50 protein-coding genes and 1 riboswitch (2 of these 51 running past the window's edge) are annotated in these 57,671 nt (G+C 28.1%); of the genes, 45 read left to right on the forward strand and 5 right to left on the reverse strand.

Translation table 11 applies throughout. The annotated features are described in order from the left end of the window. From ACWPW7_RS06915 to ACWPW7_RS07065, 31 genes are all read left to right on the forward strand, one after another. On the forward strand, window positions 1–48 hold the final stretch of the coding sequence (locus tag ACWPW7_RS06915; protein WP_291567896.1) for an AAA family ATPase. Its footprint begins 903 nt before the window's first position; the window shows 48 of its 951 coding nt (coding positions 904–951); the start codon falls outside the window, past its left edge; it ends in the stop codon at window positions 46–48. A 10-nt stretch (window positions 49–58) separates the two neighbouring features. Continuing rightward, complete coding sequence (locus ACWPW7_RS06920) at window positions 59–1,180, forward strand: DUF58 domain-containing protein (protein ID WP_454052912.1); 1,122 nt, start codon at window positions 59–61, stop codon at window positions 1,178–1,180. Beyond that, window positions 1,180–2,415: a hypothetical protein gene (locus tag ACWPW7_RS06925; protein ID WP_454052913.1), complete on the forward strand. Its 1,236-nt coding sequence runs from the start codon at window positions 1,180–1,182 to the stop codon at window positions 2,413–2,415. Before ACWPW7_RS06920 ends, ACWPW7_RS06925 begins: the two co-directional genes overlap by 1 nt. 590 nt (window positions 2,416–3,005) lie before the next feature. After that, a complete protein-coding gene (locus tag ACWPW7_RS06930; protein ID WP_454052914.1) occupies window positions 3,006–3,386 on the forward strand; it encodes a DUF6514 family protein in 381 nt (126 codons plus the stop codon). A gap of 445 nt (window positions 3,387–3,831) precedes the next feature. After that, window positions 3,832–4,218 carry a holo-ACP synthase gene (acpS, locus tag ACWPW7_RS06935; protein WP_291567904.1) on the forward strand — a complete coding sequence of 129 codons (387 nt, stop codon included), beginning with the start codon at window positions 3,832–3,834 and terminating at the stop codon, window positions 4,216–4,218. Continuing rightward, complete coding sequence (locus tag ACWPW7_RS06940; RefSeq protein WP_454052915.1) at window positions 4,208–5,113, forward strand: NAD(P)H-hydrate dehydratase; 906 nt, start codon at window positions 4,208–4,210, stop codon at window positions 5,111–5,113. Before acpS ends, ACWPW7_RS06940 begins: the two co-directional genes overlap by 11 nt. A 94-nt stretch (window positions 5,114–5,207) precedes the next feature. Then, entirely contained in the window at window positions 5,208–5,834 is a 627-nt protein-coding gene (locus tag ACWPW7_RS06945) for a germination lipoprotein GerS-related protein (protein ID WP_454052916.1), read from the forward strand. Window positions 5,835–5,902: 68 nt separating this feature from the next. Further along, window positions 5,903–7,066 (forward strand): alanine racemase, encoded by a 1,164-nt coding sequence (gene alr, locus ACWPW7_RS06950; RefSeq protein WP_291567909.1) that lies wholly within the window; start codon window positions 5,903–5,905, stop codon window positions 7,064–7,066. A gap of 145 nt (window positions 7,067–7,211) precedes the next feature. Then, window positions 7,212–7,475 carry a CopG family transcriptional regulator gene (locus ACWPW7_RS06955; protein ID WP_291567910.1) on the forward strand — a complete coding sequence of 88 codons (264 nt, stop codon included), beginning with the start codon at window positions 7,212–7,214 and terminating at the stop codon, window positions 7,473–7,475. A 16-nt stretch (window positions 7,476–7,491) separates the two neighbouring features. Beyond that, on the forward strand, window positions 7,492–7,860 hold the full coding sequence (locus tag ACWPW7_RS06960) for a type II toxin-antitoxin system PemK/MazF family toxin (protein WP_039636465.1): 369 nt from the start codon (window positions 7,492–7,494) through the stop codon (window positions 7,858–7,860). A gap of 457 nt (window positions 7,861–8,317) precedes the next feature. Next, the gene (locus ACWPW7_RS06965; RefSeq protein WP_312575624.1) at window positions 8,318–9,145 is read left to right on the forward strand and encodes a transketolase; all 828 of its coding nucleotides are present in this window, start codon (window positions 8,318–8,320) and stop codon (window positions 9,143–9,145) included. After that, window positions 9,142–10,083 (forward strand): transketolase family protein, encoded by a 942-nt coding sequence (locus ACWPW7_RS06970; RefSeq protein ID WP_291559711.1) that lies wholly within the window; start codon window positions 9,142–9,144, stop codon window positions 10,081–10,083. Before ACWPW7_RS06965 ends, ACWPW7_RS06970 begins: the two co-directional genes overlap by 4 nt. Window positions 10,084–11,934: 1,851 nt before the next feature. Beyond that, window positions 11,935–12,330, forward strand: coding sequence for a hypothetical protein (locus ACWPW7_RS06975; protein WP_291559702.1), 396 nt, complete (start codon window positions 11,935–11,937; stop codon window positions 12,328–12,330). 537 nt (window positions 12,331–12,867) lie between these two features. Beyond that, the gene (gene ftsE, locus ACWPW7_RS06980; RefSeq protein ID WP_312575629.1) at window positions 12,868–13,554 is read left to right on the forward strand and encodes a cell division ATP-binding protein FtsE; all 687 of its coding nucleotides are present in this window, start codon (window positions 12,868–12,870) and stop codon (window positions 13,552–13,554) included. Next, a complete protein-coding gene (gene ftsX / locus ACWPW7_RS06985) occupies window positions 13,520–14,434 on the forward strand; it encodes a permease-like cell division protein FtsX (protein WP_454052917.1) in 915 nt (304 codons plus the stop codon). Before ftsE ends, ftsX begins: the two co-directional genes overlap by 35 nt. A 602-nt stretch (window positions 14,435–15,036) precedes the next feature. Continuing rightward, window positions 15,037–16,305 (forward strand): S41 family peptidase, encoded by a 1,269-nt coding sequence (locus ACWPW7_RS06990; RefSeq protein ID WP_454052918.1) that lies wholly within the window; start codon window positions 15,037–15,039, stop codon window positions 16,303–16,305. A gap of 422 nt (window positions 16,306–16,727) precedes the next feature. Next, complete coding sequence (locus ACWPW7_RS06995; RefSeq protein WP_454052919.1) at window positions 16,728–18,017, forward strand: PDZ domain-containing protein; 1,290 nt, start codon at window positions 16,728–16,730, stop codon at window positions 18,015–18,017. 12 nt (window positions 18,018–18,029) lie between these two features. After that, window positions 18,030–20,003, forward strand: a complete 1,974-nt coding sequence (gene uvrB / locus ACWPW7_RS07000) for an excinuclease ABC subunit UvrB (RefSeq protein ID WP_454052920.1) — start codon at window positions 18,030–18,032, stop codon at window positions 20,001–20,003. 12 nt (window positions 20,004–20,015) lie between these two features. After that, window positions 20,016–22,838: an excinuclease ABC subunit UvrA gene (gene uvrA, locus ACWPW7_RS07005; RefSeq protein WP_454052921.1), complete on the forward strand. Its 2,823-nt coding sequence runs from the start codon at window positions 20,016–20,018 to the stop codon at window positions 22,836–22,838. A 63-nt stretch (window positions 22,839–22,901) separates the two neighbouring features. Beyond that, window positions 22,902–23,336, forward strand: a complete 435-nt coding sequence (locus ACWPW7_RS07010) for an FHA domain-containing protein (RefSeq protein WP_454052922.1) — start codon at window positions 22,902–22,904, stop codon at window positions 23,334–23,336. Between the two features lie 22 nt (window positions 23,337–23,358). Further along, complete coding sequence (locus ACWPW7_RS07015; RefSeq protein ID WP_454052923.1) at window positions 23,359–24,678, forward strand: FtsW/RodA/SpoVE family cell cycle protein; 1,320 nt, start codon at window positions 23,359–23,361, stop codon at window positions 24,676–24,678. Further along, window positions 24,671–26,095, forward strand: coding sequence for a peptidoglycan D,D-transpeptidase FtsI family protein (locus tag ACWPW7_RS07020; RefSeq protein ID WP_454052924.1), 1,425 nt, complete (start codon window positions 24,671–24,673; stop codon window positions 26,093–26,095). The genes ACWPW7_RS07015 and ACWPW7_RS07020 overlap by 8 nt, the downstream gene beginning before the upstream one ends. Before the next feature lie 465 nt (window positions 26,096–26,560). Further along, window positions 26,561–27,163, forward strand: coding sequence for a metal-dependent hydrolase (locus ACWPW7_RS07025; protein ID WP_291564387.1), 603 nt, complete (start codon window positions 26,561–26,563; stop codon window positions 27,161–27,163). Between the two features lie 17 nt (window positions 27,164–27,180). Beyond that, the gene (gene uvrC / locus ACWPW7_RS07030) at window positions 27,181–29,055 is read left to right on the forward strand and encodes an excinuclease ABC subunit UvrC (RefSeq protein WP_454052925.1); all 1,875 of its coding nucleotides are present in this window, start codon (window positions 27,181–27,183) and stop codon (window positions 29,053–29,055) included. Window positions 29,056–29,177: 122 nt separating this feature from the next. Beyond that, window positions 29,178–29,897 carry a phosphatase gene (locus ACWPW7_RS07035; RefSeq protein ID WP_291564392.1) on the forward strand — a complete coding sequence of 240 codons (720 nt, stop codon included), beginning with the start codon at window positions 29,178–29,180 and terminating at the stop codon, window positions 29,895–29,897. A gap of 77 nt (window positions 29,898–29,974) precedes the next feature. Further along, window positions 29,975–30,892, forward strand: coding sequence for a UDP-N-acetylmuramate dehydrogenase (murB, locus tag ACWPW7_RS07040; RefSeq protein WP_454052926.1), 918 nt, complete (start codon window positions 29,975–29,977; stop codon window positions 30,890–30,892). Window positions 30,893–31,466: 574 nt separating this feature from the next. Then, window positions 31,467–32,351 (forward strand): RNase adapter RapZ, encoded by an 885-nt coding sequence (rapZ, locus tag ACWPW7_RS07045; RefSeq protein WP_291564396.1) that lies wholly within the window; start codon window positions 31,467–31,469, stop codon window positions 32,349–32,351. Beyond that, window positions 32,348–33,691, forward strand: coding sequence for a gluconeogenesis factor YvcK family protein (locus tag ACWPW7_RS07050; RefSeq protein ID WP_291564399.1), 1,344 nt, complete (start codon window positions 32,348–32,350; stop codon window positions 33,689–33,691). Before rapZ ends, ACWPW7_RS07050 begins: the two co-directional genes overlap by 4 nt. A 2-nt stretch (window positions 33,692–33,693) precedes the next feature. Further along, window positions 33,694–34,644, forward strand: coding sequence for a DNA-binding protein WhiA (gene whiA / locus ACWPW7_RS07055; RefSeq protein WP_291564402.1), 951 nt, complete (start codon window positions 33,694–33,696; stop codon window positions 34,642–34,644). A 3-nt stretch (window positions 34,645–34,647) separates the two neighbouring features. Continuing rightward, window positions 34,648–35,952: a DRTGG domain-containing protein gene (locus tag ACWPW7_RS07060; RefSeq protein WP_291564405.1), complete on the forward strand. Its 1,305-nt coding sequence runs from the start codon at window positions 34,648–34,650 to the stop codon at window positions 35,950–35,952. A gap of 236 nt (window positions 35,953–36,188) precedes the next feature. Continuing rightward, on the forward strand, window positions 36,189–36,479 hold the full coding sequence (locus ACWPW7_RS07065) for a Dabb family protein (RefSeq protein WP_454052927.1): 291 nt from the start codon (window positions 36,189–36,191) through the stop codon (window positions 36,477–36,479). 153 nt (window positions 36,480–36,632) lie between these two features. Here the strand turns inward: ACWPW7_RS07065 and argH are convergent, their stop codons facing one another. Then, window positions 36,633–37,946: an argininosuccinate lyase gene (argH, locus tag ACWPW7_RS07070; RefSeq protein WP_454052928.1), complete on the reverse strand. Its 1,314-nt coding sequence runs from the start codon at window positions 37,944–37,946 to the stop codon at window positions 36,633–36,635. 23 nt (window positions 37,947–37,969) lie between these two features. Further along, the gene (locus ACWPW7_RS07075) at window positions 37,970–39,163 is read right to left on the reverse strand and encodes an argininosuccinate synthase (RefSeq protein ID WP_454052929.1); all 1,194 of its coding nucleotides are present in this window, start codon (window positions 39,161–39,163) and stop codon (window positions 37,970–37,972) included. Window positions 39,164–39,502: 339 nt separating this feature from the next. Between ACWPW7_RS07075 and ACWPW7_RS07080 the strand changes: the two genes are divergently transcribed. Beyond that, on the forward strand, window positions 39,503–40,603 hold the full coding sequence (locus ACWPW7_RS07080; protein WP_454052930.1) for a redoxin domain-containing protein: 1,101 nt from the start codon (window positions 39,503–39,505) through the stop codon (window positions 40,601–40,603). A gap of 48 nt (window positions 40,604–40,651) precedes the next feature. On the opposite strand, the gene ACWPW7_RS07085 is transcribed toward ACWPW7_RS07080, so the two are convergent. From ACWPW7_RS07085 to ACWPW7_RS07095, 3 genes are all read right to left on the reverse strand, one after another. Continuing rightward, entirely contained in the window at window positions 40,652–41,035 is a 384-nt protein-coding gene (locus tag ACWPW7_RS07085; RefSeq protein WP_454052931.1) for a hypothetical protein, read from the reverse strand. Window positions 41,036–41,065: 30 nt separating this feature from the next. Next, window positions 41,066–41,563: a CPBP family intramembrane glutamic endopeptidase gene (locus ACWPW7_RS07090; protein ID WP_454052932.1), complete on the reverse strand. Its 498-nt coding sequence runs from the start codon at window positions 41,561–41,563 to the stop codon at window positions 41,066–41,068. An 85-nt stretch (window positions 41,564–41,648) separates the two neighbouring features. Next, window positions 41,649–42,209, reverse strand: a complete 561-nt coding sequence (locus ACWPW7_RS07095; RefSeq protein WP_454055480.1) for a DUF3267 domain-containing protein — start codon at window positions 42,207–42,209, stop codon at window positions 41,649–41,651. 459 nt (window positions 42,210–42,668) lie between these two features. On the opposite strand from ACWPW7_RS07095, the gene ACWPW7_RS07100 reads away from it, so the two are divergent. The 13 genes from ACWPW7_RS07100 to ACWPW7_RS07160 form a co-directional block, all read left to right on the forward strand. Beyond that, window positions 42,669–42,806: a CD1871A family CXXC motif-containing protein gene (locus ACWPW7_RS07100; protein ID WP_454052933.1), complete on the forward strand. Its 138-nt coding sequence runs from the start codon at window positions 42,669–42,671 to the stop codon at window positions 42,804–42,806. Continuing rightward, on the forward strand, window positions 42,799–43,641 hold the full coding sequence (locus ACWPW7_RS07105) for a 4Fe-4S binding protein (protein ID WP_454052934.1): 843 nt from the start codon (window positions 42,799–42,801) through the stop codon (window positions 43,639–43,641). The genes ACWPW7_RS07100 and ACWPW7_RS07105 overlap by 8 nt, the downstream gene beginning before the upstream one ends. A gap of 210 nt (window positions 43,642–43,851) precedes the next feature. After that, complete coding sequence (locus ACWPW7_RS07110) at window positions 43,852–45,315, forward strand: sensor histidine kinase (RefSeq protein ID WP_454052935.1); 1,464 nt, start codon at window positions 43,852–43,854, stop codon at window positions 45,313–45,315. Window positions 45,316–45,420: 105 nt separating this feature from the next. Further along, complete coding sequence (locus ACWPW7_RS07115) at window positions 45,421–46,788, forward strand: VanW family protein (RefSeq protein WP_454052936.1); 1,368 nt, start codon at window positions 45,421–45,423, stop codon at window positions 46,786–46,788. Between the two features lie 549 nt (window positions 46,789–47,337). Then, on the forward strand, window positions 47,338–48,855 hold the full coding sequence (locus tag ACWPW7_RS07120) for a VanW family protein (protein WP_454052937.1): 1,518 nt from the start codon (window positions 47,338–47,340) through the stop codon (window positions 48,853–48,855). Window positions 48,856–49,116: 261 nt separating this feature from the next. Continuing rightward, window positions 49,117–50,601: a glycerol kinase GlpK gene (glpK, locus tag ACWPW7_RS07125; RefSeq protein WP_454052938.1), complete on the forward strand. Its 1,485-nt coding sequence runs from the start codon at window positions 49,117–49,119 to the stop codon at window positions 50,599–50,601. A gap of 31 nt (window positions 50,602–50,632) precedes the next feature. Continuing rightward, window positions 50,633–51,337: an MIP/aquaporin family protein gene (locus ACWPW7_RS07130; RefSeq protein ID WP_454052939.1), complete on the forward strand. Its 705-nt coding sequence runs from the start codon at window positions 50,633–50,635 to the stop codon at window positions 51,335–51,337. A 223-nt stretch (window positions 51,338–51,560) separates the two neighbouring features. Beyond that, window positions 51,561–52,796: a Y-family DNA polymerase gene (locus ACWPW7_RS07135; RefSeq protein ID WP_454052940.1), complete on the forward strand. Its 1,236-nt coding sequence runs from the start codon at window positions 51,561–51,563 to the stop codon at window positions 52,794–52,796. A 332-nt stretch (window positions 52,797–53,128) separates the two neighbouring features. Then, window positions 53,129–53,386, forward strand: a complete 258-nt coding sequence (locus ACWPW7_RS07140; RefSeq protein WP_454052941.1) for a hypothetical protein — start codon at window positions 53,129–53,131, stop codon at window positions 53,384–53,386. A 391-nt stretch (window positions 53,387–53,777) separates the two neighbouring features. Then, window positions 53,778–55,133 carry a YjiH family protein gene (locus ACWPW7_RS07145; RefSeq protein ID WP_454052942.1) on the forward strand — a complete coding sequence of 452 codons (1,356 nt, stop codon included), beginning with the start codon at window positions 53,778–53,780 and terminating at the stop codon, window positions 55,131–55,133. A gap of 551 nt (window positions 55,134–55,684) precedes the next feature. Then, window positions 55,685–55,786: riboswitch (purine riboswitch) on the forward strand. Window positions 55,787–55,902: 116 nt separating this feature from the next. After that, window positions 55,903–56,478: a xanthine phosphoribosyltransferase gene (locus ACWPW7_RS07150; protein WP_454052943.1), complete on the forward strand. Its 576-nt coding sequence runs from the start codon at window positions 55,903–55,905 to the stop codon at window positions 56,476–56,478. A 303-nt stretch (window positions 56,479–56,781) separates the two neighbouring features. Further along, the gene (locus ACWPW7_RS07155) at window positions 56,782–57,414 is read left to right on the forward strand and encodes an HDIG domain-containing metalloprotein (RefSeq protein WP_454052944.1); all 633 of its coding nucleotides are present in this window, start codon (window positions 56,782–56,784) and stop codon (window positions 57,412–57,414) included. A 26-nt stretch (window positions 57,415–57,440) separates the two neighbouring features. Continuing rightward, window positions 57,441–57,671, forward strand: the 5' end (the start) of a protein-coding gene (locus tag ACWPW7_RS07160) for a biotin--[acetyl-CoA-carboxylase] ligase (RefSeq protein WP_454052945.1). 756 nt of this gene lie beyond the right edge of the window; only the first 231 of its 987 coding nucleotides appear in the window; its start codon is at window positions 57,441–57,443; its stop codon lies beyond the right edge, outside the window.

Raw genomic sequence — 57,671 nt, forward strand, 5'->3', positions numbered from 1 at the left:
ATAAATGACATATTAAATACTATAGAAGCACCTTTAGAGAAATTATAGAGGCGATATTATGGTATATATATTCTTATTTTCATTATCAATACTTTTAGTTTACATAGGATATAAAACAAGAACTAAGGGGTTTGATAACCTTAAAGTATTTCGTATAGTTGAAAACAATAGAGTTATAGAAGGTGAAAGCTTTAAAATTACCACAGTTATAGAAAATAATAAATATCTTCCTATTTCTTTTTTAGCCATTTCTGAAAAAATTCCTTATGGAATAACCTATAGTGGTGAGAAACTAGACTTTAAAGATGGAAATAGTTTATGGCATATAAGTAAATATAGCATTAAATGGTTTGAAAGAAGAAGAAGAACCTATACTTTAATAGGGGTGAATCGTGGTACTTATTTAATAAAAGATATGAATATCACTATAGGCGATATTTTTGGATTTTCTGTGGATACTAAGGAAGTACAAGATTTTATAGAGGTGTTAGTATATCCAAAGCTTATACCTATAAAAAAATATGTTTTTGATACAACTAATTTTAATGGAGACAATACAGTTAAAAGATGGATTCACAAGGATCCTTTATATATAAAAGGTATTAGAGATTACAATGTAGAGGATAGAATGAAAGATATACATTGGAAGTCTAGTTTAAAAATGAACAAGCTTATGGTAAAAGACTATGATTACACATCTGAAAGACAACTTATATTAATATTAAATATTCAATGTCATAAAGACCATTGGTCTTATATAAAAAGAGATGTTATTGAAAATGGAGTTAGAATTATAGGCGCCTTAGCATATAAAGCCATAAAAGAAGGAATACCTACAGGAGTATGGACAAATGGAAGAATGATATCTTATTCGGATAATTTTCCTAGTGAAGTATCACCTGAAATTAATAGCTTTAAAAAAATTATGGAAATTTGCGCCAGGGTAGATTATACGATCAAAACAGAGTTTAATGAATACCTTCAAAGTAATTTACGAAGATTTGAAAGAAACTGCACCTATGTAGTAGTTACCCCTTATTTAGATAATGAAAGTAGAGTAATATTATCTAAAATTAAAAATAATGGATTTAATGTTAAGATGATAGATATTTCAGATGATAATTCTATAAGCCCTATTGAAGGTATAGAAAAGCTTTCTTTTAAAGGAGTGAATCAATAATGAACTGGTATAGACAAGTAAAAACTCTATATACTACAACATTAACAATATTTTTCTTTATTATGTGGGCTTTTATAGAAAAAATAATATTTCAAAATAACATAAAATATTCATTAATTATTATAACTTTTATTTCTGTGTTTTTAATGCAATATTTGATTTACAAAAGAGTTAATAAATATTTATCGGTGGCAATTCCTTTAATAATTTCAATATTAATTTTACATTTTATATTAAAAGATTCGTTGATAATTGTAAATTTAATATTTGTAGTTGCAACTATGATTTTTAATTTAACCTTAGAAAATGATACCATAAATTATTATCAGTGCAAAAGAACTTTAACTAATGGATTATATTTAATAGTTCCTATAGGGATTATTGGAATAATGTTCCGGTCAGATTTGATAATATATCTTTTTAGAGCGTATATGTTTTATCTAATACTTATGATTATTACTTTTAGGGAAAGCTTAAGATATATGTATAATATAAGAAATAAATCTTCTATATATGTAAATTTGGGAATTATATTAGGAATAATTGCACTATGTCAAGAATACATATTCAGTGCTTTTAATAAGATTATAATATGGATTTTTGGAGTAATATCTTTTGCTGCTGACCTAATCTTAACACTAATAGTAAAAATTTTTGAAAAGCCTATGCAATTTATAGTAGATAGCCTTAAAAAAATTATGATGAAAAATCAGCATTTAGAAGAGATGTTAGATAGGTTAGGAAATAAAAGTGAAGTAAGAGAATTTATATATGAAGAAAGCGTATTAAAATACCCTATATGGATTAAAATTGTACTTTTGATTATAGTACTTTATTTCTTATATAAAATAATTTGCAAAATTAGAATAAATGTTAAAGTTAATGAAAATTATGTGGAATGTATCGAGAGTATAAATGAGAAAAGTCAAGAAAAGAAACCAAGTTACATTTCTAAATTTATAAAAAAGATACTTAGAAAAAAAGGGGATATACGAGAAGAAATTCTTTATAACTATAAAAACTTTGAAGAAATTACAAAAAAGGCAGATATATATAAAACTTATATGACTGCTACTCAACTTAAAAATGTAACAAAAGTAAAGATAGATAACGTAGATGGTTTAGATGATACGACTAATATATATAACAAAGCAAAGTTTTCTACACAAGAGCTTAGTGAAGAAAATTTACAGCAAGTAAAAAATAGTTATGAAAATATAAAAAAACAAATATAAAAAATATTTTTAGAAACTTTTAATCTAAAGAATATTTATATTGATATTTCATAGCTATTACAAAAAATTGAATTTAATTAATTATAATATATAGAGTAAAGAGAATATAATACAAAAAGTTTAGGAAGCAACTGAGTTTTATAAAACATATTATAAAATAATCAATTCAAAGGCGTAATAAAAATTATAGTTAGCTTAGATAATATGACTAACACATACAAAGGGAAAGTTTTAATATTTGAGTTTAAAGAGGAAAAGTTGTATTAAGTGGTATATGCATATAAAGGTAAAAATCATGTGCAAAAGCAAAATCTCCAAAAAGGTAAAGTAATAATTTTACAAAAAGGTAAAAAACTTTAAACAAAAAAGTTTCAACAAAATTTTAGTTTTTCGACATAAAAACATATGAAAAAGGAATAATTTAACTGCTAACATTATAGCATAGATTTAATAAATATCAATAGAAATACAAATCTGTCATTTTAAAGGGATAAAATATAAATGAGCGTTACAGTAAATGACATAATTTTTTAACCTCTAGTGATACAATTTATTCATGTAGAGAGAGTTAGGTTGAGGGGGTCGTCTAAGTGGTTGTAGTTGAAACTTTAGCGCAAGCTGTAGAAATTGAAAAAAATGTAGAGTACAACTATGTCTATAAATTATTAGAAAGTAGTTATAGTGTAGATGTTAACGGAAAAACTCAGATTGTACAAGCGTATGGTATAGAGGTAGAAAGAGAAGATGTAGTAAAAGGAAAAAAAGTATCCCAGTGCAAAGATTTTGTAAAGTATATAAGTCCTCAGAAAGAAAAAGTAGGAAGTTTGATGAAAATGTTGTACCAACACCTAGTATCTCCTATACATCTAATAGACGTTATCGGGGAATATGTTGATCAATGTGTTAATGATTTTGATGAAGAATTACTTATTAGGGAAATAGAAGATTTTAAAAAAATAGTAGCGTTATAAGAGAGGAATCGTCTCTTATATTAAATAAGGGAGAATTTCTCCCTTATTTTTTGTAAATATAAAAATTCAAGGAAATAATGAGATAAACTTATATAATAACAATTTATTTTAATAGAATTAATTCTAGTAGTCTGTTGCAATTTTCAAATTCATGGTAATATAGATAAAAGGGTGTAAATTATAAGAATAGTATAATTTTAATATGTATTAAATTAAAAATCTTAAATAATTGATAAAGTAGAGTTATCAATTAAAAGGATGTAAATAACTCCTTTAAGACATCAGAAAATAATTAGCGGATGTTTTACTATATGATCAAGGTTCTGTTGTATTATATACGATATTCTTAGAACTTTTAGCTAATTATTTTAGATGACTAAAATATTTTAATTATTTTGAAAAGAGACTAATTTTCACTTAATTAAATTTATAAGGAGGTGAGGCAGTGATAGTAGGTATTGGGGTGGATATAGTTGAAATTCGAAGAATAGAAACTGCTATGAATAGAACAAGCGGATTTTTAGAAAAAATTTTTACTGATTCTGAGTTAAAGCATTTAAAAAGTAGAAACTTAAGACCAGAATATATAGCTGGACGATTTGCTGCAAAGGAAGCTGTATCGAAGGCTTTAGGCACAGGTTTTAGAAGTTTTAATTTTAAGGATATAATAGTTGAGAATACTGCTCTTGGAAAACCTATAGTAACTTTAAGTGGAAATGCTGATTTAATTGCGAAGGAAATGGGAGAGTATAATTTGCAATTGAGCATTTCTCATGGTGAGGATAATGCAATAGCTTATGCTATATTGGAGGTGAGGCTTAATGGGGAATAGTCTTCAGAACTTCAAGAACACAATCTTTACAAATCTACATAATATTTATTTTAAAGAAATCAAGTTAACAGAGGAGTTTATTATAAGCTCACTGAAGAAAAGAAAAATAGATGGACACAAAGGTGATTACGGAAGAGTACTTATAATATCAGGTTCTAAAGGATATAGTGGTGCAGCCTACATAACCACTCAAGCAGCAGTTAGAAGTGGTGCTGGATTAGTCACACTATGTACTCATAAAGAGCTTCAAGATATTATGTCTATAAAGCTTTGTGAGGCAATGACAGTAAATTTTGAAGAGACAGATAAGATTAATAATATTGTTGAAAAAAGTAATGTAATAGCTTTTGGTCCTGGAATGGGAAATAGTAGACTTACCTTTAATATATTAAAAGAAATTTTAACTAAAAGTGAGTGTCCTATAGTTATCGATGCTGATGGATTAAATGTATTGCAAGGACAACTAGAACTTTTAGAGTATAAGAATAATGAGATAATATTAACTCCTCATTTAAGAGAAATGGCAAGACTTACAGGTTTAACAATAGAAGAAATTAAAGAAAATAAAGTTAAAATAGCTAAAGAATTTGCTAAAATACATAATATTATTTTACTTCTAAAAGGATATAATACTATAATTACTGATGGAACCGTGGTTTATATAAATACTACAGGAAATAGTGCTATGGCATCAGGTGGTATGGGAGATGCTTTAACAGGAGTAATATCATCCTTTATAGCTCAGGGGTATGAGCCTTTAAAAGCTACTTATTTAGGTGCATATATACATGGGTATTGTGGAGATTTGTTGTCAGAAGAAATGTTCTGCGTCAATGCTACTCATTTAATAGAGTACTTACCTTATAGTATTAAAAAGCTTATGGATAAGTTATAAATAATTTAATTTGATAAGCTTTAATAATTGGTTATAGTATTAAAAAAATAATAATAGATATAGTAGTGTATTACTTTATATGGGGGAATGTATTATGAATAAACCATTAAGAAATTCACTACTAGCTATAGGCAGTTTAATAATCTTAACTATAGTATTCTTCGTGATAAGGGGGCTGAAAAGCTCTGTTACAGAAGAAGTACAAATAACTGAATATTTGAAAAATATAAAAGCGTATAAAAGTGATGTAATAATTGAAGTGAATAATTCAAAGCAAAATTTAACTTATAAGGGTAAACAAGCTTATATGAAGAATTCAGCATATATATTAGAATTAGAGGATGAAAGGGTATTTACTTTTAACGGCGATCAATTAGTTGTTAAGGATAAACATAATAATAGAGAATATGCTCTTTCAAGTGATTTTGATGAAGTATTAAAGTATTGTTTTATAGGGGAATTTATAGGCCTTTTATATACAAATGAAGAGATAAATTATTCTATTGAGCAAGTGGATAATACACAGTGTTTAGCTATTGATTTATTACTTCCAGGAATAAATAAAAATATTCATAAAGGGGTAATGTATATCAATTTAAAGAACGGTTTGCCAAAAGAATTCCATATCCTAGATATTAAGGGGAAGGAAAAAGTAAAGTGTACTTATGAAAATTTTGTAGAGTTAGAAAAAATTGAAGATTATGAATTTGAAGGAATGTAGTTACAAAAGGGCAAATTAGAGATATTATAGAAAATTAAGATAGTTAAATTAACTGTGAGGTGGAAAATTTGTTTAGACATTTAAGACCAGTATGGGCAGAAGTAGATTTAGATAAACTAGCTTATAATATGAGAGAGATAAAGAAAATTGCTAAAAGCAAAAATATTGTAGCGGTAGTAAAAGCAGATGGGTATGGCCATGGAGCAGTGGATATAGCACCAGTGCTTTTACAAAATGGAGCTAATGGATTAGCAGTTGCAGTAATAAGTGAAGCAGTAGAATTAAGAAGAGCAGGAATTGAAGCACCAATTATGGTACTTGGTTTCACACCTCCTAATTTAATAGATAATTTATTAAGATATGATATTGAACAGACCGTAATTAACTATGAATTTGCCAAGGAGCTATCTAATATGGCTCGTAAGAAAAATAAAATAGCTAAGATTCATATTGCAGTGGACACAGGTATGGGACGTATAGGGTTCTTACCAAATGACAAAAGTGTTGATGAAATTTATAAAATTAGTCAATTATCTAACATAGAAATAGAGGGTTTATTTTCACATTTTTCATCAGCTGATGAAGGGGACAAGGAGTATACTAAATTACAGGTGGAACGTTTTAACGACTTTTACAATAAACTTAAAAATTTAAATATAAAGATTAATAATAGACATATTGGAAATAGTGCAGCAATCATTGATTTACCGGAAACTCACTTTGAGTCGGTAAGACCAGGAATTATACTATATGGATATTATCCATCAAATGAAGTAGTAAAACAGAAAATAAAGTTAAAACCAGTAATGTCATTAAAATCGAATATTATTCATATAAAAACTTTACCACCAGGAGAACATATAAGTTATGGTAGAAGATTTAAAACGGAAAGAGAAAGTGTTATTGCTACCCTTCCTGTAGGATATGCTGATGGTTATACAAGATTACTTTTCGGAAAAGCAAAGGTTATTGTTAATGGGAAATTTGCACCAGTAGTTGGTACTATATGTATGGACCAATGTATGATAGATGTAACAAACATTGCAGGTGTAGAACTTGGAGATGAGGTTATACTAATAGGTGAAGACGACCATAATAATAAATTTACTGCTGATAATGTAGCAGAACTTCTAGGTACGATAAATTACGAAATTGTTTGTGCTATAAACAAGAGAGTACCAAGAGTTTACATAAAAGGTGGTAAAGTAATCAAAGTTAGGAATTATGTATAATTTTTAGGCTATCAGAAAAAGTAAAAAAATGTTGTAGAAAGTAGAAAAAAGCCCATAATTTCTTTGACATCTTGACAGCTGTTGAATTATAATTAAAACTGTACATAATGGTTGTTATTAGTTATATAGGAGGTATTGAATTTCCATGTCAGATTCAAAGAAATTAAGTGTGAACCTCTCCAAAACACTTTTGGGAAAAATTGGTAAAAGTTTAAATGCAGATTATAAAAAAAATAGTGAATTTATTGACGAAGCCATAATACTATATATAGAAGAGGAAAACTCTATCGATTTTATAGAGACTATGAAGCAAGGTTATTTATCTATGGCTGAACTAAATTTAGAAATAGCAGAATTTGGTTTAGAACAAGATGTTTGTGACTTCATAGAATATGAATCTAGGCTTTAGGAGAGTGAATTGCCTAATGACAACTGTTGTGAAAAGAGGAGATATATTTTACGCTGATTTAAGTCCAGTTGTTGGATCGGAACAAGGTGGGGTAAGGCCGGTAATTATTATTCAAAATGATATTGGAAATAGATATAGCCCTACAGTAATTGTTGCAGCTATTACTTCTCAGATAAATAAGGCGAAACTTCCAACTCATGTAGAAATTTCTTCTGAGGAGTATGGATTAAATAAAGACTCGGTAGTTTTGCTAGAACAAATAAGAACATTAGATAAAAGAAGACTTAAAGAAAAAATAGGTCATATGACAAAAGATGATATGGAAAAAGTTGATACATCTTTAATGCTTAGTTTAGATTTAAAGCATAAAAATAAAAATAACTAATATATAGGAGTTGTGAAAATCACAACTCCTTTATTAACTATTTTATTGAATAATAAAAATATATTTTAGGTAATATATGATATGTATTTTAAAATAGATAATAATACTTATAATATATATAGATGTAGCAGTTCTAAATTCAATATATATGTGAAAATAGTTAATGTTTTTTAGTATTATAATTAGGACTATTAAATTCACAATTGTGGATATTTTTCAGCAAAAGCTGAGAAATATCCACAATTGATTTATTTTTAAAGTGACGCAGTCACTTCTATTAAAAAATCTAATTAAAGAAATTAATTTGTAAAATTAATTTCAACCACAATCGTCAATTGTCCATTTTCAATTCTCCGTTAATTAAAGTTGTGAATTGTGAATTGTTTAAAGTAAAGTGTTGTTAAAAAGTATAAAATTGTTATAATAGTTTATAGAAGATAATCTAGGAGGTAGAGGCATGGAAAGAACACTAGACCAATTAAAAGACATTGCTAAAGAGATAAGAAAAGACATAGTTATAATGTTAACTGAGTCAGCTTCAGGACATCCAGGTGGCTCATTATCAGCAGTTGAAATTTTAACTACATTATATTTTAATGAGATGAATGTAGACCCAAGCAATCCTAAAAATCCAAAGAGAGATAGATTTGTACTTTCAAAAGGACATGCAGCACCAGTTTTATATAGTACATTAGTTGAAAAAGGATTTTTTGAAAGATCTGAGCTTATGAAATTAAGAAAAATAGGTTCAATACTTCAAGGACATCCAAATATGAACTATGTTCCAGGCGTTGATATGTCAACAGGTTCATTAGGGCAAGGTATTTCTACAGCAGTAGGTATGGCTTTAGCTGGGAAACTAGATAATAGTGAATATAGAGTATATACTCTTTTAGGCGATGGAGAACTTCAAGAGGGTCAAGTGTGGGAAGCGGCTATGAGTGCTGCACACTATAAGTTAGGAAACTTAACAGCCTTTGTTGATTATAATGGACTTCAAATAGATGGAGATATATCTGAAGTTATGAACCCAAATCCAATAGCAGATAAGTTTGCTGCTTTTGGCTGGAATGTCATAGTATTAGAGGATGGACATGATTTAGTGGCTATTAAAAACTCCATAGAGGAAGCTAAAAAAATAACAAATAAGCCTACAGTAGTAGTATGTAAAACAATTAAAGGTAAAGGCGTATCATTTATGGAAAATCAAGCGGGATGGCATGGATCTGCCCCTAATAAAGAACAATGCGATTTAGCATTAAAAGAAATAGGAGGGGAAGCATAATGACTAAAATAGCAACAAGAGAAGCATACGGAAAAGCACTTGCAAGAATAGGTCAAGAAAATGAAAATATAGTAGTTTTAGATGCTGATCTATCAAAATCTACAAAAACAGCTGATTTTAAGAAAGTTTGCCCTGAAAGATTTTTAAATATGGGAATAGCTGAAGCAAATATGATGTCAGTAGCAGCAGGACTTGCAAGTTGTGGTAAAATTCCTTTCGTAAGTACTTTTGCAATGTTTGCAGCAGGAAGAGGATTTGAGCAAATAAGAAATTCAATATGCTATCCAAAGTTAAATGTTAAAGTATGTGCAACTCATGCAGGATTAACAGTAGGAGAAGATGGTGCATCTCATCAAGCTATAGAAGATATAGCATTAATGAGAAGTGTACCAAACATGGTAGTTATAAGCCCAAGTGATGCTATTGAAACAGAAGCGGCTATTGAAGCAGTTACAAAATATCAAGGACCATGCTATGTAAGACTTGGAAGAAGTGCGGTTCCTACAGTAAATACAAATGCTGATTATAAATTTGAAATAGGAAAAGCTGTTACATTGAGAGAAGGAAAAGATGTTGCTATTATTGCTACAGGAATAATGGTGGATGCTGCTCTTGAAGCTGCAAATACTTTAAGTGAAGAAGGGATAAAAGCAAAAGTTATAAACATACATACAATTAAACCTATTGATGAGGAAGCTATAACTAGTGCTGCTAGAGAAACTGGGTTAATAATAACAGCAGAAGAGCATAATGTGATTGGTGGATTAGGTTCAGCAGTATGTGAAGTTGTAACTTCAAATCATCCAGTTCCAGTAATTAGAGTTGGGGTTAAAGACACATTTGGTGAAAGTGGTAAACCAGCAGATTTACTAAAAGCTTATGGTCTAACAGCAGCAGATATTGTTAAATCAGCTAAAAAAGGATTAGAATTAAAATAGAAATTATAGAAAGCTTCACAAAGTAATATTTGTGAAGTTTTTTTGTGCAAAAAATAAGGGCCAGATACTGGAGTTAAATTACTTTCTTATATTAATGTCATCTGACTTTTGAGAGCCAAATGAATAAATAATCCATTATTGTTATTTATTTTTTTGAAATTACAGTAATGTAAGATTAGTAGGTCAATTTGTAAGATAGTTAAATGGCTATATTAGTATCAAAAAATTATAATTAAATCATAGGATTGGAGCAAAAAAATAATAAATAAATTTTAGGAGAAGTGATGTAAATGAAAAAGATCTTAAACACAGTAAAAACAGTTTTAGAGGTAATAGTAAGAGATCATAAGAAAAATTAAAATGATTAAAAATACAATTTAGATGTGGAGGAAAAATTATGAAAAGACTAATAAATATAATAAAAATAATTTTAGAAACATTTATAATTGGTGGATTTGTTTCAGGAAAAGAGTTAGCCAAATCAATTGATAAATAAAGTATTGGTGAAAAGGATAAAAAGTATGAATTGTAAAACAAAATATAAGACAAGTTTTTATATAAAAATGTAAGAGTATATAAAATTTTTAATTAGTTTATATACTCTTTATTTATTTTTTGTAGAATTGAGGTTTATATATAATGTCTTAATATTATATAGATGCTATTATAGCTAATGCTTAATAGGAATTAATGGAAAATTTAAATTTATTAGTAATATCAGACCTTTAGATATTAATATACTAGATTAATCAAAGGAAGAATTATTATTGAGAATTACAGTAATGTAAGATTAATATGCAGCTTTGTAAGCTAGTTAAATGGCTTCATGTTAATTAATACACTATAATTTAATCATAAGGTTAACAGATATAAGTTAACAAATAAATTTTAAGGAGATGATTATATGAAGAAATTAATAGATACAGTAAAGACAGTTTTAGGAATAATAGTTATTGGGGGACTAGTTAATGGCAAAGATTTAGCAGAAGAATTTGAAGGAATCAAATAGTAAAGCTTTTAAATTAGGAGGAAATTATTATGAGAAAAATGATGAATATAGTAAAAGTAATTTTTCAAGTAATTCTTTTTGGTGGGTTTGTTTCAGCTAAAGGCTTAGCAGAATCTATTGAAGGGTAAAGGAAATAGAAATATGGATATAAATATAGAATATAAAATAAAATATAAAAAAATATAAAAAAGTATATAAACTTAGGAATTAGTTTATATACTTTTTTATATTTTTAAGAGGAATGTATCTTAAGCTTTTGTAGTTAGATTTTACAGAAAATAATGATTTTTTAGGGGAGAGATGTTATAATAATGAATAATCAAAAATTATGTTTATATTGATATATAGGTATCCAATATAAAAACTTAGAATATACTTTGGAAAACAAATTTTCTATAAAAATAGCTTAATCTCTTAGAAGTTAAGAATTAATATTTAGAAATACGAATTTAGGAAGACATTCACTTTTAGTGAATGTCTTAAAATGAAATCTATTCTAGAAAAACTCCAAAGACGTTGACATGGAGTTTTAACCATAATTCGTATTTTTCATTCTTAATTTTTAATTTCTGAAGAAAAATTTTGTTAGGGAAATTAAAATTATGTATAAGTTAAATTTCCATTGTGGACCCTATATAAATACAATACTTAAAAAGTTGATGTATAGTTTAATATAACTATTTTTTATAGCATTTTAATATATAATTTAACACAATGCACAACTTAAAATAATGGACAATTGACAATGCAGTGAAAATTAATTCTAAATTTATCAGCTTTTGTTGAGAAATTTCTACAATTGTGAAATGTGCATTGTGAATTTAATAAGGGAGAGATAAATGATGAAATACGAAACAAAGCAAAGTTCAAAGACTCAATTAGTATTTGAAGATATTTTTACAAGTTTTAAGATTTCACTTAAAATATATTTAATTCCATTAATATTAGGATTGGTTTCAGGGGCTATATATTGTTTAGTAAAAGATTTACCTATAAATATTTATACTTTACTTAGAAGTACAGTGCACATAGGTATTTGGATGTCTTGTCTTGGTTTATTTATAGGGGCTGTGGCATTTATGAAACCACAACATATGGAGCCTTTAAATTATCAAAATCAATGGAGAAATTATTATAAATTTTTTAATTTAATAGGTGCAATAATATCAATATGTTTCTTTATGCTATCTTATTCATTGATAATAGATATAATATTATGGTATGTAGCCATAGGCTAATACAGTAAAATAAATATTAATATAGAAATGATTATAATAATTTAATTAATTAAAACTGTTGACGAAAATGAAACGTCATCAGTTTTTTCTTTTTAAAAAGTTTTTAATATGAGTTTAAAACTAATGAAGAAATGACATTTAAGGTAAAATATTAATAAAGCAAGTAAAATAGTACTTTTCATATAAAGAAAAAATCATAAAATTTATGAGAAAAATATAGTTTATATCATTTAAATGATTATATTTTAGATGTAATATACAAATATATACAGGTTATTCCATAAATTGCTTATTCTTATTTGCTTCTAATTATGATATCATAGAGTTAAATTTTTAAAATATATGGTTATATATAATTATTGCAAATTAATGGAATATTATTACGATGTTTCCGTTAGTTTTTTTATTTTTTTCGATATTTTTTTCAAGTTTTTTGTTATTATTAATATTATGAGGAAAAAATATGTTATAATATTTCTAACTTAATTAGTACATGAGAAAGGAATAGTAATGCTACAAAGAGAGTGAGGAAAAAGAATGATAGAATTTAAGAATGTAACTAAGGTATATAACAATAATGTGCTTGCATTATCAAATTTGAATATAGAAATAAATAAAGGAGAGTTTGTTTTTTTAGTTGGTCCAAGTGGTGCAGGGAAATCTACCTTTATTAAAATGTTATTAAAAGAAGTGGATCCTACTGCAGGAAGTGTAACTGTCACTGGCACAGATTTAACTAAATTAAGTCATAGACAGATTCCTTATTATAGAAGAAAAATTGGAGTGGTATTCCAAGATTTTAGATTAATACCAACTCTTAATGTATATGAGAATGTTGCTTTTGCACTAAGAGTTATTGGTGCAAGTGAAAGAGAAATACATAAAAAAGTTCCTATGGTTCTATCAATGGTTGGACTTTCTAAGAAACATAAGTCTTTCCCTCATGAGCTTTCAGGTGGAGAGCAACAGAGAATTTCTATAGCTAGAGCTATAGTAAACAGTCCAGCTCTTTTAATTGCGGACGAGCCTACAGGAAATCTTGACCCAGAAACTTCACTAGAGATTATGGATATTATTAGTGATATCAATAGAGCAGGAACTACAGTAGTTATGGCTACACATGCTAAAGATATAGTTGATACTATGAAGAAAAGAGTTATTGCCATAGAGAAGGGAACCATAGCAAGAGATGAAGAAAGGGGTAAATACGGATATGAGATTTGATTCTATTAAATACTTTGTAAAGGATGCTTTTAAAAGTATAAAAAGAAATAAAACTTTAAGTATTGCTTCAGCGGCTACTGTTGCAGCTACATTATTTATATTAGGAGTGGTTTCACTAACTTTAGTAAATGTTAATAAGGCAGTAAATCAATTAGGTTCAAAAGTTGAAGCAAGAGTTTTTTTAAAAGATGATATAAAAAATGAAGATAAGGATAAACTAAAGAAAACAATAGAAGGAGTAGATGGTGTCTTAGAAGTTAAATTAGAGACTAAGGAACAAGCATTAGAGAAGATGAAAGAACAATTACAAGATGATAGTGGTGCGTTAGTAGCAGGATTTAATAAGAAAAATCCTTTACCAAGTTCTTACATAGTTAGAGTTGATAACCCTAAGGCAGTGGATGATGTTTTAGCAAAGATTAAAGATGCTCCAGGAATAGAAAAAATTAAAGATGCTAGACAGCTTATTGATCAAGTGACTAAGCTTACTGACTCCGCAACTATGATAGGCGGAATTACTGCTTTAGTATTTGTTTTAGTTTCATTATTCTTAATAGGAAATACTATAAAAATAACAGTTTTTTCAAGAAAACGAGAAATTGGAATAATGAAATATGTAGGTGCTACAGATTGGTTTATTAGATGGCCATTTATAATAGAAGGTATACTTTTAGGAATATTAGGTGCTCTAATTTCTGTTATAATACTATATGGATTATATGGATTTGCACAAACAAAGGCTGCAGATATGCTATTAGGTTTTAATCTAGTAGCAAGAAGTTATATATTAAAAGTAACAATTTGGCAATTTTTACTTGGAGGAATGGTAATTGGTTCACTTGCAAGTATAATATCAATGAGAAAGTTCTTAAAGGTTTAATAGAAGAATTTCAGGCATGGCGTTATAAGGTAGAATATAATGTCATGCCTTGTTTTAATCTATAAAAAATTATTGATTGAAAGCATCTTCAAAAAATAATTAGTTAGTATGATTGAATATTTTGCGTCGTATTATGTAATTAGAACTATTAAATTCACAACTGAGTATATTTTTTAGTAAAACTGAGAAATTTAGAATTGATTCTTTTTGAAGTAATGTAGATATTTCTTATAAAGGAGTAGCAATTGTATTACTATTAAAAAATTAGTTTTAATCAAACTAGTCTTTAACATAATTGTTCATTTTCAATCTTTCATTGATTAAAGCTGTGAATTAAAATATTTAAAATTGTGGGTATGTTGAGCTATATATTAATTTCTAAGGCAGTGCATCTATATATGTTGATATGCAGGCATTGTTAGCATGAAAAATATTTATCATTTTTAACTGATTATTTTCTTTCATATGATTAAAAAAATCCATTGCAAAACATATGTTCTTATGAGAAAATGATTAAGAGATTAAATTTTTATTGAAAAATGTTATAATTATTAGGTATTTACATAAATAATATATATGTATTAAATTGAGAGGTGAGTTAAATGAGTAGTGAAAATAAAGATTTTAATTTTGAGTGGCAGAAGAAAGAGAAAAAGACTAAAAGGAAGTATATTACATACACCGTTATCCTTTTAATTATAACAAATATTATAACAGCAGTATTAACAAACGTTATATCTTTTAATCTACCAAATGGAAAGGTATTAGTAAGCAGAAAAACCTTTGAGAATATATTGGTCTTTGAGAAGCTATATACGGTTAAGGATAAGATAGATAAATATTATATAGGTGAAGTTGATGATAAGGCACTTGTAGAAGGTGCTGCTAAAGGAATGGCGGAGGCAGTAAAAGATCCATATACTACTTTTATGAATGAAAAGGAATTTAAGGATTTTGCTACCCAAACAGGAGGTAGTTATGTAGGGCTTGGTATTCAAATAGGTGTTAAAGAAAATAAAATAGTTGTAATTACTACTTTTGAGAATTCTCCTGCAAAACAAGCAGGTATATTACCAGGAGATATTATTGAAGTTGTCAATGATACTGTAGTTACAGGAAAAGATTTAGAAAAAGCAACTTCTATGATGAAGGGAAAAGAAGGAGAAGAAGTTAAACTTACAATTTCTCGAGAAGAAAAAGGTAAGATTGATTTCGATATAGTACGTCAAGAAATTCAATTGGTAACAGTAAGACATGAAGTGCTTGAAGATAATATAGGATATATTCAAGTATCAATGTTTGATGAACACACTTCTAAAAACTTTTCTGATGCATTAGCAGACCTGACAAAAAATGATATGAAGAGTCTTATTGTTGATTTAAGAGAAAATCCAGGAGGACTTTTAGATCAGACAGTAGAAATGACTTCTCAATTTGTTCCGCAGGGTAAAAATATAGTTTACACAGAAGATAAGAATGGTAATAGAAAAGACTATAATTCTGTAGGTGGAAATCATATAGGATTACCTATAACAGTACTTATTGATGGTGGTACAGCAAGTGCTTCAGAAATATTTATAGGTGCACTTCAAGACTATGGATATGCTACTTTAGTTGGAGAGAAAAGTTTTGGAAAAGGTGTAGTTCAAACTACTTTCTATAGAGAAAGAGATGGATTTGGTGATGGCACAGCGCTAAAGGTTACCATTTCTAAATATTTCACACCTAATGGAAAAAATATTCATGGAGTAGGAATTAAACCTGATGTGGAAGTAAAATATCCAGATGAATTAAGGGAAAGACCTTATGACAGAAGCAATGATCCACAATTTATGAAAGCATTAGAAATTGCTAAAGAAAAAATTAAGTAATTGTTCATTACAAATTTCAAAATGGTGATTTTATTAAGAGTTACAATATTAGTATCTGCCTTTTGTAGGCAGATACTAAATTTATATATATTGGATATATTCTAAATTATATTAACGATTAAAATATTCAATTTAAAAAATAAAGAAATGAATTTAAATTTTTCATTCTCGATTCCTAATAGGAGAAACTAATAAGATTACAACTGATATAACTAAGGCATTTTTAAAAAAGCTAGTCAGTATGAATGTCTATTTTTATCATACTAAATAATGAAAATTTCATGGTAGTGTAATTATCATGAAAAAATATCTCTTTGTTTGATACAAAATATATGACTCATTTTTAATTGGTTATTTTCTTTTATATGCCTAATATCAATTTTAAAAAGTATTTATAACTAATAAGGGGGGGACTTATAAGAATGGAGTTATTAAAATACACGCTAAATCAAGTATCCTATGCTATAGTTAATCCAAGTCATGCTTTGGTTTTAGTTGCACTAAGCTTTATATTTTATATTCAAAATAAGAAAACAGCAAGAATTGAGTATATGATAATGGGGAAAAACAGTACTTCTGCTTTTGAGCTTACTGTATCACAAATTGTTATGGGCATTTTTGGAGGGGTTATAGCAAGTATATTAATAGTATATTTAGGAGTTACTTTTGATATAAATTCTAATGTCTATATTATATTCATGGTTTCTATGATTTTAATGATATTTAACCCTAGATTTATATGTTTATCTTATTCAGGAGCAGTACTAGGAATTTTCTCATTAATCTTTGCCTTGCTATCTAAAATGCTAGATATGCCTAAGTTAAATATTTTTAATGTAAATATAGTAAATTTAATTGCTTTAGTTGGAGTTATGCATTTTGTAGAGGGCATATTAGTTATATTAGATGGTAAAAGAGGATCTATTCCAGTGTTTGGAAATAGAAAAAATACTATTGTTGGAGGCTTTGCTTTTAAAAGATATTGGGCATTACCATTAATACTTTTAATGGTAATGGGAACTGCTGCCTCTAATGGTGGAAGTCAAGTAGCAACACCTAATTGGTGGCCTATATTAAATCATAATGTGAACAAGCTACTTTTTGAAACTGTAGTATTAGGTGCATTACCTATATATGCAGTAGTAGGATACAATTCTTCTACCTTTACTAGAAGTAAAAAGGAAAAAACTTTATTCTCAGGTACATTAATTTCAATTTTTGGATTAGTATTAATAATATTATCTCCTTTGGGGAATTTTGGATTAGTATTTCAAATAGCACTATTATTATTTATGCCCTTTGCTCATGAAGCAATTGCTGTATTTGATAGAAAAAAAGAACTTAAAGGTAAGCCTATTTATGTTAGTAATGATGAAGGAATAATGATATTAGATGTAGCACCCAGTTCATTAGGAAGTGAGATGGGATTAAAATCTGGAGATATGATATTGGAAATAAATGATATAAAAATGATAAATGATGAAGATATATTTCAATTTATGGAACAGATACCTTCTACACTATGGATTAAGATTAAGAGAAGAACAGGGGAAATCATGGAATTTACTAAAAATAGAATTGAAAGTGGTAGTAGAATGGGAGTAGTAATTGTACCTAGAGATTTTCCTAATAAAAAGAAAATAATGAAAGTAGAAAAAAGCTTTGAAGAAATTCTTAATAAGATAAAGAATAAAAAAAATTCTGATGATTAGTGAGGTGAGAAAATGAGTGAATTTAAAATACATTCTAAGTTTAAACCTATGGGTGACCAACCACAGGCTATTGAAAGGTTATCTGATGGAATAATGGAACATAAGAAATTTCAAACTTTATTAGGGGTTACTGGCTCAGGGAAAACTTTTACTATGGCTAATATAATAGAAAAAGTTCAAAGACCTACTTTGGTATTAGCACATAACAAAACTTTAGCTGCACAACTTTGTTCGGAATTTAAGGAGTTTTTTCCTGAAAATGCTGTTGAATACTTTGTATCTTACTATGATTATTATCAACCAGAGGCTTATGTTGCTCAAACTGATACATATATAGAAAAGGATGCTAGTATAAATGATGAAATTGATAAATTAAGACACTCTGCTACATCTGCTCTTTTAGAGAGAAGAGATGTTATAGTAGTTGCATCAGTATCTTGTATTTATGGCTTAGGTAATCCAGAAGAGTATAAAAAACTTACTGTTTCTATTAGAGAAGGTATGGAGAGAGAGAGAAATGAAATAATTAGACAACTTGTAGATATTCAGTATGAAAGAAATGATATTAATTTTGTAAGAGGTACTTTTAGAGTTAGAGGTGATGTCTTAGACATATTTCCAGCATCATCCACTAACAAAGGTATTAGAGTAGAATTTTTTGGAGATGAAGTAGATAGAATTAGAGAATTTGATGTATTGACAGGAGAGATAATAGCTGGTAGAAAACACATCTCTATTTTCCCTGCTTCTCACTTTGCTACCTCAAAGGATAAATTAGAATTAGCTATATCTCAAATTGAACAAGAATTAGAAGTGAGATTAGAAGAGCTTAAAAATCAAGACAAACTTTTAGAAGCACAAAGATTAAAGCAAAGAACTAACTTTGATATTGAAATGATAAGAGAAGTTGGGTATTGCACTGGTATAGAAAACTATTCAAGAATATTAGATGGAAGAGGTAAGGGTACGCCACCGCAAACTTTGTTGCATTATTTTCCAGAAGATTTCTTGTTATTTATAGATGAAAGTCATGTTACTTTACCTCAAATAAGAGCTATGTATGGTGGAGATAAATCAAGAAAGACCTCCCTTGTAGAATATGGTTTTAGGTTACCTTCTGCTTATGATAATAGACCATTACAGTTTGAAGAATTTGAAAAGATTTTAAGCCAGGTGGTATTTGTTAGCGCTACTCCCTCAAAATATGAAGCTGAACATTCGGAAAATGTGGCAGAGCAGATTATAAGACCTACAGGCCTTTTAGATCCTGAAGTTATTGTTAAACCTATAAAAGGTCAAATAGATGATTTATATAGTGAAATTAGAAATACCATAGATAAAGGGTTCAGAGTATTAGTTACAACTCTTACAAAAAAAATGGCAGAGGATTTGACTAAATATTTTAAGGACTTAGGTGTTAAAGTTACATATCTTCACTCAGATATAGATACTATTGAAAGAATGAAAATTATAAGAGATTTAAGAAAAGGTGAAGTTGATGTTTTAGTTGGAATTAATCTTTTAAGAGAAGGGTTAGATATTCCTGAAGTAGCTTTGGTAGCTATATTAGACGCGGATAAGGAAGGATTCTTACGTTCAGAAACTTCTTTGATTCAGACCATAGGAAGGGCAGCAAGAAATTCTGAAAGTAAGGTTATAATGTATGGTGATAATATAACTAACTCTATGGAAAAGGCTATAGGAGAAACCGATAGAAGAAGAAAAATACAAATGGAGTATAATGAAAAACATAATATTACTCCTAAAACTATAATGAAAGATATAAGAGAAATATTGGAGATTTCCACTGTAGCAGAAGAAACAGTAGAATATACTAGCGATGATAAAGATAGAGGAATAGATTTAACTACTTATGTTAACAAATTAGAAGAAGAAATGAAACAAGCTGCAAAAGACCTACAATTTGAAAGAGCTGCACAGCTTAGAGATGAAATTATTAAATTAAGAAAAGAAATTAAAAGTTAAAAAGGAGTAATTATGAGAGATAAAATTTTTATAAAAGGAGCAAAAGTTCATAATTTAAAAAACGTTGATTTAGAAATACCAAGAGATAAATTTGTAGTTTTTACTGGATTATCAGGTTCAGGTAAATCTTCTCTTGCTTTTGATACATTATATGCAGAAGGCCAAAGGAGATATGTAGAATCTCTTTCAGCTTATGCAAGACAATTCTTAGGACAAATGAATAAGCCAGAGGTTGAATATATAGAAGGGCTATCTCCAGCTATATCTATCGACCAAAAGACCACAAGTAGAAATCCTCGTTCTACAGTAGGTACTGTTACAGAAATATATGATTATTTAAGACTACTATATGCAAGAGTAGGTACTCCACATTGTCCTAAATGTGGTAAAGAAATTACTCAACAAACTGTAGATCAAATAGTAGATAGAATCATGAGTTTAGAAGAAAGAACAAAACTTCAAATTTTATCACCTGTTATTAGAGGAAAAAAGGGAGAGCATGTGAAGGTACTAGAGAACATCAAAAAGAATGGCTATGTAAGGGCTAGAATTGATGGGAATTTAGTAGATTTAATTGAAGATGAGATTAAACTTGAAAAAAATAAAAAACATACTATTGAAGTTGTAATTGATAGGTTAGTAATTAAAGAAGGAATAGAAGCTAGACTAAATGATTCCTTGGAAACAGCACTAAAACTTGGAGAAGGTTTAGTTATTGCTAATATAATTGATGGTGAAGATATATTATTTAGCGAACATTTTGCCTGTGCAGATTGTGGAATAAGTATAGGAGAATTATCTCCAAGAATGTTTTCATTTAATTCACCTTTTGGAAAATGTGATAACTGTGATGGCTTAGGCACTCTTATGGAGATAGATGAGAGTTTAATTATTCCTGATAGAAGTAAAAGTATTATGGATGGAGCTATTATAACTTTTGGCGAAGGTAGTTTAAAAGAAGATTCATGGACATTTTCTGTATTAAAAGCATTGTCAAAAGAATATAAATTTTCATTAGATACACCTATAGAGGAATTACCAGAAGAAGTTATAAATGTGTTATTATATGGAACAGAAGGACATAAAATTAAAGTAGAATATACTAAAGAGTTTAAAGCAGGCGTTTATAATCATGCCTATGAAGGAGTTATAAACAATTTAAAAAGAAGATATTTTGAAACTAGTTCAGACTACATAAAAAGAGAAATAGAGCAATATATGAGTGATAATCCATGCCCAAAATGTAAGGGTGCAAGATTAAGCAAAGAAGCTTTATCTGTTACTGTAGGAGAAAAAAATATAAATGAATTTTCTTCTATGTCTATACTAGATGAAATATCATATTTAGATAACTTAAAACTTTCAGAAAAAAATATGATAATAGCTGCTCAAATATTAAAGGAAATAAGAAATAGATTAAATTTCTTAAAAGATGTAGGATTAGATTATTTAAATTTAACTCGTTCTGCTGGAACACTATCTGGAGGAGAAGCTCAAAGAATAAGACTTGCAACTCAAATTGGGTCTAGTTTAATGGGCGTGTTATATATACTAGATGAGCCAAGCATAGGACTTCATCAAAGAGATAATGATAAGTTGATTAAAACTTTAGAGCATCTTAGAGATTTAGGTAATACTTTAGTAGTTGTTGAACATGATGAGGATACTATGAAAGCAGCAGATCATATTGTAGATATAGGTCCTAGAGCGGGTGAACACGGTGGCGAGATAATAGCTTCTGGTACCATTGAAGATATCATGAGCTGTGAAAATTCTATTACAGGACAATATTTAAGTGGGAAAAAGAAAATAGAACTACCTAGTGAATATAGAAAAGCAGATGGAAGATTTGTTAAAATTATAGGTGGTAAGCAAAATAATTTAAAAAATGTTTCTGTAGATTTTCCACTAGGTGTATTTACATCTGTAACTGGAGTTTCGGGCTCAGGTAAAAGTACTCTTGTAAATGAAATACTTTATAAAGGACTTAATAAGATAATAAACAATTCTAAAAAAATTCCAGGATTGCACAAGGAGATTTTAGGTCATGAACAAATAGATAAGATAATTAATATTGATCAAAGTCCAATAGGAAGAACTCCTAGAAGTAATCCTGCTACTTATACTGGTGTTTTTGATTTAATAAGAGATGTATTTGCAGTAACACCTGAAGCTAAAATGAGAGGATATAAGCCAGGACGTTTTAGTTTTAATGTAAAAGGTGGCAGGTGTGAAGCTTGCAGAGGAGATGGAATAATTAAAATAGAAATGCAATTTTTATCTGATGTTTATGTACCTTGTGAAGTATGTAAGGGAAAAAGATACAATAGAGAAACATTAGAAGTTAAATATAAGGGTAAAAATATAGATGATGTCTTAGAGATGACAGTGGAAGAGGCTCTAAAGTTTTTTGAAAATATTCCTAGGATATATACTAAGATGCAAACATTAATGGATGTTGGATTGGGATATATTAAGTTAGGGCAACCTTCTACTACCCTATCCGGTGGGGAAGCACAAAGAATAAAATTAGCCTATGAGCTATCAAAAAGAAGTACAGGGAAAACTCTTTATATTTTAGATGAACCTACTACAGGACTTCATATAGATGATGTTAATAAACTTATATCTATACTTCAAAGGTTAGTAGAAGGTGGGAATACAGTGGTAGTAATTGAGCATAATTTAGATGTAATTAAATGTTCAGATTATATTATTGACTTAGGTCCTGAAGGTGGAGATAAAGGTGGAACTATTTTATGTACAGGGAATCCTATGGACATATGTAACTGTAATAAGTCTTACACAGGACAATATCTTAAAAAAATGATATAATTAATTGTGACTAGCACAGATTGCTAGTCACAATTCTATACTTTTGAAGGAGTTTAAAGTCTTATGGCAAATGTAAGTTTAATATTCAAAGTTGTAATCATCATAATAGTATATTGTATTATAGTTTATGCCCTTAAGATTATGTATAATGATATGAAAAATGAAGGGAAAAAAAGACCTAAAAAATCTAATGCAGTAAAATTTGGTCTTGAAATTATGGATAAGGGACAAAATTATGAACTTCAAGATGGAGGTGTAATACCAATAAATGATTACCTTACTATTGGAAGAAGTGAGGATAACATGGTTATTTTAAGTGATAGATATGTTTCTTCACATCATTTGAAGATATATATGAGAAATAATGAGTATATATTAGAGGATTTAGGTAGTACTAATGGTACCTTTGTAAATGATGTAAAAATAGCTAATAAGGTAACCTTAAAAAGAGGAGATAGAATTAAAGTAGGATCTTCTATATTTAAGGTTCTCCAATAGTAAGTTATGAAAGGAGAAAGGCATGAATAGCTTAAGAGAAGAAAAAAGAGTTTTAAGACTTACATATTTGTTAACTATTATACTTTTTGTTAATGTAACTCTTATTTCTCCTAATTATGATAAAGGATCATTGGTTATGGGTGGAGTAATGTGTGGTCTTTTAGCTTATTCACATTTTATAATAAAAAAGTTTTTTCCAGATGGAGATAAATATATATTATTATTTTCAAATGTATTAGCTGTAATTGGTATTGCTATGCTCTATAGATTAGATCTTCCTATATCTGGTGGAAGAGTAATAGAAGAGGGTACAAGAACATTTTTAGCAGCAAAACAAATGATATCTTTTACCTTGGGAATAGCTACTTTTATTTTAACTGTAGTTATACTTCCAGATTTAAAAAGTTTTAGTAACTATAAATATTTTTATCTTATTATAACACTTGTATTTATGTCTATGGGTACACTATTAGGTAGTGAGATAGGTGGAGCTAAAAACTGGGTGTTTATTGGTGGTTTTGGCTTTCAACCGTCAGAGTTTGGTAAAATTACTCTCGTTGCTTATTTAGCTTCTTCGCTAAAAGATTATGGAGAAGCACCAAAATATATAAAGAATATTTTTATGAAGGAAAGCAACAAAGATAATGTAACTCTCAATAACATATTAAGTCTATTAGAACCAGCATTAGTTGTTATGATATGCTTAGTTTTTATGCTACTTCAAACAGATTTAGGTTCAGCCTTAATCTTTTTTGGAATTTCTGTAACTATGTTATATATAGCTACTTCAAAGAAAAAATACGTAATAATTTCTTTGGGATTATTCGTGTTAGGAGCAATTGCAGGATATTTTTTATTTAGACATGTTAAAGTTAGGGTAATGATATGGCGAGATCCTTGGAAATATGGATATGATGAAGGACTTCAATTAGTACAAGGATTAATTTCTATGGCAGAAGGTGGTATATTTGGAACAGGTTTAGGACTAGGATATCCTAAGTTTGTGCCAGTTGTAACTACAGATTTCATATTTTCTGCTATATGTGAAGAAATGGGAATGTTGATAGGAATAGCAATATTAATGCTATACTTTTTACTATTCTATAGATGCATGAGAGCAGCAATTTATGTTAAAGATAAGTTTTCAAGGCTTTTAGCAGTAGGGTATAGTACAATGATAGCTTCTCAAGCATTGGTTATAGTTGGAGGAGTTACTGGAGCTATTCCGCTTACAGGGATTACGCTTCCACTAGTGAGTTATGGGGGAACATCTTTATTAATAACATATTTTTCTCTTGGCATAATTCAAAAAATTTCAGAGGATGGAAATAATTATGAGTAGTAATAAGAATATATCAAAAAGCATTAAAACAGTTTTATTAGTTTTTCTGGTGTTTTTTATAGCTATCATATCCTATATAAATTATTTATATCTCTTTAAAAGTGATAAATTTATAGAAAGTGTTTTTAATAATAGACAGCAAGCAGAACGAAATAAAGTTTTAAGAGGAACTATATTTGATAGAGATATGAATGCACTTACAAAAGGAGAAAAGACAGGTGAATTTGAACAAACTAGAGAGTATGTTGGAGGGGAAAAATTTGCTCATGTATTAGGATATTATGATATAGTCTATGGAATGAGTGGATTAGAAAAAAAGTTTGATAAGGTATTAAGCGGTAAAGAAAATAAGCCTATAAAGGATTATTTTAATCTTAATTCCAATGAAACAAGAATTGGTGATAGTGTTGTAACTACATTAGATTCAAATCTTCAAAGAATTGCTTTTGATGCATTGGGAAATTACAAAGGCTCAGTAGTAGCTTTAGATCCAGCTACAGGAGAAGTTTTAGCTATGGTTTCAAAGCCTACTTTTGATCCTAATAATTTGGCTGAACAATGGGATACTTTGACAAAAGATAAGGAAACACCATTTTTAAACAGAGCCACAGCAGGACTATATCCACCAGGTTCTACTTTTAAAGCAGTAACTGCATTAGCAGCATTAGAAAATATGTCTGGAGTTGAGAATAGGACTTTTGAGGATAATGGTAAAATATATTTTAATGAAACTAATTCTTTAGAAAACTATAATGGAAATGCTTTAGGAAATATAAATTTAGAACAGGCATTTACTTATTCAAGTAATGTAGTTTTTGGTACCCTTGCTATGGAAATGGGAAATGATGCACTAAAATCTACAGCGGAGAAATTTTATTTTAACAAAGAAATTCCATCAAGAACTTTGATATTAGAAGATAGTAAATTCCCTACTTATAAAAAACACGAGATGGGGAATATAGCACAAAGTGGAATAGGGCAAAGCGGAGTATTAGCAAGTCCTATGCAGATGGCTTTAGTAGCAAGCACTATTGCAAATGATGGAGTGATGATGGAGCCTAATATAGTAAAAGAAATTGTAAATTCACAAGGAAAAAGTATTTCTAAAATTGAACCTAAAGAAGTTGGAAATATCGTTTCTAATGAAAATGCAGATAAATTAAAAAAATATATGAGATCTGTTGTAACACAAGGTACTGCACAAAATGCTAATTTATGGGGTGTACAGGTTAGTGGAAAAACTGGTACAGCTGACCATGATAGTGGGGATAAAACTCCTCATAGCTGGTTTATAGGCTTTGCACCTTATGAGAATCCTAAAATTGCATTTGCCATAATTTTAGAAGAAGGTGAAGGCTATGGCAGAAATGCAGCAGATGTAGCTAAAGATATTTTAAGTGCTTATTTTAATCAATAATATTTTTCTGAAAAATTAAGTATATAATAGTAGTATATACTTATCCTAAACTTAATGTATATATCATAATAAACGTTATTTTTTAGTATTTTAGCTAGAACTATTAAATTTACAATGCACAGTTCACAATTCACAATTGTGGATATTTCTCAGCAAAAGCTGAGAAAGTTAAAATTATTTATTTTTGAAGTGATGGATCACTTCTTATAAAGAACTAGCAAGATATTGCTAGTAAAAAAAATAGTTTAAGAAATTAATTTATAAAGAATTAATTTCAACCATAATTGTGAATTTTGCATTGTGAATTGTGAATTAAAGTATGCAACATTTTAACTATATTAGCTATACATTAACTTTTTAGGTAGTTTATCTATAGATATACCAATGTCAATTATTCATTATTTTAAGGTAGTGCATCTACATATAGTTATTTAAAAAGATTCCTAAATTAAAAGGGGTGATGTGATGACTGGAAAAGCTCATGTAAGTGTAGGAGCAAGCGTTTTTGTTTTCTTAAGTCAAAGATTGCCGGGGAAATATGTATTAATAAGTCTAGTGTTTTCAATAGTAGGAGCACTGCTTCCTGATGCAGACCATCCTAAAAGTTTTTTCAATAAATATGTACTACCTTTTAGAAATAATGCTACAAAGGTGATATTTTATTGCTTTTTAGGTACGTTAGCATTGTACATAGATAGTTTTTATAAAAGTGACCCAATATTGAAGGTAATAGGCATAACCTTAATTCTCTTAGGGTTATCCACTCATAGAACAGGTTTTACTCATAGTGTTTTTGGTATGTTAATTTTTACAGGAATTTTAGCAACTTTTTGTACCGCGTATAATCTGGGAAAAACATATTACTATTTTTTAGCAACTTATGGCTCGCATTTAATTTGTGATATGTGTACAAAACAAGGTATACCTGTTTTATATCCAATAAATAATAAAAAGTTTAAATTTCCCTTTGCTTTTAGTACCAACTCTCTTAGAGGAAAGGTCACTGAAAATATAATTATATTATTGAGTATTATTTATGTATCTTTAAACTTGCCTAAATTCTTTTAACTAAAGAGGTGATAAAATTGTTCGATTTCCAATTCCATCTTAAAAATTTACCTACTAATCCTGGAGTATATTTAATGAAAAATTCTCTTGGAGAGATAATTTATGTTGGAAAAGCTAAAAATTTAAGGAATAGAGTAAGACAATATTTTCAAAGCTCTAAAAATCATAGTGAAAAGGTTAAGGCTATGGTTAAGCATATTGCAGAATTTGAATATATTGTTACAGATTCAGAAATAGAAGCTTTAATATTAGAGTGTAATTTAATTAAAAAATATAGTCCAAGATATAATATTTTATTAAAAGACGATAAGAGTTTTCCATTAATTAAAATAACAATAAATGAGGATTTTCCACGGGTTATTGTTACTAGAAATATGAGTAATGATGGTGCAAAATATTTTGGACCATATACTGATGCTACAGCAGTATATACGACTTATGAGCTAATCAAAAAAGTTTTTCCACTTAGAACTTGTAAAAGGATTATAAAGGAAGATGGAGTATCTTCAAGACCTTGTCTTAATTATCATATAAATCTTTGTAAGGCCCCTTGTGACAAACTTATTTCTAAAGAGGAGTATAGAAAGATTGTAGATGATGTTATAGATTTATTAACGGGAAAAGATAAGGAAATTGTGAATAAGATAAAGATAGAGATGGAAGATGCCTCAATGAATTTAGATTTTGAGAAGGCAGCTTCTCTTAGAGATAAGCTTTTAGCTATTGAAAAGATAAATGAAAAACAAAAAATTATAAGTGTGCATTTCGAAAACGAGGATTTTATTGCTATATCACAGGATGAAAAAGATAGCTGCGTTCAGATCTTTTTCTTAAGAGATGGAAAGATTTTAGGAAGAGAACATTTTATATTAGATGATACAGGTAGTGAAGAGCCAGGAGAGGTTATAAGTAATTTTATGAAAAGTTTCTATGGTGGAACTGCTTTTATTCCTAAACAGATTTATGTTTCTCATATTGAAGATAGTGAAGTATTAGAGGAATATCTTTCTATGAAAAAAGAATATAAGGTAAGTATTAAAGCGCCAATTAAAGGTGAAAAGAAAAAAGTTTTAGACATGGTTCAAAAAAATGCAAGTCATGATTTAGAAATGTTTAAAATTAAACATAAAGCGGATAAAGAATTACAAAATATCGCATTAGCAGAATTGACGGATGCCTTAGGACTAGATGAAGTACCGCAGAGAATTGAAGCCTATGATATTTCTAATATAATGGGAATGGACTCTGTTGGAACTATGGTAGTATTTCAAGATGGAAAACCTAAAAATAGTGACTATAGGAGATTTAAGATTAAAACTGTAAAAGGAGCTAATGATTATGAGTCAATGAGAGAGATATTGACTAGAAGATTTAATCATGGATTAGAGGAGATTAAAAAAATTAAAGAAAATAAGATTTCTTTAAGTGCTGGTAAATTTTCAGTATTTCCTGACCTTATCATGATGGATGGAGGAAGAGGACAGGTAAATATAGCACTAGAGGTGCTAAAGGAATTAAATATTAATATTCCAGTTTGTGGAATGGTTAAAGATGATAAACATAGAACTAGGGGATTAATTTATGATAATGAAGAATTACCTATAAGGATTAGTTCACAATGTATGCATTTAATTACAAGAATACAAGATGAAGTACATAGATTTGCTATTACTTATCATAGATCCTTAAGAAATAAAACTACATTATATTCTATATTAGAGGATATACCTCGAATAGGGGAAAAGAGAAGAAAAGAATTACTTAAGAAGTTTGGCAGTATAGAAAATATTAGAAATGCAAGTGATGAAGAATTATTGTCAACACCTTCTATGGATATTAGAGCTGTTGAAAGTATAAAAGAATACTTCAGTAATCTTCAAGAAAATAACTAACAAGTATGCATATTTATTTCAATTATTATTAAGTATAATAATATTATTTAATAAAAAATATCTTAGGCAACTTTAATTAGTTATTTTTTAGATACTTTAAGAAAAATTAAGGAGTGATTAACTTGAAATGTGTAGTAGATGTTCATACTCATACAATTGCTAGTGGTCATGCTTACAGTACTTTACTTGAAAATATAAAAGAGGCTTCTAATAAAGGACTTAAAGTTTTAGGAGTTTCAGATCACGCACCACAAATGCCTGGAGGACCACATTTATTTCATTTTGCTAATTTGGATGTAACTCCAAGAAAACTTTACGGTGTTAAAATTTTAAGAGGATGCGAAGCTAATATAATTGATTATGAGGGCAATATAGATATCCCAGAAAGAATTGGAAATAAATTAGATTATATGATAGCAAGTTTACATGATGTATGTATAAAGTCCGGAACAGTAGAAGAGAACACAAATGCCTTAGTTAAGGTTATGGATAATAAGAATGTAATGATTATAGGCCATTCAGGAAATCCACGTTTTCCAATTGATGCAGAAAAAGTAGTGATGAGAGCAAAGGAAAAAGATATAATCATAGAACTTAATAATAGTTCACTTAATGGATCAAGAAAAGGTAGTGATGAAAACTGCTATAAAATTGGAGAGCTTTGTAAAAAGCATGGGGTAAAAGTTATATTTGGTAGTGATGCTCATACTTGTTTCAATATAGGTGAATTTGATTCTGTGAAAAAGCTTGTGAGAGATATACAAATGCCCGATGAGCTGATAATGAATTATGATGAGAAAAAATTTATAAATTATTTACAGAAAAAAGGTAAAATTGTTTAATAGTTATTGATTATACTATACTATATAAATTATACTATATATTGTGTGTAAATAATTTTTTTTGGAAGAGGTAGGAAATGAATCAAAACAAGGAATTGCTTATCGAATTAAAGAGTATATTGAAAGAAGAAAATATAGTATTAGATGCACCAATGAAAGATCATACATCCTTTAAATTAGGTGGACCAGCGGATATAATTGTATATCCAACTAATTATGAGGAAGTAAAAGAAATCATAAAACTATGTAATAAGCATAATGAAAGTTATTTTATATTAGGCAATGGCTCTAATCTACTTGTTAAAGATGGTGGAATAAGAGGAGTTGTTATAAAGTTTTCCAAACTAGACAAAGTTAAAGTTGTAGAAAATAGAATAATTGCTCAAAGTGGTGTATTACTTTGTGATGTATCTGATGCTGCACTAGAAGCTTCATTAACAGGTTTTGAATTTGCTTGTGGAATTCCAGGAAGCATTGGAGGAGCAACTACAATGAATGCGGGAGCATATGATGGAGAAATGTCTAAGGTTATAGAGAGTGCACTGGTAATTGATAGAGAAGGAAATTTTAAAACTCTTTCAAAAGAAGAATTAGAGCTTTCTTATAGAATGAGTGCAATAATCAAATATAATTATATTGTATTAGAAGTTACATTAAATCTAAAGCCAGGGGTAAAGGATTTAATAAAAAATAGAATTGATGAATTGACATCAAGAAGAATACAGAGACAACCATTAGAATATGCATCAGCAGGAAGCACTTTTAAAAGACCAGAAGGGCATTTTGCAGGAAAGCTTATACAAGATGCTGGTCTTAAAGGATTAAATGTTGGAGATGCTGAAGTTTCAGAAAAACATTCAGGATTTATTATAAATAAAGGGAGTGCAAGTGCTCAGCAGGTTTTAGAATTAATCACATTAGTTCAAAAAAATGTTTTTGAAAGTTTTTCAGTAGAATTACACACAGAAGTAAGAATAGTCGGTGAAGATAAATAATAAAGTGGTGACTTTTAGTCGCCACTTTATTAAATTTTAAAATAAACTCTTTATTTAGAGTAATTTTTAAAAGGCAGTATAAAAATATTCTATACATTTTTAATTCTTAGTATAATAAGAATTAAAAATGTAGTACTCACAAAAATTAAGGTAAATATGGTATAATACTATATGAAAAATATTATTATAATGTATAATGAGGGAGTTATATATTAAATTTAGATATAATGAATAACAAGGGTTAGTTAGTGAAAATTTAATTTATATAATATTTTAATTTCATAACAAAAAGTCTTTTTTAGAAATTTAAAATTAAGAATAAGAAATTAAGAATTATGGTTAAAATTCCATGGTCAAAACCTTCAGAGTTTTTTAGAATAAATTCTATTTTAAGAAATTCAATAAGAATGGATTTTATTTCAAATTTGGATTCTTAACTATTAATCCTTAATTTTAAAAGTTACTCTATTTTTATAGAAAAGTTATTTTACAGAGTATATTTTAAATTTTTATATGAAATTCTTATAGTATATTAATAGAAAAAATATATATTAAAAATAAAGGATGGAGTTATATGAGATTTGTTATAGTTACAGGAATGTCAGGAGCGGGAAAGACTCAAGCTATAAGAAGTCTTGAAGATTTAGGATATTTTTGCGTTGATAATCTTCCGCCAACATTAATTCCTAAGTTTGCAGAGGCTTGTTACCAAACTGAGGGAAAAATAGATAAAATTGCTGTTGTTGTTGATATAAGAGGAAGAAAGTTTTTTGATGATTTATTTGATAGCTTACAGCATTTAAATGAAAGTGGATATAAATATGAAATATTATTTTTAGAAGCCACTGATGAAGTAATAGTTAAGAGGTATAAAGAATCAAGAAGAAAGCATCCATTAGCACCTGAAGGCAGAGTAATTAATGGAATTACTATTGAAAAGAAAAAATTAAAGGCTGTTAGAGAAAAAGCCAACTATATTATAAACACAACTAAATTGAGCAATAAAGATTTAAATGAAGAAATAACTAATATTTTTGGTGAGCAGGGACAAATAGAAACTCAGCTATTTATAAATGTTTTATCCTTTGGATTTAAATATGGAATACCAGTAGATTCAGATTTAGTATTTGATGTACGGTTTCTACCGAATCCATACTATATACCAGAATTAAAGCCTTATTCAGGCAATGATAGACCAGTAAGAGATTATGTTTTAAGTAAAGTAGAAACAGAGCAATTTGTAGATAAACTAATAGATATGCTAGAGTTTCTACTACCTAATTATAAAAAAGAGGGAAAAAGGCAGCTTATCATTTCTATTGGCTGCACAGGTGGAAGACATAGATCTGTTGCAATCGCAAATAAAATACATGAAATTTTAAGTCATAGTGGATATAGTGTAACAGTTGATCATAGGGATGTAAATGAAGATATAAGTAGAGGTGCAGGGAAGCTATGAAGCTTAAATACTGGTTGAGGCCAGGCATAGGTATTAAGAGATGGATTGGTCAAATGTTATTTGGAATATTTATTTTCATATATGGTATTTTAGAGATTATAAATAAAAGTTCTCTTGGAAGTAAATATATATTATTTTTTATTGGAATAATTACAATAGGAGTAGTAATTACTTATAACGGATTTAAAGGTTATACTAAGAAGATGCTTTCTTTAGGAAGTTTAGATGTGGACAGTTTATCTTTTAATAAAAAAAGCTTAGGGGAATTAATATATGAGAAAAAAATATTAGTAAAAGGGCCTAAAATTGTAGTAATAGGTGGAGGAACAGGACTTTCTACCTTATTAAGTGGCTTAAAGAGATATACTAGTAATATTACAGCAATAGTTACAGTTGCAGATGATGGCGGTGGTTCAGGACTTCTACGAAAGGACTTAGGAATGCTTCCGCCAGGAGATATAAGAAACTGCATAACTGCATTGGCTTATACAGAGCCGATTATGGAGGAATTGTTTCAATATAGATTTAAAGATGGAAGACTTGAAAATCAAAATTTTGGAAACTTATTTTTAGCAGCTATGGATGGAATATCAGATAACTTTCATGAAGCAGTTAAAAAAACTTGTTCTGTTTTAGCAGTAACTGGAAGAGTTATTCCTGTTACTTTAGAAAATATAACTCTTTCAGCACGATTAAAAAATGAGTTTATTATTAAAGGTGAATCAAATATTCCTAAACAATGCATAAAGTTTAAAAGCGGAATAGATGAAGTTTATATTGAACCTAGAGGTGCAAAGGCAGTACAAGATGCAATTGATGCCATACTAGAAGCAGATGCAGTTGTATTAGGGCCTGGAAGTCTCTATACTAGTATCATTCCTAATTTGCTAGTAGACGGAATTAAAGACGCCATTCTTAAGACTAAAGCTATAAAGATATATATATCAAATATATTAACTCAACCAGGAGAAAGTGATAATTATAGTGTCCAAGATCACATTAGTGCTATTTATAAACATTCTTCAAAGGATATAGTAGACTATGTAATTGTGAATAGTGAAGCTTTAAGTGAAGAAGATAAGCAAAAATGTTTGAATAAAAATCCTCAATTAGTAATGTTAGATGAAGAATATAATTCGGATCTAGGTGTTGAATATATTAAGAGTAATTTTATAAAGCTTAAAAATGGATATATAAAACATGATGAGGACAAATTAGCAGCAATTTTAGTAGAAACTGTTATGAGAAAGAAATTATTTTATGATGAGAAAAGAATCTTGGAATTCTTTTATTTATCACAGATGCTAAAAGAGTTTAAAGAGGATAGGGAGAAAAATTAGTTATGTCGTTTTCACTAAAGGTAAAAAATGAAATATGCAGGTATACTGACCTAAATAAAAAAGAAGCAATAGCTGAGCTTTCTGGAATAATGAAAGCTAGTGGAACTTTAGGCCTTGGAGCTAATAAAGCAATGAGCTTTAAAGTTATTACTGAAAATCCAGCTATTGCTAGACTTATATTTAAACTATTAAAAGAGCATTTTAACATACATACAAAGTTATTAGTAAAAAGAAGCAATTCATTAAAGAAAAATAACGTATATGTAGTTATGATAACAGAAGATATGAATGTTAAGGAATTATTATTGGAAGTAGGAGTTCTAACTAATAAGGACTTTTTAGGGTTGGATTATAGTATTCCTAAAAGAATAATAAGTGAAGAAAGTCATAAAAGAGCTTATATTAGAGGTGCTTTTTTAGGTGGAGGAAGTATTAGCAATCCTGAAAAAACTTATCATTTAGAATTTGTAACCCATAATTTAGATTATGCAAATGAGTTGAGTAATCTAATTAATAGTTATGGATTATCTTCTAAGGTGATTCAAAGAAAAAGCAGTTATGTGATTTACATTAAAGAGGGGGAACAAATTGTGGACCTATTAAATATTATAGGTGCTCATAGTTCTCTTTTAGAGCTTGAAAATATAAGAATAATGAAGGAAATGAGAAACAATGTAAATAGACTTGTTAACTGTGAAACTGCTAATCTAAGTAAAACAGTAAATGCAGCGGTAAGACAGGTTGAGAGTATAAAAATGATTCAAAATGAGATTGGACTTAATAGATTACCAAAAAACTTAAGAGAAATTGCAGAGTTAAGATTAGAATATCCTGATGAATCTCTAAAGGAATTAGGTGGAATGTTGAATCCTCCAGTAGGTAAATCAGGTGTTAATCATAGACTTAGAAGAATTGAAAAGATAGCTGAAGAACTACGGAAGGAAGAGAGATAAATCATGTCAAAGCACGAAGAGATTATAAAGTATATACTCTCATTGGATATAGGAACTAAAATTTCTGTAAGAGGTGTAAGTAGTGAACTAGGAGTTAGTGAAGGTACTGCTTATAGAGCTATTAAAGAGTGTGAGGCTATAGGCATTGTTAATACAATCTCAAGAGTTGGAACTGTTAGGGTTGAAAAATTAGAGAAAAAGCATATAGATAAATTAACATTTGGAGACATTGCTAATATTGTTGAAGGAACGATAATAGGCGGAGAAGATGGAATTGATAAGGCTTTAGATAGATTTGTAATTGGTGCAATGGAAGTAGAAACTATACCTAAATACATAAATCCAGGATCATTACTTATAGTAGGTAATAGGGAAGAAGCCCAAAAACTTGCGCTTGAAAATCACTGTGCAGTACTTATTACAGGAGGGTTTGAGTGCAGTGAAGAAATTATAAATTTAGCAGATGAAAAGCATCTTCCTCTTATTTCCTCTACCTATGATACCTTTACAGTGGCTAGTATGATTAATAGGGCAATTTTTGAAAATAATATAAAAAAGGATATTATTTTAGTGGAAGATATAATGGAAACTCATCCTTCTTACCTTACTATAAAAGATGATATTAAAAAATTGAAGGATTTAGTTAGTGAAACTGAACATGAAAGATATCCTGTTATTGATGAAGATCATAAAGTTGTTGGAATTGTTACTTTAGCAGATATTCCCAACAATACAGATGATAGTGAATTAATAGAAAAAATTATGATAAAAGAACCTATAGGTGTTTCACCTACTACTACATTAGCTTATGCAGCTCATATTATGGCATGGGAAGGGATAAAACTTTGCCCTGTAGTTAATAAGAAGAAATTAGTAGGAGTTATATCCAGAGAGGATGTTATTAAAGCTATGCAAATAGCAGTAAGACAGCCTCATGTAGGGGAAACTATGGATGATTTAATAATAAAGAATTTTGAGTTTGAAGCTCAGAAGGATACTATGCATTTTTGGGGTGAAATAGTGCCAGAAATGTTAGATTCTATAGGCACAGCATCATGGAATGTACTCAATATGATGCTTTCAACTATGGGAACTATGGCACTTAGACAAAATAGTAATGCAAATGTAGCAATAGATAGTTTCTCATCATATTTTACAAAACCTGTTCAAATGGGAAGAGTAATAGATGTCTATGCTGAAGTTCTAGATAGAGGAAGATATTATTCAAAGGTAGAAATATCTATGTATAACAGTCAAAAAGAATTAGTTGCAAAGTCAGTACTTTCAGCGAAGGTATTAAAAAAATAAACTTAATATTAAAAGATATAAAATATTATAATTAATGGCCCTAGGATAGTTTTAATTCTAGGGGTTTTTAATGGAGAAAATTTATTTCACATAAATTCTTCACTTTTCATTCTTAATTTTTAATTCATGGTAAAAATTTTATTATGGAAATTAAAATCATGTATAAGTTAAATTCCTATTATGGAATCCTATATATGATTTAATAAAAATAATCTATATATATAAGGAGGGGGACTATGTTTACTCATATTGTATTTTTTAAATTAAAAGAAGCTACATACGAGAATTTACAAAAATCTAAAAACATTTTATTATCTATGGAGGGAAAAATTCCAATGCTTAAATACCTAGAAGTTGGAGCGGATGAACTTCACACAGAACGTTCATATGATGTAGTTTTAATTACAAGGTTTGATTCACTAGATGATATGAATGCTTATCAAACACACCATTATCATGTAGCACAAGTATTAGCACCATTAAAAGATATGATTGAATCTTCAAAAGCTGTAGATTACCATCAGTAATGAAAATATTGATTCAAAGGATTTCAAATGCTAAATAGTTTATAATGTACAGTTCACAAAAGATAATTGTTAAAGAAATTAAAAATTTATTTTTTAAATTTTTAGTTTTGATGAAATTTGTTTTTAACTATAAAATGTAAACTGTACGCTGAATTAAATTTCTTTTTTTATTCCTCTTTTTAAGGTATTCTCATAATTTATGAATTCATAAATATCTTCTAAAAAATAATTGCTAAATTGTTGTAGCTCATTTATTTTTAACTCTTCTATTGATTTATTATTTTCTTCACAGTACAATACTATTTCACCGATTACTTTATGTGCATCTCTAAAAGCCATGCCTTTATATACTAAATAATCAGCAGCTTCTGTAGCATTTAAAAAGCCTTTTTTTATGGCTTCTTTCATGGCATCTTTATTAATTTCTAATGTACCTAACATGCCATTCATTACTTTAATACAACTTAAAACTGTATTAATAGCATCAAAGAAAACTTCTTTATCTTCTTGCATATCTTTATTATAAGCCAAAGGAATACCTTTCATAGTGGTTAATATAGACATTAAACTTCCATAAACTCTTCCTGTTTTTCCCTTTATAAGTTCTGCAGCATCAGGATTTTTCTTCTGTGGCATAATGCTGCTACCTGTCGCAAATTTATCATCTATTTGTATAAAGTTAAATTCCTTGCTACTCCAGAGAATAAGTTCTTCACTTAGTCTACTTAAATGCATCATAATTATAGAAAAGGAAGATATGAGTTCTATTACATAATCTCTATCACTTACTCCATCCATAAAGTTGTTTACTGGCTTTTTAAAACCTAGTTCTCTACAAGTAAAGGCTCTATCTATTTCATAAGTAGTACCGCAAAGTGCACAACATCCTAGTGGACTTTCATCTAGTAAATTTATAGCATTTTCTATTCTATTTTTATCTCTAGAAAACATACTATAATAAGCCATAATATGATATTTAAAGGTTACTACCTGTGCTCTTTGAAGATGAGTATATCCAGGCATAATAAAATTATTTTTTTCCCCAACTTCTAATATAGTACTTTTAAGATTTTCTATTTCTTTTTCTATTTCTAGAGCTTTCTTTTTTGCATATAATCTTAAATCTACTGCTACTTGGTCATTTCTGCTTCTACCAGTATGAAGTTTTTTACCAATGTCACCAATTCTATTTATTAAATTTATTTCAACAAAGCTATGTATGTCCTCGTAATTTCCTTCTAATTTTAAAACTCCACTTTCTATATCTTTTAAAATATCTTTAAGACCTTGTATTATTAATTTACCTTCTTCTTCTAATAAAATATTGCACTTCATTAGCATTTTCACATGAGCTATACTGCCAGCAATGTCTTCTTTGTACAATATATTGTCAAAACTTAGTGAACTATTGAAGTCTTCCATAAGCTTACTTTCTTCTTTTTTAAATCGTCCACCCCAAAGATTCATTAGCTATCCCTACTTTCTAAAGTTTATATTTTTTTAAAAGCTTTAATTTTAGTTGGAAGAGAAAATAAATTTATAAATCCAGCTGAATCCATATGATTATATAATTCACTAGCACCAAAAGAAGATACTTCTTCATCATAAAGTGCATTTTTAGAGTGTATTCCTGCTAAGATTATATTTCCTTTATAAAGCTTTAATTTAACGTTACCAGTAACAGTTTCTTGAGTCTTATCAACAAAACTATCTAAAGATTCTTTTAATGTATCAAACCACAAACCATTATATACAAGTTCACCATATTTCTGAGATACTATATATTTAAAATGCATTGTATTTTTATCTAATGTTGCTTTCTCAAGAGCCTTATGAGCTTCATAAAGTATAGTTCCACCTGGTGTTTCATATATACCTCTTGATTTCATACCTACAAGTCTATTTTCTAATATATCCTTTATACCAATACCATTTTCTCCACCCAATTTATTCAATGTTGAAACTATTTCGACAGGAGATAATGTCTCATTATTTATTTTTGTAGGAACACCTTTTTCAAAATATATATCTACATAATCTGGATTATCCTTAGCATTCTCTGGTGAAACGGACATGGTGTATATATCGGATTTATGTTCATTTTTAATATCTTCTATATGGCCACCTTCATGGCTTATATGCCATATATTTTGATCTTCTGAATAAATTTTATCTTTAGTAACTGTTATTTCTATTCCTCTAGAATTTGCATAATCTATGGCATCTTCTCTTGAAGTAATATCCCATATTCTCCAAGGGGCAATCACTTGTATTGTTGGATCAAAGGCTGCTATACCAGTTTCAAATCTTACTTGATCATTTCCCTTACCTGTACATCCGTGACAAATATATTTAGCATTTTCTTTATGTGCTATTTCTACTAATTTTTTAGACATTAACGGTCTAGCAAGTGCAGTACCTAATAAATAATCTTCTTCATAAACAGCGCCTGCCTTTAGTGCTTTAAATATATAATCTTCTATAAACTCATCTGTTACGTTCTCCACATATATTTTTTGTGCGCCACTTTTAATTGCTTTCTCTTTAATTGTTTCCATATTGTCGTTTTGACCAACATTTATACAGGCTGCTATAACATCTAAATCATAATTTTCCTTAAGCCATGTAATTATTATAGAGGTATCTAATCCTCCAGAATATGCTAGTACAACTTTATCCTTCATAATAATCATCTCCCTTATTTTTATAAATTAAAAATCATTATACAGAAAAACTTATAATTATGCAATATTTATTTAAAAATATTCACAAAACAATATTTCATTAAATTACAAAAAGTTAATTAAATTAAGTGTTTTCAAGGATTTGTCATATTTTATTTTAATAAAATATTTTTATGTTATGCATATTAAGATGATTTTATGCATTAATATACAGTTGTAATTGTATAAATAAGAGTTCTTAAATTTCTCATAAATAAAAGTCGTGAAATCTATTTTTATGAATTAAATATAAAATTTATGAATATTGTTATATAAGAAAGAGAATAAGGAGAGATTAGAGTGAAGAAAAAAATTCTTGCATTGGTTATGGCTACAGTAGTTACATTTTCTTTATTAGGCTGTGGGAAATCGAAAGACAAAGAGAAAGAGAATACAGGAAAACCAGAAACAACACAATCAGAAGGAAAGAGTGATGAGGAAAAGAAAAAACAAGGATGGAAAAAATATAATGATATGGGTATAGAATTTAAAATGGCAGATTTGTGGAAAGACTATGATGAAAATATTTTATTGGGGGGGTTAGGTGATCCAGAAGATCCTAATGAGCCTATATATGGAGGATTAAGGTATAGCTTTTTATCCAATGAGCTTATAGAACAATATAAAACTGTCAGCGAAACAGAAAAAGATCCTAAAGAAAAAAGCAACAAAATAAAAGAAATATTTAGTAAAGCAACACCTTTATTTGACGTAATAGTTTATAAAGAAGACAAAATACCAACAGAAGAAAATCTTGCAGAGGAGACAGGTAAAAAGAATAATGATAAAATAGCAGCTCATGATGGATTAGTTTTCTATATGTGTTATGGGGATTTTAATGATAGTGAATTATCTGAAGGAGGAAAAACAGCGTATAAAGAGCTTTATGATGACATTAAAAACATTAAAGAATCTCTTAAAACCTTCAAACCAATAACTCCTCAAGAAGCTATTACTGCTCTAAATAGAATAGAATTTAAGCTTAAAGATTTAGATGGCAAAGAAATCGATAGTAAAGAACTATTTAAAGATAATAAAATTACAATGGTAAATATTTGGGCCACATTTTGTGGACCATGTATAAATGAAATGCCAGATCTTCAAGCACTATTTGAAGAAGTAAAAGAAAGTGGTGGAAGTGTAATCGGCATAATAGGCGATACTCCGGATGAAGACAATGAAATTGCTGCTAAGAAAATAATAGAAACAAAAGGTGTTAAATTTGTAAATTTAGTTCCAGACGATAAATTTAAAAAAGAGGTTATAAGTTCAATAGCTGGATATCCTACATCTTTCTTTGTGGATAGTGAAGGTAAGGTTGTTGGTGAAGTTGTAACAGGATCAAGAAGTAAAGAAGATTATAAAGAAATATTGAACAAAGCAATTGAAAGTTTAAAATGAGAAAAATAATATATAATTAATAATTAAAATGGGAGTTAATTTTATAAATTAATTCCCATATTCATTGTTTTCTGTAAGATATACATAGCAAAAGGAAAGATAATTACTTATATAAGTAATTATAATTGAATTCAATATTTTTAAATTCTTTTTTAATAGTCTATGATTTAAAATTAATATAACTGGAAATATAATTGAAAATGTATATACTTTAATTTCAAAAAGAAATCCTAATAATCCACAAATTATAAGTAAAAATGATTCAGTATAGGATATACTATTCTGAATTTTTAAAAGTTTATTCTTTTCTTCTTTTGTGACATTGATTTTAAAATCAGGTATCATATGTATCCTATCTTTATTTTTAGTAAAGTATAGAAATGAACCTAATCCTAAAATTATATGTAAACTGTAAAGTAAGTTGTCAATCATACTATCACCTTCATTTAACAAATTGTTTATCTATAAATTACGGATAATTATAGGTAAAAACAACGCAAGAGCATTATTTGCAGCATGGATTATTGAAGTTACTATAATAGGGTGATTATTCTTTTTCTCATATAGTAAATATGAATAAGCAAATATAATTCCTGCAACAAATGCACTTATTGCATAAAATGGATTGTATATTAAATGAAGCAATCCAAAAGATAAAGCTGACACAAGAATTTTAATTACTGGGCGATTCAAATTTTTTGTATTACTAAGTAAATACAAAATGAATCCCTGAAATATTACAGTCTCTATCCAAGGAGCTATAAAAATTGGAGAAATCAAGCTAATTATTGATATATTTTCTATGATACCGTATGAGATGCGAGGATTCATATTTGCAATTTTTAAAAATATACCAGCAAAAAGAATGTTCAAAATATATACAATGGTTGTCATAAGAAAAATAAATACCATTACATGTAATTTATTAAAGAAGTTATGTAATTTTTTTAATATGTTCATTTCAATCATCCTATTTCTCAAAATTTTTTTACCTTTGTATTCTACACTACGATTTTCTACATGTTGTTCATTGGATTATGTTCTTTTAATTATTGGTAGAATAAAGAATAAAATTAGATAGTTTAAATTCAGTTGATAGGGAGTATTTTTTTATGATGGAAACTGCATTATAAATATCCAAAGCTGATATAAATGAATTATAAAATACTATAAGCCATAACAATGGTTTGTATATATGAAAAATAAATAGAAAAAGCCCTAATAAAATAGTTAAAATAAGAAATGGTCCAAACAAGTATAGAAGGAGAGAAAAATATTTATAAATTCCATCTACATTCATATAAAAAGTCAGTTTATTTAGAATAAATCCAATATGAGTTTCCTTCCTGTCTTTCGCTAGAATTATACCTATAACAAAATGAATCCCTTCATGAATAATTAAAATACCAACAGCACAAAGAACTCTCTGAAAAAATGATATTTCATTTAAATTTACACCTGCCTTTATGATTAATAACTCTGTTACATGGTATAACAATAGGATAGAAATTATTATTTTAGCTTTAGAGGAATTGATTTCAATCGGCTTCCAATTCATATTTAAACACTCCATTTTTTCTTTTATTTTAAGAGCAAAATCCATCATTAAGTGTTTTACATTAAAACACTTAATATTACAAATTATAGCATAAAATATATAATATAACACAAAGTTATATTATGATTCTATTGGTTTACAATAAAATAGTAGATATTTTAATAAAGCTGTATATATTTATTTATAATAAAACTTTAAATTTTCAATATATCTTATATTTGAGTAAATTGAGATAGGCTTTATAGGGAGTATCATTTTTGACTAATATAAAATATCTTTACATTTTTGAAGAATTTAGGTAGAAATTCACTAAGGGTGAATTTCTACCTAAATTCTTCATTCTAAATTATTAATACTCAATTTTTAAAGCATTAAGCTATTTTTATAGAAAATTTATTTTTCAGAGTATATCTTAACTTTTTATATTGATCCCCATAAAGCTATATACATTAATCTTTAATTTATTACATATATATTATTAGTTAATATTTAAAGGGAGAGGAAAATTTGAAAGATAAAATTTTAAAATATGGAATATTAGTTGGTAGTATATTTCTTATAGTGTTAGGTTCAATGAGAGGGGAGCATAGAACTGTACTTAAAAAAGCTGTTAATATTTGTTTGGAGTGTATAGGAATTGGGTAAGAGTAATAAGTTAAGACACCCTGTACAGTTTCTTTTTACTATTGCTACCAATGGATATTTTAAAGGATTTTTAGAAGGTAATATATATAAAGGAAGCACCAAGAAAATTTGTGTTCCAGGGTTAAATTGCTATTCTTGTCCAGGTGCATTAGGAGCTTGTCCTATAGGTTCTATGCAGGCCGTTATAGGAAGTATAAGATATGATTTTTCATTATACATTCTAGGAATTATAAGTGCTTTTGGTATTCTATTAGGAAGATTTATTTGTGGATGGCTTTGTCCTTTTGGATTGGTCCAAGATTTACTTCATAAAATACCTTTTTTAAAATGCAAAGTTCCAAAAAAGATTAATAATATTTTAAAGTACTTAAAATATGTAATTTTGATTGTTTTTGTCATATTGCTGCCATTTTTATTTCAAGATGAATTGGGGATAAGTGACCCATTTTTCTGTAAATATATTTGTCCATCAGGCACATTAATGGGAGGAATTCCATTAGTTTTAACAAATGAAAGTTTAAAAAGTGCTATAGGATTTCTATTTGCATGGAAGATGGCAATATTAATAATTGTAATTTTAGCATCAATCATAATATTTAGGCCATTTTGCAGATATATTTGTCCCTTAGGAGCTTTTTACTCACTTATGAATCCTATAAGTTTTTATAAGCTTAAAATAAAAGAGGACAAGTGTACCAAATGTGGAGTATGTACAAAATCTTGTAAACTTAATATAGAAGTATATAAAAAGCCTAATACTGGAGAATGTATAAGATGTGGTGATTGTGTAAAAGCTTGTCCGAGAAAAGCAATAAAAAGTGGCATATTAGAATGAATTAGATGAGGCTGTAATATTAATTATATAATTTTAAGCTGTTGGATAAAGTTCAACAGCTATTTTTTATAAAAATTGACTTTATCATTTCAAAGAGAAGTCAATTTAAAACTTTAATTGAATATATAATTGTAAAATTTTACATATTTAAAATTCTTACCAATTCTGTTAAGATATAAAAGTAATAAAATAAATCTAAAGAGGGGTTACATGGATAATAGTACGTTTTATCTCATATTATTATTATTACATGCTACATTAGCACTTGTTTTTATAGTTTTCAATATAAATCATCATAAAAAATATATTAATCTTATGTCTATTAGTCATATATTTGGAATACTTACTACTATTTTTACTTTTACTTTTTATGTTTTTAATAATTCATGGATTTTGAATAATATTTCTGTTTTATGCTTTTTATTTGGAAACTTTGCAGCTATTTTAGCATTAAATAATTTTTTAAATAATGATATATCAAAAAAAATTAAATATGGGGCATTGTCATTAATAATTATAGATATTTTATCATTAAATTTTTTTCATCCATTAAGTGTATTCTTACACAAAATAGTATTAATGCTTATTTACATATATTTTGGAATTAAAATAATAAAAGAAAAGGATAATTCCTTTAATACATATTGTTTTGGAATTTCTAGTATAATTTTTCCAATTATACAAATGATTTTTGGGTTTTCATGGGTTTTTATACTAGAAAAACATTATTATGTTGATATAGTAGCATATATTCTTCAAACTCTTACTTTTTCACTATGTATGATTTTATTAACTTTAGCTGAAGAAGAGAGATCCTATAATAATAAAGTACAGCGATTACAAGAAGAAGTTAACTCAACTCAAAGACGCATTCAAGAAATTTATGAATTAGATAAATTAAAGACTGAATTTATAGCAAATATTTCTCATGAGTTAAGAACACCTATTAATATTTTATTTAGTAGTGTACAACTCTTAGAATTAAATTATCATAAGGCACATAATAAGGAAAATGATAAGAACTTAGTTTATTTAACTAATATGAAGAATAACTGTTATAGATTAATTAAACTTACTAACAATTTAATTGATATGAGTAAGATAGAAGCTGGATTTTTAGAAGTTAAACTTAGAAATTATAATATAGTGAGTATAATTGAAGATATAACAATGTCTATAGTAGATTTTGCTGGTGATAAGAATATTCATGTTGAGTTCGATACCGAATTTGAAGAAAAAATTATAGCTTGCGACATAGAAATGATAGAGAGAATAATGCTAAATTTATTATCTAACTCCATCAAATTTACTAAAAATGCTGGGAAAATAGAAGTTTACATCAGTGAAGATAAAAATAATATAATAATATCTGTTAAAGACAATGGAATAGGAATTCCTAAGCATATGCACGATAAAATTTATAATAGATTTACTCAAGTAACTGATACCTTTACTAGGGTGAATGAAGGAAGTGGAATAGGGCTTTCACTAGTGAAATCTTTAGTAGAAATGCATAATGGAGAAATAAAATTAGAAAGTGAACATAATAAAGGATGTAAGTTTAAAATATTGCTCCCTAAAACTATTATTGAAAATGAAGAATTCATCAGTACTGAAGGTAAAGAAATAAATATGAAAAAGATAGAGATAGAATTTTCTGATATATATATGTAGTTATAGAATTATAAAAAGTCTTTAATTTTTATCAGTATATTTTGATAATTACTACACACTCTAATATTATGTTAAAAGTAAATAATATTAGAGAGGAAGGAGAATATGAAAAATAAAGGAGATGTCTTTAAAAAAAAATATGGAATAATTACAATAATCTTAATTTTTATAATAGTTATAGTAAGTTATTTTGTTTACGTTCATAGTGTAGTAAGTGCATATGAAAATATTATATATCCAGGAGTAAAAATTGAAGAATATAATTTAGAAAATATGACTAAAGAACAAGCATTAGTATTTATTAAAGAAAAATATGACAAGCCTCTGAAAAATAATTCCATAACATTAGTATGTAAGGGAAAAGAGTATAATATTCCCTATGATAGTTTAAATATAAATTATAACATAGAAGAAATAGTAGAAGAGGCTTTCTGCTATGGTAAGGATCAAAACACTCGTAATAAATTTTTAGCTATAAAAAAACCACAAGAAAAACAGTTTACTGCTAAATTTACTTATGACAATAAACCTGTAGATGAAATATTATCTACCATAGAAAAATCTTTAAATAAGAAAGCAAAAAATGCTTCTATTACCAGAAAGAATGGGAAATTTTACATAACACCTGAGATTTCTAAAGAGGAAATAGAGAGGAAAAAAGTAAAAGATCAAATTGAAGATGTAATTATTTCTCATATTGGTGAATCATATAAATATAATATTCCTTTTGAAATTAGAGAACCTAAAATTACAAAGAAGAAGTTAGAGAACATAAATCAATTAATTGCTTCTACTAAAACTGGTTATACGCCCTCAACTCCTGCTAGAACTAAAAATATATCTATAGCCACCTATACTAATAATGGAATTTTACTAATGCCTGGAGATGAATATAGTTTTAATAAAATAGTAGGAGATACAACTGCTGATAAAGGATATTTACCAGCTACAGTTATAATAGGAGATAAGCTAGAACAAGGATTAGGTGGAGGAATATGCCAAGTTTCAACTACTCTTCATAATGCTGTTTTAAAAACAGGTATAATACCCACAGAAAGATTAAATCATAATATGCCTGTAGGTTATACAGAGCTAGGGATGGATGCAACTGTTGCTTATGGTACTGTAGATTACAAATTTAAAAATACCTTAAATTATCCAATATATATAGAAGGAGCTGTTACAGATAATGATGTAATTTTTAATATATATTCAAACTCATCATTAAAAAGTAAAAGTTATGAATTTTCTCAAGATATATATGGAAAATATCCTATATCTACTGAATATGTCTATGATAATACTATAGAAAAAGGTAAAGAGAAAATTAAAAATCCTGGGAGTGCAGGTTACAAGGTGAAGGTATATAGAACAGAGTATGAAAATGGAGAAAAAAAAGATAAAATTCTTTTAAATGATGATTTTTATAAACCGGTGAAGAAAGTTATAGCTAAGGGAACTAAGGCATATTAAAAAAATAAACAAGTCAGTATGCTAGACTATTTTGTGCCATACTGCGTCAGCAGAACCCATTGATAGCTCTACTATCAACGGAACCTGTTTCCTTGTCTGACGCAAAATAGTCGTCGCATCTTTGCCTTGTTATTTATTTTAATGTGCCTAAATAAAAATTAGATAGTCTTAATAAGAGCTATGAAAATAAAGTAGCTAGTTAAAGATTCAAAATAGATTAACATACAGCAATAGTTATTTTAAATATGTTTAAAGTGTAATTATATCGTAATAGATTTGTTACACTTTTTATTCTGAAATCAATTAATATCTATATATAATGAAGATATATTTCTTTTAAACTTTTATAAAAATTAACAACATCAATCGAATGTATGAAATAAACTTTTAAAATCGCTTTAGCTTATATAAAATGTGGGTTTTTACAAAGTGAAAGCTAAAACATTTTATGATATACTATAGGTGTATTTATTATTAAATTTATTTTATTTAAGCAATTATTTATTTACTTCGGGTTAGGGAAAATTTTTCAATGAAAGGAATTTTAACATGAACACAAACTTAGAAAATAATACTGTAGTAAAAAGTAGAACTTCTAAAAAGAAAAAGAAAGCTAAAGCTAAAAAAAGAAGAGTAATTATAATTTCTTTAATAGCAGCTTTATTAATGATATCAATTGGTGGAGTATTCTACGTTAAAACTACGGTTGATAATTATGAAAGTGTTATTTATCCAGGAATGAAAATTCAAGGAATTGACCTTTCCGGTAAAACAAAAGAAGAAGCGTTAAAATTAATAGAAGAAAAGTACAAGAAAAGTGTAGAGCAGAAAAAATTAATTATGACAGCTGGAGATAAATCCTATGTAGTTAATTATGCTGATATGAAATTAAACTTTAACTTAGAGGATACAGTAAAGTCTGTATTTGAAGAGGGAAAAGATAAGGGAGTAATGGAAAAGTTTAAAATGATTAAAAATCCTACAGAAAAAGATCATCAGCTAAAATTTACTTATGATAATAAAATAATAGAGAATAAAATTAAGACTATGGAAAGTGAACTAAATAAAAATAAAGTTAATGCTAAAATAGCTAAAGCTGGAGATGGATTTGACATAACTCCTGAGCAAACAGGTATGAAGCTAGATTCTAAATCACTACAGGAGGAAATAACTAAAGCAATAGCTTCTTCAAAAGAAACAGAAGCTGAAGTTAAAGTTAAAGCAAAACTTGTAGAAGATAAACCAACAATAACAAAAGCAGAACTTGAAAAGATAAATACCAAAATATCAGATTTTAGTACAAGCTACGAAAATTCAACTCAGGCAAGAGCTGTAAATATAGAAATAAGTACAAATACTATAAATGGAACTTTATTAATGCCAGGAGATAGTGTTAGTTTTAATACTATAGTAGGTGATACAACCCCTGACAAAGGATATTTAGAAGGTGTTGTAATTATAGGGGATAAGTTTGAAAAGGATTATGGTGGAGGAGTATGTCAAGTATCTACCACTCTTCATAATGCAGTGTTAAGAGCTGGAATACTTCCAGATTCAAGACTTAATCATAATCTTCCTGTAGGTTATGTTGAAAAGGGGTTAGATGCAGCTATAGCTTATGGATGGTTAGATTATGTATTTACAAATAACACAAAATATCCAATGTATATTGAGGGATATGCAGGTAATAGTAGTGTTGGTTTTAATATTTACTCTAATTCAGCCTTACTTACAGGAAAAAGATACGAGTTTTATAGTGAGACTTATGCAACTACTCCATTTGAAACTAAAGTTGAAGAGGATTCAACTTTAGAAGAAGGAACAGAAGTTATTCAGCAATATGGTATGGAAGGATATAAGGTTAAGGCTTATAGAGTAATTTATCAGAATGATGTAGAGATTTCAAGGGAGCTTATGAATAATGATACTTATGCTCCAACTCCTCAAATAGTTAAAAGAGGTACTAAAAAGGCAGAAGCTGCTAAACCTTCAAAACCAGATGAAAATAAAGATAAAGAAAAAGACAAAGAAAAAGAAAAAGAAAAAGATAAAAATAAGCCTAATTAAAGTAACAATGCACAATCAAACAATAATTAATAATTTAATAACAATTAATGAACAATAATGCAAGAAACTAAGATCTATGATCTTAGTTTTTTTTTACAATATTGTAATTACAGTTTATAATAAAGATATTATTTTATGAATTTTAAATTTTAGTTTAGAAATAGAGTAATAAATTAAAACTTTTAGACAGGTTATAATTAGCTACTCTTTTTTAATATACTATAATACGATAATCAAAAGTCTTTTATGGGAGGGATGAACATGGCAAAATATGTTATGGCATTGGATCAAGGAACAACAAGCTCAAGATGCATAATTTTTAATGAAAAAGGGACTATATCAAGTGTGGCGCAAAAAGAATTTACTCAAATTTATCCTAAGGGAGGATGGGTAGAACACGACCCTATAGAAATCTGGTCTACTCAATTGGGTGTTGCAACAGAATCTATGGCAAAACTAGGGATAACTGCCACAGATATTTCTGCTATTGGTATTACTAATCAAAGAGAAACTACAGTAGTTTGGAACAAACATACTGGACAACCTGTTTATAATGCTATAGTTTGGCAGTGTAGAAGGACTGCGGAAATTTGTGATGAGCTTAGGGAAAAAGGATTAGACAAGATGTTTACAGAAAAAACAGGCCTTATTTTAGATGCCTATTTTTCAGGAACGAAAATTAAATGGATATTAGACAATGTAGAAGGAGCAAGGGAAGAAGCAGAAAAAGGCAATCTTTTATTTGGTACTATAGATACTTGGCTTATATGGAATTTGACTAAGGGAAAAGTTCATGTTACAGATTACACTAATGCTTCTAGAACTCTTATATTCAACATTCATGAACTAAAATGGGATGAAGAAATTTTAAGTATTTTAAATATACCAAAATCAATGCTACCAGAAGTTAAACCTTCTAGTCATGTTTATGGTTATACTGATCATTCACTATTAGGAGCTAAAACTCCTATAGCAGGGGTTGCAGGAGATCAGCAGGCTGCCTTATTTGGACAGTGCTGTCACCAACCGGGAACAGCAAAAAACACTTATGGAACAGGTTGTTTTATGCTTATGAATACGGGAGAAAAGGCTGTTAATTCTAAAAAAGGACTTTTAACTACAATAGCTTGGGGGGTAGATGGTAAGGTAGAATATGCTTTAGAAGGAAGTATATTTATAGCAGGAGCAGCTATTCAGTGGCTAAGAGATGAGTTAAGAATGATAAAACGAGCAGAAGATTCTGAAGAATATGCTACAGCAGTAGAAGATACTAATGGAGTTTATATGGTACCAGCATTTGTAGGTCTTGGAGCTCCTTATTGGGATCAATATGCTAGAGGAACCATTGTAGGTCTTACCCGAGGAGCAAAAAAAGAGCATATAATAAGAGCTACTTTAGAATCTCTAGCTTATCAGACTTATGATGTATTAAAAGCAATGGAAGAGGATTCAGGAATAACATTAAAGGCATTAAAAGTAGATGGAGGAGCTTGTGCAAACAACTTCTTAATGCAATTCCAAGCAGATGTATTAGGAGTACAAGTTGATAGACCTGAAGTAATAGAAACTACTGCTTTAGGAGCTGCTTATTTAGCTGGTTTAGCAGTAGGTTATTGGAAAAATAAAGAAGAAATTTGCGAAAATTGGGCTATTTCAAAGAGATTTGAGCCTAATATGGAGGAGAAAAAGCGAGAAAAACTCTTAGAAGGTTGGCATGAAGCAGTTAATAGATCATTGGTGCGATAAGAGTAGATATCTAATTTAAGGAGGATATATTATGTCAATTTATTTAGCAGAGTTATTGGGAACAATGCTTTTAATTCTTCTAGGAGATGGAGTAGTTGCAAATGTATGTTTAGATAAATCCAAAGCCAATGGTTCAGGCTGGATAGTAATAGCTACTGGCTGGGCTTTAGCAGTAACAATTCCAGTGTTTATATTTGGACCTATATCAGGAGCACATTTTAATCCAGCAGTAACTTTAGGTTTAGCTGCAATAGGAAAATTCCCTTGGGCAGATGTTCCTCTATTTATCTTATGTCAAATGTTGGGGGCTTTCATTGGGGCATGTTTAGTTTATATTTATTATAAAAATCATTTTGATGCCACTGAGGATAAAGACACTAAGAGAGGAGTATTTTGTACTGCTCCAGCAATAAAAGATACAGTGAATAATTTTATTTGCGAATTCATAGGAACTTTCGTTCTTGTATTTGCTATATTGGGAATTGCAAATACAAAGATGGTAGATGGAATTTCACCATTGGCAGTTGGATTGATAATTTGGGTAATAGGAATAACTTTAGGTGGAACCACTGGTTATGCTATAAATCCTGCTAGAGATTTAGGACCAAGAATAGCTCATGCGATTTTACCAATTAAGGGTAAGGGAGATTCAGATTGGGGATATGCTTGGATACCAATTGTAGCACCAATATTAGGAGGAATTGTAGCAGCATTGGTGTTTAATGGAATTTTTTAATTTAAAATATAAAGGAGTTAGAGAAATTCTAACTCCTTTATATTTTAAATTTTTTGTATCAAAAAGTTTTTAGAACTTATTAATTATTTAATAGCTTTGAGGAGTTTATTAAATTTTTAATATCTTTAGTAAAATTAATTACCATAATTGGAATTTTAGCTTTACATAGAACGTATGTTCTTATATAATTAAAATTATATGAATATTGAGAGAGGTAGTAAAGATGGAGAATTATGATAAGTGTATTTTTCATATAGATGTTAATTCTGCGTATTTATCATGGACAGCAGTTTATAGACTTCAAAAAGGAGAGAAAATAGATTTGAGAAAAATACCATCAGTGATAGGTGGAGATGAAAAATCACGACATGGTATAGTATTAGCTAAATCTATACCTGCAAAGAAATATAATATTATAACTGGAGAAAGTTTATATTCTGCTTTCCAGAAATGCCCTAATTTAAAAGTGGTTCATGGAGATTTTGAATTATATAATAAATGCAGTAAAGCTATGATAGAGATACTTTTGGAGTATAGTCCATTATTAGAGCAGTATTCTATAGATGAGTGTTTTTTAGAGGTTACTAATAATAAATATACTAGAGAAGATTATATAAAACTAGCACATCAAATTAAAGATAGAATAAAAGAAAAATTAGGATTTACGGTGAACATAGGTATATCCTCTAACAAACTTTTAGCAAAAATGGCATCAGATTTTAAAAAACCTGATAGAGTTCATACTCTTTTTAAAGAAGAGATAGAAAATAAAATGTGGAAATTACCTATAGAAAACTTATTTATGGTAGGAAAGGCAACATTACCAAAATTAAAGAAAATTAATATAAACACTATAGGTGATTTAGCAAAATATGATATAGAAAAATTAAAATATTTCTTTAAAAGTTATGGGAACATGATTCATAATTATGCTAATGGTATTGATTTTTCAGTAATTGATGCTAATAAAAAATATAAAAATAAAAATATGGGAAACTCCACTACTATTCCTTTTGATGTGGAAGATAGAGAAACTGCTCATAGAATTTTATTATCTTTATGTGAAACTTTAGGTATGAGATTAAGAAAAAGTAACAATTATTGTAATGTGGTTTCTATATCTATAAGAAACAGTGAATTTATAAATTACTCAAAACAGAAAAAAATTATAAATCCTATTAATAGCACTAATGAACTTTACAAGATAAGTTGCAAGCTTTTTGATGAACTTTGGCATGGTGAACCTATTAGGCTTTTAGCAGTGAATACATCAATAGCTAGTGAAAATTTTGGTGTGCAACTTTCATTATTTGATAAAAAAGAGGATGAAAAGTATATTGTATTAGAGAAAACCATAGATAGTATAAGAGATAAATATGGAAATAAATCAATAGTGAAGTCATCTTTTTTACATTCTGGTATTAAACCTGTAAGTGGAAGAACAGAGGAAGAACTATAGGTATCCAATATGAAAACTTAAAATATACTGTGGAAAATAAATTTTCTATAAAAATAGCTTAACCCCTTGAAAATTAAGAAATAATAATTAAGAATGAATAATTTAGGAAGAAATTCACCTTTAGTGAATTTCTAAAATAAAATTTATTCTAAAAAACTCCAAAGACTTTGACGATGGAGTTTTAGCCATAATTCTTCATTTTTCATTCTTCATTTTTCATTCGTAGAAAAGAATTTTTATTATGGAAATTAAATCATGTATAAGTTAAATTTTTATTGTGGAACCCTATATTTAAGGCATCTTCAAAAAATAATTTATAAGGAGAGTTTTAGATGAAGGTGGTAGCACAACCTATTGATATGGTTGCATGGTTTGATAGTGACGGGGAAATACATCCTGTAAAATTTAGAATTGTCGATGAAACTACAGAAGTAGTAAAAATAAATAAAATCATATGCAAGGAAAAAGAGAAACTAGCAGGAAATTTAATGATGATATTTAGATGCCAAAGTATTATTAATGATAAGGAAAAGATTTATGAAATTAAATATGACCTAAACAGTTGTAAGTGGATATTATTTAAAATATAATTACATAATTGTAAATAATAAGTTAATAGGGAAAAGAATATGCTTATATAAATTTTTTATTTTATAGAAGAGCACTATTATTATAAAATAAAAGAGATAGTATGGATATTATTTTAACTGCAGGTTTAAGTGGGGTGTACTTTGGGTAGTATGCCCTTAATTCATAGTTATGCTATATTATTTATATGTTATGAATAATTATCAGATAAGTTTGCATAATATTACAATGATTTAACTATAAACCTTATGAAATGTAACAACTCTATAAACTTTTGGAGATTAATTCATAAAAACATAAAAAATAAGTTAAAGAATAAGGGTTGGTTATTGGTAATTTATGTATTATCATTATATAAATGGATTGAGTATTCTGAAAAATAAGGAGGCAGATATGGCTAATTTAAAGGAAAAACCTCAAACAACATCAAGAGTATTGCGATTTATTATTCCTTCATTAATAGGTGTGGTATTATTTATGATACCAATTCCTTTTAATGGTGAGATTACAATCCCAGTTGCATTATTATCTAAATCAATAATTAATATTCTAGAAGAAAGTTTACCAACAATTACAGCAGTAATAATATGTATTAGTGCTATATGTGCTATAGTTACTAAAATAGTAAAGCCCAAATTTATAACAGAAAATAAATATTTAAACTCATTATTTAATATAACTCCATTATGGTTATGTGCAAGAATTTTTGGCATGTTATTTGTAATCTTAGCATTATTTCAAGTGGGACCTGAATGGATATGGTCAGATGCTACAGGGGGAATGCTCTTAACAAGCTTACTGCCAGTTTTATTTGCAGTTTTTCTTTTTGCAGGGATGCTTTTACCACTACTTTTAAACTTCGGACTATTAGAGTTTTTTGGAACATTATTAACTAAAGTTATGAGACCTATATTTAAATTACCAGGTCGATCTTCAATAGATTGTATCACTTCTTGGCTAGGTGATGGAACAATAGGAGTTTTATTAACAAGTAAACAATATGAAGAGGGATATTATACAAAACGTGAAGCAGCAGTAATAGGTACTACCTTCTCAGCAGTTTCAATTACCTTTAGCCTTGTTGTGCTTCAAACAGTACAACTAGAGCAATATTTTGTTCCCTATTATTTAACAATTTGTTTAGCAGGAGTTATTGCAGCAATTATAGTTCCACGAATACCGCCACTATCAAGAAAAGAAGATACCTATTATGTTGAACCTAAAGATGCTGGAGAAATAATTCCAGAGGGGTTTACTAGAACCAAGTGGGGATTTCATCAAGCTCTTGAAAGAGCAGAAAAGAATACAAGTATTAAAGAGTTCTTATTAGAAGGTATAAAAAATGTTTTAGATATGTGGCTAGGAGTTATTCCAATTGTTATGGCAATTGGAACATTGGCATTAATCGTAGCTGAATTCACACCTGTATTTAAATTTTTAGGAATGCCATTTTACCCATTACTTAAATTATTACAAGTTCCTGAAGCATTGGCAGCTTCCCAAACCTTTATAGTTGGCTTTGCAGATATGTTTTTGCCATCAATTATAGGAAGTACCATCGAAAGTGAGTTAACCAGATTTGTTATAGCTGCTGTTTCTGTAACTCAGCTCATATATATGTCAGAGGTTGGAGGACTATTAATAGGTTCAAAAATTCCAGTTTCAATTAAGGATTTGTTTATAATATTTATTCAACGTACCTTAATAACCTTGCCTGTAATTGTTTTAGTAGCACATATAATTTTCTAGAAATTATTATATTTTATATAAAGGATTAAAAAAATAATGAGCAAGGATGTAAGGTTATTTTTTTATACTTTCCTGATAGACTTCACTGATAGTACTACTATTAGTGAGGTCTATTTATTTATAGATATATCAGTTTAAAATTAACGTATAAGTGAAAATAATTGGCACTTTTTAGTATTATAATTAAAACTATTGAATTCATAATTCGCAATTATTGTAGATATTTCTCAGCAGAAGCTGAGAAATTTAGAATTGATTTATTTTTAAAATGATATAGTCGCTTCTTATAAAAAACTAGCAATAAAATTGCTAGTAAAAAAATAGTTAAAGAAATTAATTTGTAAGAATTAATTTCAACCTCAATTGTGAATTGTGAATTATTTTACATTTCAGAGATTTAAAGTACTTAAATGTAGAATCTATTTTTGTGTATAAAAATAAAGTAGAAATATGTTTATGGTATTTGAAGAATTTTATAAAATTTAAAATAACTATTGACTTTAGGAATAACTGTGATATATTAACTATAATATTTATAGAATAAGTAAAAAAAAATTTTTAATATTGGTGCTCATATAAGTTTAATGATAGGGATTAAATGTTTCTACTTGGTAACCTCAAATTACCAGACTATGAGTTTTAATAAAGCTTGAGATTATAGACATGATATTTATAATTTCAAATTGTTTTATAATTTTTAAATTTAAAAATTATAAAAAATAACCCCTATGAAAATAAGGGGTTATTTTTTGTTAAAGGAGAATGATATATGAAACTATTAAAAGAAAAAATTTTATCCGCAGGAAATCTTATTGGAGAAGATGTAATAAAGGTTGATAATTTTTTAAACCATCAAATCGATATAGAATTATTTAATGAAATGGGAAAAGAGTTTCAAAAAAGGTTTAAAAATAAAGAAATAAATAAAATATTAACTGTAGAGGCATCAGGAATAGGGATAGCCTGCATAGTAGCACAATATTTTAATAATTGTCCTGTAGTTTTTGCAAAAAAACATGAGGCAGTAAATATGGATATGGATACATATGAAAGTGAAGTTTATTCTTTCACAAAGAAAAAATCATATAAAGTAAGAGTTACTAAAAAATTTATAAATGAAGGAGATAAAATTTTAATAATAGATGATTTTTTAGCTAATGGACAAGCGGTTTTAGGACTTGTTGATATAGTAAAACAAGGAAGTGGAGAAGTAGCTGGTGTTGGTATTGCTATTGAAAAATCATTTCAAGAAGGAAGAAGAAAGATAGAGGATATTGGAATACAGATAGAATCATTAGCGAGAATAAAAGGTTTTGAAAACAATACAATAATATTTTATGAATAATAAAAGGAAGCTATGAGTGACTTAGATGGAAGTCATCATAGCTTTTAATTATAAGGAGAATTTTTATAGGTATGCACTTACAGTATTATTATATTAATACATGACAAAATGTGTTACACTATATCATCAGCTATGTCCAATTCACAAGGGAAAATTCACAATTATGATTAAATTAAATAGCTTTGATTACGATATTAAAAAATATTGTAAGGATTTTAATTAGCTATTTTATTTAATATGCTTAAAATAAAAAAATAAATGGGAATACTATAAAAGACTATTTTAAATAAGGAGAGAATAATTATGAATAGGGATTTTTTTATAAATTTTGAAAAGCACTTATTAGAAGATGAAAAACCATCTAGTTATTTTAATGATTTAGTTAATAATAAGTTATTTCCTAAAGAGTATCCTTTTAATATGATAAGTGATTTGATACACACAGAACAATCTAAAGAACATCATCCAGAAGGAACAGTATGGAATCATACTATGCTTGTTATAGATGAAGCTGCAAGAAGAAGAAATAAAAGTGAAGACAAAAGGGTCTTTATGTGGGCTGCATTACTTCATGACATAGGAAAGGCTCCTACTACTAGAGTAAGAAAAGGAAGAATCACATCCTATGATCATGATAAGGTAGGAGCTAAAATGTGTGAGGAATTTTTGAGTTGTTTTAGTGAAGATAAAGATTTTATAGAAAAAGTGAGAATATTAGTAAGATATCATATGCATATATTATTTGTAGTTAAAAATTTGCCTTTTAGCGACCTGGAAAATATGGTAAAAGAGGCATCAATAGATGAACTTGGACTTTTAGGTATAAGTGATAGATTAGGTAGAGGCAATAATAGTAAGGAACTCATTGAAAAAGAAGAAAATAATGTTAAAATGTTTTTAGAGTTAAGTAAAAAGTACAAGCTAGAACATAGTTAGAGTTTTTAGAAGGGAAGTCAGTACAGGTGAAAAATAAGATTTTAAAAATATTGAAGGATAATAAAAATCAATTTATCTCTGGAGAAAGTTTAAGTAAAGATTTTGGAATTACAAGAGCAGCTATTTGGAAGTATATGAATGCTTTAAAGGAAGAGGGATATGAAATTACTTCTATATCTAAAAAAGGATATAAGCTTGCCAGTTCACCGGACATATTAAGATATGAAGAAGTAGAAGAATATCTACAAACCAAATAT

It is taken from the genome of Clostridium sp. Marseille-Q7071 (assembly GCF_965112025.1).

What these genes read in the sequence shown, in the direction of transcription:
- ACWPW7_RS06920 (WP_454052912.1), top strand. Translation starts at nt 59, where the DNA reads ATGGTATATATATTCTTATTTTCATTATCAATACTTTTAGTTTACATA.
- ACWPW7_RS06925 (WP_454052913.1), top strand. Translation starts at nt 1,180, where the DNA reads ATGAACTGGTATAGACAAGTAAAAACTCTATATACTACAACATTAACA.
- ACWPW7_RS06940 (WP_454052915.1), top strand. Translation starts at nt 4,208, where the DNA reads ATGGGGAATAGTCTTCAGAACTTCAAGAACACAATCTTTACAAATCTA.
- ACWPW7_RS06945 (WP_454052916.1), top strand. Translation starts at nt 5,208, where the DNA reads ATGAATAAACCATTAAGAAATTCACTACTAGCTATAGGCAGTTTAATA.
- ACWPW7_RS06955 (WP_291567910.1), top strand. Translation starts at nt 7,212, where the DNA reads ATGTCAGATTCAAAGAAATTAAGTGTGAACCTCTCCAAAACACTTTTG.
- ACWPW7_RS06960 (WP_039636465.1), top strand. Translation starts at nt 7,492, where the DNA reads ATGACAACTGTTGTGAAAAGAGGAGATATATTTTACGCTGATTTAAGT.
- ACWPW7_RS06965 (WP_312575624.1), top strand. Translation starts at nt 8,318, where the DNA reads ATGGAAAGAACACTAGACCAATTAAAAGACATTGCTAAAGAGATAAGA.
- ACWPW7_RS06975 (WP_291559702.1), top strand. Translation starts at nt 11,935, where the DNA reads ATGAAATACGAAACAAAGCAAAGTTCAAAGACTCAATTAGTATTTGAA.
- ftsE (WP_312575629.1), top strand. Translation starts at nt 12,868, where the DNA reads ATGATAGAATTTAAGAATGTAACTAAGGTATATAACAATAATGTGCTT.
- ftsX (WP_454052917.1), top strand. Translation starts at nt 13,520, where the DNA reads ATGAAGAAAGGGGTAAATACGGATATGAGATTTGATTCTATTAAATAC.
- ACWPW7_RS06990 (WP_454052918.1), top strand. Translation starts at nt 15,037, where the DNA reads ATGAGTAGTGAAAATAAAGATTTTAATTTTGAGTGGCAGAAGAAAGAG.
- ACWPW7_RS06995 (WP_454052919.1), top strand. Translation starts at nt 16,728, where the DNA reads ATGGAGTTATTAAAATACACGCTAAATCAAGTATCCTATGCTATAGTT.
- uvrB (WP_454052920.1), top strand. Translation starts at nt 18,030, where the DNA reads ATGAGTGAATTTAAAATACATTCTAAGTTTAAACCTATGGGTGACCAA.
- uvrA (WP_454052921.1), top strand. Translation starts at nt 20,016, where the DNA reads ATGAGAGATAAAATTTTTATAAAAGGAGCAAAAGTTCATAATTTAAAA.
- ACWPW7_RS07010 (WP_454052922.1), top strand. Translation starts at nt 22,902, where the DNA reads ATGGCAAATGTAAGTTTAATATTCAAAGTTGTAATCATCATAATAGTA.
- ACWPW7_RS07015 (WP_454052923.1), top strand. Translation starts at nt 23,359, where the DNA reads ATGAATAGCTTAAGAGAAGAAAAAAGAGTTTTAAGACTTACATATTTG.
- ACWPW7_RS07020 (WP_454052924.1), top strand. Translation starts at nt 24,671, where the DNA reads ATGAGTAGTAATAAGAATATATCAAAAAGCATTAAAACAGTTTTATTA.
- ACWPW7_RS07025 (WP_291564387.1), top strand. Translation starts at nt 26,561, where the DNA reads ATGACTGGAAAAGCTCATGTAAGTGTAGGAGCAAGCGTTTTTGTTTTC.
- murB (WP_454052926.1), top strand. Translation starts at nt 29,975, where the DNA reads ATGAATCAAAACAAGGAATTGCTTATCGAATTAAAGAGTATATTGAAA.
- rapZ (WP_291564396.1), top strand. Translation starts at nt 31,467, where the DNA reads ATGAGATTTGTTATAGTTACAGGAATGTCAGGAGCGGGAAAGACTCAA.
- ACWPW7_RS07050 (WP_291564399.1), top strand. Translation starts at nt 32,348, where the DNA reads ATGAAGCTTAAATACTGGTTGAGGCCAGGCATAGGTATTAAGAGATGG.
- whiA (WP_291564402.1), top strand. Translation starts at nt 33,694, where the DNA reads ATGTCGTTTTCACTAAAGGTAAAAAATGAAATATGCAGGTATACTGAC.
- ACWPW7_RS07060 (WP_291564405.1), top strand. Translation starts at nt 34,648, where the DNA reads ATGTCAAAGCACGAAGAGATTATAAAGTATATACTCTCATTGGATATA.
- ACWPW7_RS07065 (WP_454052927.1), top strand. Translation starts at nt 36,189, where the DNA reads ATGTTTACTCATATTGTATTTTTTAAATTAAAAGAAGCTACATACGAG.
- argH (WP_454052928.1), bottom strand. Translation starts at nt 37,946, where the DNA reads ATGAATCTTTGGGGTGGACGATTTAAAAAAGAAGAAAGTAAGCTTATG.
- ACWPW7_RS07075 (WP_454052929.1), bottom strand. Translation starts at nt 39,163, where the DNA reads ATGAAGGATAAAGTTGTACTAGCATATTCTGGAGGATTAGATACCTCT.
- ACWPW7_RS07085 (WP_454052931.1), bottom strand. Translation starts at nt 41,035, where the DNA reads ATGATTGACAACTTACTTTACAGTTTACATATAATTTTAGGATTAGGT.
- ACWPW7_RS07090 (WP_454052932.1), bottom strand. Translation starts at nt 41,563, where the DNA reads ATGAACATATTAAAAAAATTACATAACTTCTTTAATAAATTACATGTA.
- ACWPW7_RS07095 (WP_454055480.1), bottom strand. Translation starts at nt 42,209, where the DNA reads ATGATGGATTTTGCTCTTAAAATAAAAGAAAAAATGGAGTGTTTAAAT.
- ACWPW7_RS07110 (WP_454052935.1), top strand. Translation starts at nt 43,852, where the DNA reads ATGGATAATAGTACGTTTTATCTCATATTATTATTATTACATGCTACA.
- ACWPW7_RS07115 (WP_454052936.1), top strand. Translation starts at nt 45,421, where the DNA reads ATGAAAAATAAAGGAGATGTCTTTAAAAAAAAATATGGAATAATTACA.
- ACWPW7_RS07120 (WP_454052937.1), top strand. Translation starts at nt 47,338, where the DNA reads ATGAACACAAACTTAGAAAATAATACTGTAGTAAAAAGTAGAACTTCT.
- glpK (WP_454052938.1), top strand. Translation starts at nt 49,117, where the DNA reads ATGGCAAAATATGTTATGGCATTGGATCAAGGAACAACAAGCTCAAGA.
- ACWPW7_RS07130 (WP_454052939.1), top strand. Translation starts at nt 50,633, where the DNA reads ATGTCAATTTATTTAGCAGAGTTATTGGGAACAATGCTTTTAATTCTT.
- ACWPW7_RS07135 (WP_454052940.1), top strand. Translation starts at nt 51,561, where the DNA reads ATGGAGAATTATGATAAGTGTATTTTTCATATAGATGTTAATTCTGCG.
- ACWPW7_RS07140 (WP_454052941.1), top strand. Translation starts at nt 53,129, where the DNA reads ATGAAGGTGGTAGCACAACCTATTGATATGGTTGCATGGTTTGATAGT.
- ACWPW7_RS07145 (WP_454052942.1), top strand. Translation starts at nt 53,778, where the DNA reads ATGGCTAATTTAAAGGAAAAACCTCAAACAACATCAAGAGTATTGCGA.
- ACWPW7_RS07150 (WP_454052943.1), top strand. Translation starts at nt 55,903, where the DNA reads ATGAAACTATTAAAAGAAAAAATTTTATCCGCAGGAAATCTTATTGGA.
- ACWPW7_RS07155 (WP_454052944.1), top strand. Translation starts at nt 56,782, where the DNA reads ATGAATAGGGATTTTTTTATAAATTTTGAAAAGCACTTATTAGAAGAT.